Origin of the sequence: Saccharibacillus sacchari, assembly GCF_037722395.1 — a bacterium.
Classification (GTDB): Bacteria; Bacillota; Bacilli; order Paenibacillales; family Paenibacillaceae; genus Saccharibacillus; species Saccharibacillus sacchari_A.
Genome location: NZ_JBBKAR010000004.1, coordinates 1 through 56,104 on the forward strand (window position 1 = coordinate 1; position 56,104 = coordinate 56,104).

A 56,104-nucleotide genomic window follows, 5' to 3' on the forward strand; every position below is an offset into this window, starting at 1 on the left:
AAAGCAGCTTATTTTAGGAGGATAGAAATGTATACTTCAAGTTCAAACATAAAAGAAAAAATGTTGAACAGATTTGAGTCACAATATCCTGATCTTCTTCTTTACTTAGATAATCCTTACGTATCAGAATTATTAGACGCTATATTCGAAGTTGTAGCGCAAGAAGTGAGTGAAATTAAAAATGAAATGATTTCAAAAAAAGATGTAAGAGGAAAATTTTAGAATCATTATTTTAATACCACATGACTTCACATAACATAATATTCACGCTGCGGGCATACGCCCTTGGTCCGGCATTCGCCGGACACTCGACAGTCGTCGAGTCGTGAATACAGGAACGTTATACGAACATGAAATTCGACGGAAGAACAAGGAAAAGTAAAGAAAGAAGAGAACGGGAAGTGGATTCACGCGAATCTCGTATTGGAAGTTTAGAAGCGCCGAAGAAGGAACGTTTCCATACGGAAACTGATCCATGCAAGGGAATGCGGATGGACTGAGAGGGAAGGTGCGCTTCCATACGGAAGCAGACTGGATGTGAGTTTGCGGGAGAAAGCAGAGAAGCCCGTCGATTTCACGACATCTAACATAATATTCAAGCTGCGGGCCATACGGCCCTGGGTCCGACAGTCGTCGGACACCCGGCATACGCCGAGTCGTGAATACGGGAACGTTAGCTGAAATTAAAGCAGAACTGTTATAAAATCTATTCACTTCTAGGAAGGATAAACATGTATAAGTTAATAACTTTATTGATTTTAGTCGTTTTGTTAGGCTGTTCGGATGATACATATAAGAACTTCGAACAAGATAGTTCAATCAAAAATAATCATTTTAAGGAGGACCTAAATGAAATGTATACCTATAAAGCTATTACTGAAGAAGATCAAACATTAGGGTTCTCGAAATTGCTGGACACCGCCATTTTTGAAGGTGAAGAAAGTGCGAAGTTTAGAGGATCGCTTCTTACTTTGTTTGGTGAACCGTTATATCAATCAGATAATGCTGAAGATGCATACCATTATGTAATCGAAGTAAGTAATGATACAAGCAAGTGGAATTTTATGGTTTATCATGGTCCTTCAGGGCCTGCGATTGGTTACGATCAGAAGGAAAATCAACCAAACGTATTAGAGTCCGCAAAAACTTTGCTAGAGAAAATTCGAGAAACATCACCTTCTGATTTTAATGAAGTCGTCTATTACGAAGACTTTGGCTCAAAAATTACATATGGATGTAAGAACGGAGAATATTTTTATAAAGAAGAAAACGAAGAAAGTCATTAGAATCTGAGGGGATTTCTTATAGAACATTAATTTCGGCTAACATAGTATTCACGCTGCGGGCATACGTCCTTGGCCCGGCATTCGCCGGACACCAGCATACGCTGGGTCGTGAATACAGGAACGTTATAAGAACCCTTTTAAATAACGCAAATCAATTCGAAAGGAACGATGATTTTGAAGCATTATGATTTAGATCCAGATTTATTTATGAGTCCTATAGTCGGGCTGTTACATTCGATGGTCGATTACAACTATCAAAGGCTTCTTAGACTGGTTGAAGGATGTGAAAATGTAATAGATTATAAAGGGCCTGATAACGATCTAAATAGCATAGGGCAATTATTAAGGCACTTGACTGTCGTAGATCTGCATTGGGTTTATCGGCTACAAGGCAGGGAGATCCCGAATGAAAAAATAAACGAGTTTGGTCCAATGTATGACGTTGAAGGTAAACTTCCGATGATTCAAGGCATATCTTTGGATGTTTTGCTATCGGAGTACGCTGGCGTACAAAAACAATTAAAAGACGTTTGCATGCGCTTTGAAGACGAAGATTTGAACAATATTGTTCCTTTTGAAAAAGGGAATAGCGCATCAATTCGTTGGGGAATCTGGCATGTTGCCGATCACAGCCGGCATCATTACTCGAACATTGCGTATTTAAAAAAGCTTTATCAATCCCAAAATCCTCTTTTTGAGTAATACGGCGAAGGCGAAATGTTTGGGTGGAAACACAGCGAAGAAAGAAAATTACAAAACCTTCTATCATTAAGACCTGCCAGAAAAACGGATAGGTAAATCGTATACGAAACTTTGGCAGATATACGCGATAAATTAAAATAAAAGCGGTGATTGCGCGTAATTCAATAGTTGTACGGCATTTAAACACCTTTGACTACATAGGATCAGGAGTGTATGAACGTTACAAGAAAGGAAACAAGCCATTGACAATGAATAAGCGCCTGAACCCATATGATTTTTCGCTTCAGTCCGAAGACCCAAAATCGGTTATCCTTTTTTCGTTCAAAGAGGTTGAATTGGAACGATATAAATCCATTAACTATTTGGTACATATCAAGGACGATCTATTTACCGGGCACATCGAGATCTGGATTGCTTATGAAGACTTCAAACTCTTTGTCGAAGGGCTTTTAAAAACCAGAAACAAGGAAAGCAATCGTATTCGATTACAAGCAATGAGTGAAGACGAATTCGAAATGACTTTGATAGAGCGAAGATCAGAAAATTATGAAGTTGCCTATTCGATCACGAAGAGAAGATATTCAAAAAACAGGCTGATCGAAACGACGTTAAAAGGATCTTTTGATTACGACAGTGAATTTTTAAATGCTTTAAAACAAAATGTAAAAGATATTTGTAGACTTTTGCATTAAACCTTTTTAAATCGCTCCATTCGCTTCGGCTGACATCATATTCACGCTAAAATCATGTACCGTTAATCCGCAATACAGAAACCCTATAAAGGTCTACTATCAACAACCAACCGAAAGAGAGCTGATTAGAATGGCTTACGAAATACATATCGAAAAAAGAGACGAAAACAGTTCGATCACGATGGCGGAATGGAAGAACTATATTGAGAACGACCCGGAACTAGAGGCGACCGAACATATCGAAATTGAACTTCCGAACGGAATGACGATGGGAATATCAGGAGAAGGAATGGCTGTTTGGAATAAAAAGATCGACGGCGAAGACGTTAAAATCACCTTTACTTTCAGAGAAGGTGCAGTGTCGGCTCGTTATTTCAGTGAAGATCAAATTGCGAAAATGAAAAACATCGCGAGTAAACTTGATGCAGTCGTAATCGGGGATGAAGGCGAGGCGTATTGAAATCTCTCGCGGGCGTGTATTCGCTTGATGCTTCATATAAGAGGCTGTGTACTCAAATCGCTCCATCAAATTTTCTGTTTTGCAGGAGGTAGTCAAAAGGCATGAGCAGTTCGAATCAGTGGGATGCAGAATGGGAAGTCTCGGAAGCGTTGGCACATAAATTGATAAGCAAGCAGTTCCCGCAACTCGCTTCCGAAAGTATACAGAAACTTGGGCACGGGTGGGACAATACGGTTTATCGGATCGGGACCGAGTATGTATTCCGTTTTCCGAGAAGAGAAGTCGCTATCGACTTTTTGAAGATCGAGAGAAAGATACTGCCCAAGCTTAACGATTATTGTTCGATCGACTATTCGATACCGTTGTTTTTCGGGGAAGGCGATTACGGGTATCCGGCTCCTTTTTTGGGTTACCCTTATTTATCCGGCGATTTTCCTATCGGATTGAAGGATGAGCAACGTGCCTGTTCGGCAACACCGCTGGCTCTATTTCTAAAAAAACTACATACCTTCCCTTTGCGGATCGCTCGGGAAAACGGAGTACAATACGATCATCGAAATCTGACTGATATTGCGGCGCGCAAAAAAAGATGTATAACTTTCTTTCCGATATTGCCGTTCATTTAAACGAAGAAGAGTATCGGGCCGTATCGAATTATTTAGCGCAGCTTGGACCGGAAAAAGTAAAGCCAAAAGATACATTCCTTCACGGCGATCTTCATTTTAAAAATATGCTGGTAGACGGAAACGGAAAAATCTCCGGGATCATCGACTGGGGAGATATTAGCATCGGTCATCCTGCTTGCGATCTGAATATCGTGTACAGCTTTTTGCCTCCGGATGCGCGCTCAAGCTTTTTTGCAGCGTATGGGGGAGTGGATGAAGAAACCAAGATTTTGGCGCGGTTAATGGCTGTGTACATCCCTATTTTGATCATGATGCAGGCCAGTGATCTTAACGATACTCGGTCGATTGATGAAGCCAAAGCAACCATCAAACGCGCGCTCGCCGATTAAAATTTGTCATTTTGCATATACGTATCGGAAGAATGCAGCAAGCTGGTTTAAACAGGAGGAAGTCAAATGAATTTTTCACTCATTCAAATTCATCAAAAGCATAGAGAAGTATTGGAGAATCTCATGCAGTTTTATATTTATGATTTTTCGGGATTTCTCGGCTTTGATGTAGAGCAAGATGGAAAGTACAGCCCGTATCCTCTAGAAGATTATTTTAAAGAAGGAAATCATCAATTTGCTTATATGATTAAACGCGAAGAAAAGCATGTAGGATTCGTATTGGTTCATTTGATCAAAGATTTGGGCGTTCAGCGTTATTCTATTGCGGAGTTCTTCGTATTAAAAAAGTACAGACGGGAAGGCATGGGGAAGGCCGTAGCAATGGAAGTTTTCAACCGACATCAAGGTCCGTGGGAGGTGCATCAAGTCGAGAGTAACCCAGGCGCACAGATATTCTGGAAAAAAGTCATTGACGAATACACAAAAGGCCAATTTGAAGAACGGATCGAAAACGGAAAAACCATTCAAACGTTTATCACCTAGGAGGAATACATATGATATTGGAAAAAGTCATACCGGAAATTAACATCCAAAATGAATATAAAGAGTTTGTCGATACCTATATGGATGAGGTCTATGCCGAGTTCAAAACGAAGATTCATAGTATGTATATGTGCGGTTCGATTCCGAAAGGAACGGCGACGCCTTTTAAATCGGATGCGGACTTCACGGTCGTATGCGAAAATCCGGCAGACATCGACTACGAAAAATTGTCCGAGATCAAAGACCGTTTGTTGAAAAAGTATCCGTTCGTGACGAAGATCGATACGATTTTTTGCTCAATCCATGATGTCATCAATAAACCGAACGAGTGGGGGTTTTGGATTAAAGTCATTTGTATTTGCGTGCGCGGTGACGACATTGGTGCAAAAGTACCTCCGATCGTAATTTCTCCGGCGTTCATCTTGGACTTGAATACAGATACGAAAGAAGAAGTCGAGCGTGTCCGTCATTGGCTTTCCAATGCCGATGATCGTCCGATGCAAACCCGCTATATCAAAGGCTACTCCAAACGATTGCTGCGCGCGTTGTATTCGTTGATTTTAGAAGACACGGGCGTATGGAAAGACGATATGCCGGATATAAAAAATGACCTGTTGAAGTATTGCGGTATCGACTCCTCCATTATTGATGATTTGTATGCTTGTTACTTGGACAGCGATGTATCGGTAGAACAATTTCTGAGAACCGCAGACGAAGCTTATCGCTATATCGAGCAAACTTTACAGGCGATGGCTGCTTCGGGAAGGTCCTCCGAGCGATAGGATCACAGTATACCAAACGAATAAAGGAGCCGCTGGATCGTTTTTAACGAAAAACAATATCGGCGCACCCACGTAACCCGTTGATTGACTTTTAGAGCGGAAAAGGTCGATGATCCGGCGATATTCAATCACACTAAAAAAAGAAGGCATTTCATGAATAAAAAATTAATATTTTATCGTGTCGCGGTTCTGTCTGTGTTACTGATCGCGGTTTGCTTTATCGCCGTCATGTTTTCTGATTCGCGAAAAGATCGTGACCATATTGAGCTCTTGTCCAGCCGAAATTCCGCGTTGCAACAATCGTTGAACCAGGCGAACGAAGCCAACCGGGATTTGAAAGTCCAGATCGCAGAAAGCAAGCATCTAGGCGACTATCAAGGCAACGATGATTTTTCGGCGATTATGAACGATAACCCGATCGACCTGGACTATCAAAAAGAACGCAAAACGCTTCAAGCAAGTTCCGACGCGACTACGATGACTTGGGCAACTTTCGAGAGCGACTACTTGGCAAAATGGCAAAAGCAAATGGATGCTTCGCTTGACGAACTATCCCGACTATTAAATGAAGAAGGCCGTGCGGACTTGGAACAATCGCAAAAAAGCTGGCAATCTTATAGGGATGACCAATCTGAATTCGTCATGGATCAATTTATCGCCACCCGGTATTTCGGCAGTCAGGGCTACGTACAGTTTATAGCCGCCCAATCCCGACAGACCCGGAACCGAACGATGCAGTTGATGGAATATATATTTAGCCTCGATAGAGAAGCGATAGATTTCGTAGCCGATCATTGAATGGACTGATTTGAATGGATACAATTAGTAGAAAGCGGTGATTTCCTTTTGTACGGCGTCGTCTTGTCTTTTGATCCGAATACCGAAAAATCTATAGAAAAGTTATGGACAGAGTTAAACGATAACGGACTATCCGACTACGCGCAAGAAATCGAAGATCGGAAGCCTCATTTGACGATTGCGGATTATTCGGAAATGAACAACGAAGCCGAATACTGCGAAAAATTTGCTGGTTATTACAATTCTTTTTCGAAGATGTCTTTGGGCTTCGTTACATTAGGAACTTTTATCAACAGCGGGGCTTTATTTTTGTCTCCGAACCCGACGATAGAGCTTCTGAGTTTTCACTCCGATTATCATCGACATTTTCGCACATATAGCGAATTTTCGAACCCGATCTATCATCCCGGCCAATGGATTCCCCACTGCACGATCGCAAACCGTCTGCATAGCGACAAGTTATTCGAAACTTTACTTTTTAGTACAAAAAAATTATCAGCGATACAAGTCGAAGTACAGGAAGTATCTTTGATCAAAATCGTCCGGCACGAAAATCGAAAAACCATCCATACGATTATAAGCCAAAAATTCACCTAATTCGCAACACTCCACCCTCTTGTTCAGAAAGGATGCTGATTATGCCTTTGCCTATGGTTCACCTAGGAGTCGCCGCCCGTTATTTTGCAGCAAGCCCTGTCCCTGATTCGTTCGTACTCGGAAGTATTGCGCCGGATGCTATTCATATGAGAAAAGGAACCGGCCGCGAAGACAAGCTACACACCCATTTCGGCGGCACAGAAACGACTCCCGATCAATTGGAGCGTCATTACGCGCAATGGATCGACCAAAGTCCAAACGAGGAATGGAAAAGGTTCGTTCAAGGTTATTTTGCGCATGTTTTGACCGATTACTTGTGGGGGCTTCGCGTCTATGCCGATTTTAAAAGCCAAGCTTTACAGGACGGAATTCCCGAGAGCGATATCAAAACTTTCTACTATACCGATACGGACGGCGTAGACTTTGCACTGTACGAGAATTCGGTTTGGAAAAAAGACCTTTGGGAAAGTCTGGTCAAGGTACCGGCTTGCGCGATGGAACCGCTGCTCAGCGAACAGGAAATAGACGGGTGGCGGGTACGGACGATCCGTTGGTTCGAAGATCCGGCGAACAAACCGAAGAATCCGCCCCGGTTGATCACGCGCGAAATCGTTGAAGTGTTTATCGAACAGGCAGGCGACGAGATTCGAACGATTTTGTACGAATGGGATCAAAAGCTGTCGACGCCGTCTTTATCGTGATCGGATTTGGCGTCCCTGACCCCTGACCCGGTTCCGAGCGATTACCGCTATCCATATTCGATCCCTTGCAGCGAAGCTAGTAGCTTGTCTTAGATTAATGTATAGTTTAGCCCGCCTGAAACGCACTAGAACCGTGCGCGTTTCAGACGAACTTAAACCTGCAATTTATTCAAGACAAGGTACTAGCGGAATTAAAATCGTTCGTTCGTCGGGCGTTCGGTTCGGCGTATGCAGCGCGAGCATCTTTTCTTTTTCCAGCGTCTCGAAGATCATCCCGTGTCCGCCGTCGCTGTTGTATAGCGGGCGGTCGCGATGCGTCCAAGGGCCTTGCAACGCACCGGACTCCGATATCGCCAGCCCGAGCGCGTAGCGGTTGTCGATAAAGCTGGCCCAAATCATGCAAAGCTGCCCGTCGTTCCGGAACAGGAAAGGCCCGTCCGTGACATAATTATCCCGTCCCGGGTAGCGTTCGGCAGAAAAGGGAGTGGTCCACGGCGCCGCCGAAGCATGGAATAAAGTCACCGGTTCTCCGGCCGCCGCGGTCAGGTCCGCGTCAAGCGGCATGGCGCATATGATACCGTCCCCGATCTGCTGCCATTCCCTGCAAAATACCATCCACGGCCGTTGCTGCTTGTCCACGTGCAACGTGCCGTCCAGCGAACTCCAATCTGTCGGCGTAACCGGGCCATCGCTGCGCAGGCGGTAAGGTCCGAGAATATGATCCGCGTCCAAGATAGCCGTGCCAAGCAGTTGATTGTCTTTGCGCCGAAAAGTAGCGAACATATAATACCGGCCTTGATAAACGTAAACCTCCGGCGCCCAAAAATTCTTTTCGGCGAAAAAATCGGCTTCCGGGCGAAACACCGCATGCGGTCCTTCCCAATGCTTCAGGTCCGTGCTGACGTAAGCGTTGAATCCCGTGCCTTCGTTCCAAATATCCCGATCCGTACTGCCGAACAAATAATAGGTTGCCGCTTCGCGATCTGTCACGATATAAGGGTCCCGAATCTGAATTTCCGACAATAACATAGATATGCTCCTTTTATACATGTCATAGGCCTAATTGGATGACGGATACACGATCCCTGGATCGCTAACCGTGCGGAAAATTTGCTTTTGCGGCTCATACGCCTGAAGTTCATTGCCTTTTACGACAACTTCCCATTCTTGATCCCCGTAGCGCACGATACCCCGAACGGTCTGCACGCTCATGCCGATACATGCCTGCATATGTCCTGCGCGATCCGTCACGATGCGCAATCCGTAAGGAAAGCTGAGGTGCGGTTTGCCGTTTTGGTAAATGAAGCATCGATCGGGCGTGTTGATCAGTTCGTAATGAATCCCGTCCACCGTGCGGCTGTAGGCGGTATCTCCGGTAATCTCTTCACCGTGGTCGCCGGCGCTCGGCAATAGGCCGGTCATCCACAGCGTACCGTCGGGACGAGGCAAAATCCCGCACAGCCGTTCCACGATATCCAACAGCGCCAGAATAGAGGGGGAATACTGCTCCGTAAATCCCATCTCTCCGGTCCACGGACTGACACACTGGGCAAAGCGGTCCGAGCGGGCGAATGCGCTTAAAGTCGGATGCAGCACCCAGGACAATTCCACATGCCGCTGATGATGCTCGAACGCGTGCGGCGTGCGCAAAACGGTCAGAAAATTCGTCGCGCCCGACCAGCTGTTGTAATGATTGAACGGGTCGAAACGTGGATCGTCCATCGCGATGGAAGTCAACGGATACTTGGCGAAAAATTTGGACGTGTTCAGCAGATAACGCCGCAGCGACTCCGCAAAAAATTCGCCGTCGCCCACTTCGCAGGCCAGCACCCGCAGGAGCACGTCCGACTGTATCCGCACCCGCTGATCCTGGCGGTCGCGGTCGTAAAAGAACCGATCTTCCTCGTCGAAACAATACCGATACAGACTGTCCAGACTTTGCTCCGCCATCCGCAGCCAATCCTGACTTGTGACGGTATCATCCAGCCGCTCCGAGATCTTCGACAGATACGTCCGCTGGCAAAAGATATTGGCGGTCAGATCCGGTGCCAAAAAAGGAAGCAGCGGCGAATGCGGATCGCAGGCAGTGGCATCGCCCCGGTACGGCACATCCGGCACATGCCAGAAACGCGGCGACAGATCGTGTCCGGTATCGAACGTGCCGAACGCTTCGACGCAGCCGGTGCCGCGCGTATCGCGGTATTGGCCGATCCAACGGTCATACCGCCGCATCGCTTCGTACATGGCCGGGAGAAAATCCGATGTATCGGCCGCGGTTTCTGCTTCATGCAAGCGGCTATAATTCCAGACGGAACGGGCCAGCGGCGTGACCAGTTGAATCTGCCGATACGAAGGACCGTCCGCCGTAATCTTATAAGGCAACAAGCCGTCTTCGCGCTGGAAAGCGGCAAAGCTCCGGTACGTATTTTCCGCGACCTCCGGCAGAAAGCGCGCCAGCACTTCGGCATTGATCGTACCCGTGCTTTCCAACCAGCAACCGAAGTAGACGCCGCCTTCGTGCAGGATCGGACCCAGCCCGGCGGTCGGCACGATGCAGTTCATCAGTTGCCGCCTTGCTTCGTGATACCGGCTTTCCAGTTTCCCTGTCGAAGCCGCGAAATTCACGCCGCTTTGCTGCCATTGTTCCGATAACCGGATATGCAGCGGGCTGCTTTCTTCCTGTTGAAAAGCGGGCGGATTTCGTAATTTGTGCAGCAGAGCAAGAATCTTTTCGGAAAACGGGATGTCGGGATCGGCGTAAAGTTCCGTTCGTTCGTCGTTCATGTCCACGCTCCTCTGCGGCATTCATATTCTATCAAGCGTTTACTGGGCCGAAGTTTTGTTTTTGGCGAAAATCTGCTGCGCGCCTTTGTAAAAGTCCGACACGGCTTGTTCGACCGATTTGCGGCCGAAGCCGATCTCCTGCACCGTCGTTTCGCCCAGCTTGGTGAATTCGGCGCCGCCCGGAATATTGTAGCTCACGACGAAGTTTTCTTTCTCGGCGGCTTGCGATACGCGGCTCGTGTAATCGTAGACGATCAGATCCGCCGGACTTGCGTTTTGTTGCAGCAGTTCGCGGTTGGCCGCCGTGACGGGTACGCCGCGATCGCTGCCGAGAATCTTCGCCGCGTCCGCGTCGTTGATCCAGAAATCGATCAGCTTGGCCACGGCTTCCGGGTGTTCGGTTTTGGCATACGCGGACAAGCCTTGGCTGGATTCGAAAACGACGCCTGTCCCTTTCGGACCTCTAGGCACCTGAACCAAAACCAGCTCGTCTTGAGTGAGATTTTGAAAAGCGGCCAATTGATTGGAAGGAATCAACGTCATGCCGACGCCGCTTGTGATCAGGAGCGTTTTGGCGGTATCGTTCGGCGGGTTGGACACCTGCGTTTCCGGCGAGACGACGCCTCCGTTTTGGGTCGTTTCGTCCCAATATTGATACCACGGCAAAATGTCCGCTTCCGCAAAGCCCAACGCTTCGTTTTCCATATCGTACAATTGTTTGCCGTTCTGCTTCAGGAAAATATCCATCCCGTCGAACGTGAAATTATACGTGCCGGCGACGCCGTCCAGCTTGTCGGACAATTCTTTGCTGATCCGCGCGTAGTCGTCCCAGTTCCAGCCGTCTTCGGGAAGCGGCATGTTTGCCTGTTCGAACAGCGTTTTGTTGACGACGATCCCGCGGGCGTTGGCTCCGGCGGAGACGTGTACCAGTTTGCCGCCGAGCGTGCCGTATTCCACCAGCGATTGATCCATTTGATCCAGCTTCAGTTCGTTTCCGACGTAAGGCGTCAGATCGAGCAGCACGCCTTTGCTGGCATAATCCGTCACGTTGCCGCCCAGAAAAAAGACGTCGGGCGCGGTGCCGGAAGCGAGCTGGGTATTCAGTTTGTCGAAGTACCCGGTCGAAGGCGCGAATTCGCCCATCACTTTGATATCCGGATTTTTTTGCTCAAATAGCTTGATCGCCTCGTTGGTCGTGTCGGCACGCTTCTGATCGCCCCACCACATCATGCGCAGTTCCGTTTGTCCGCCTGCTGCTCCGCTATTTTCTCCGCCTGCCTGCTGCGTCGCAGGACCGCCGCTGCCGCCGGAACAGGCGCTTAACAGCAGCGTAACCGTCAGTGCGCTCAAGCCCGTGATCCACCGTTTGCGTGTTTGACCGAATGTACCCATACCCTCACTCCTCGAATTTTGATAAAAGCCGATTCATTTCAGTCCCGTCGTCGCGATTCCTTCCAGGAAGTAACGTTGGAACGCCAGGAAAAGGACCGTGATCGGCAGCAGCGACAACGCCGACATCGCCAGCAGGCCGCCCCAATCGGATTGACCCGACGGATCGAACAGCGAACGGATTCCAAGCTGCACCGTAAACAAGTTAATATCGCTGAGATAGATCATCTGGCTGAAAAAGTCGTCCCAAGACCAGATAAAAGTGAAAATGGCGGTTGAGATCAGGGCAGGTACCAGCAGCGGCAAAATGATCCGGAAATAAATCTGCCGTTGGCTGCATCCGTCGATCGTGGCGCTTTCGTCGAGTTCTCTCGGCAGGCCGCGGATAAATTGCACCATCAGCAGGATGAAAAAGGAGTCATGCGCCAACCATTTGGGCAAAATAAGCGGAAAATAGGTATTGATCCATTCCAGCTTGCTGTAAATAACGTATTGAGGTACCAGCACCACATGATACGGCAGCATGATCGTGACCAGCATCAGGCTGAACCAAAGGCCTTTGAAACGGAAATTCAATCGTGCGAACGCGTAAGCGGCCATCGAGCACGTGACCAGGTTGCCCAGCACGGACATCACGGAAATAAAAGCGGAGTTGGCGAAAAAGCGACCGAACGACACGCCTTGCAATCCTTTCCAGCCGTTGACGTAATTTTCGAACGTCCACGTCTGCGGAATCAATCCGGGGCTGCTGAAAATGGTCGAGTTCGGCTTGAACGAGCTGCTGACCAGCCAAAGCACGGGGTACAGCATCAGCAGGCCGATTGCGATAATGACGATATGCTTCAGCAGCGCCCGTAAGCGAACCGCCCGATGCGCCGCGTGGGAACGAGACATTTCGGAAGCGCTTGCAGAATGATCGGCGGAAGTCGTTTTCATATTCATCGTCCGTTATCTCCCTTCCTGATCGCCGTAGAATACCCAGAAGCGGGACGTCAAGAACACAAGCGCCGTGAATGCCCCGATAATGACCAGCATGATCCAGGCCAGCGCGGACGCGTAACCCATATCGAAAAATGAGAATCCTTTCAAATACAGGTACAGCGTGTAAAACATCGTCGCGTCCAGCGGTCCGCCGCGTCCGTCGCCGATCACGTAAGCCGGAGTGAACGCCTGGAACGAATTGATGATGCTCATCACCAGGTTGAAAAAAAGCACCGGCGACAGCATGGGAAGCGTGATCCGGAAAAACTGCTTGACCTTGCCCGCTCCGTCGATCTGCGACGCTTCGTACAGATCGGCGGGGACCTGCTTCAAGCCGGCCAGAAAAATGACCATCGCCGAACCGAACTGCCAGGTCGACAAACTGACGATGGTATACACGATATAATCGGGATGCGAAATCCAGGACGGGCCGTGAATGCCGAACCAGGCCAGAAATTGATTGAGCGCGCCGCTGCCGTCGAAAATTTGCCGCCATACGATCGCAATCGCCACGCTGCCTCCGAGCAAGGACGGAATATAGTAGACGGTACGGTAGATGCCCAGCGCGCGGATGCCTTTGTTCAGCGCCAGCGCGATCGCCAAAGCGAAGATCAGCCGCAGCGGAACCGACAGCAACACGTATTTGAACGTCAGCAGCAGCGAAGCGGTGAACGTGTTGTCTGCCGTGAAAATCTGCCGGTAATTTTCGGTTCCGATCCACGTCGGGGGAGAAAGCAGATTGTATTGGGTCAACGATAAATACAGCGAACCGAGCATAGGACCCAGCGTCAGGCAGAAAAAGCCGATCAACCAGGGCGTCAAAAAGGCGTAAGCGGTCCAATTGGATTCCCGGCGTCGCAAAGATTTCATCGGTTCTCAGCTCCTTCCAAATCGTCTGTCTATCCGGATGAACCCATCATAGACGGTGGAGCGAGCCGCTTGAATATTATTTTTTCGGCAAAACGCTAGCGTTTTTTTCGGATTGCTGTTGACGGTATTCGGACGGAGCGATGCCGTGTAGTTTTTTGAACTTGGCGCTGAAGTAGCTGGCATTGGAAAATCCGGTCAGTTCGGCGATATCCGACAAGCTTAACCCGGTGTGGCCAAGCAGATGGGTCGCTTGCTTCATGCGCGCTTCCGTTACATAGCCGATAAAGGTCTGTCCGGTGCGCGTTTTGAACAATTCCGAGAAGTAGGAGGGGTGATAGTTGAAGCGTTCGGCGATCTCCGTCAAACTCAGGTCATACATATAATTGCCGTCGATCCAAAGCCGGGCTTGACGGATTCGGGAAGCGTCGTCCGATGATTCAGCCGATCGTTTTTGCAGCTGTCGGCACAGCTTGGACGCGAATTTGCGGATAAAGGCGAAAGCTTCCTCCATGCTGCGCAGTTCCAACACCTGTTCGGGACGTATCCATAACTGGTCGTGCCCGTCCGATTCCAGCCGATGCTCGTGCGCCATATGTTCCAGACCGATACAGATTCGGAAGATCGTTTTTGCGAAATAGGGCCGGGATATCCGAAAAGCTTGCTCAAGTTCGGCTTGGAGCAGTCGGTCGTAAGCTTCGAAATCTTCTTTTGCCAAGTAAAGATTCATTTCCTGGGTCCGATCCCGCAACGGTTGCCGAGGTTCTGCGCTTGCGGGGAGCATATTCGATAAAGAACCGTGGAGCTGCTGCTTTTCCCGCAAGTTCCAATCCAGAAGCGCGCCGATATATCCGTCTTTCCAGCAAACCATTCCTTGTACCGACGGACCTTGACCCAACAGCGGACGGATGCCTACGAGCTGTTCGATCAAGCCGATCAGCTCGTCCAGCTTAAGCGAAACTTCCCGCCCTACAACTTCGTTCTCGTCGTCGATCAGGACGTGCATCAGTTCGGGATAAGCCGTATCGCGGAAAACGGCCGCTGCCTGTTCCGTCCGCTGACCCCATTCCCGGCACACCAGCTCGAACGGCAGGCGCATCTGATCGGCAGGACGCTGCGGCGCCGACAGGTCCGATGGAGTGGAGGAGGAAGAGGAGAGCAGCGTCTGACCTCGTTCGCCGAGTCCCAGCGTGACGAACCGTATCCGCTTATCTTCCCAACGATCCAGATGGAACAATCGGGAGCGTTCCGCGAGCTGACGGTCCGGCGTGAAAGGATCTTTGAGCAAGCGCAAAATAAAATTTTCTTTCATCTCCTCGTAAAAGCGCGACAACCGCCATGCCTGCTCGCCTTGCTGCTGACGCTCCGACCGTTTTTGATCCAATTCCTGTTTGACCTTTTCTAGGGAACGGGCCAATTCGTCGCGCGCGACAGGCTTCAGCAGGTAATCGCGCGCATGGCTGCGGATCGCGGCCCGGGCATATTGAAAATCCTCGTAGCCGGTAATGACCATGATCAGAATCTCGGGGAAACGGGCCTGACACTGTTCCAAAAATTCGACTCCGCTCATCAGCGGCATATTCATGTCGGTCACGACGATATCGACCGGATTTTGCTCCAATCGCTCGATCGCTTGCCGTCCGTTCAACGCTTCGGCGGTTATCGTCAAGCCGATCTGCTCCCAATCGACCTTCAATTTGAGTCCTTGAATGATTTCGGGTTCGTCGTCGACCAGCATCACTGTGTACATAAGTCAGCGCTCCTTTTTCATCGTTTCGATCTCAGCGTTCTCCGGTTCGCGCATATGTTCCGTAACCGGAATGACCAGCTCGATCCGGGTGCCTGCTGCCGTCGGGCCGCTGTCGTCGTCTAGCGGAGGCGAATAAATATGTACCGTAAAAGAATCCCCGTAATACAACCGGCAGCGGGCCAGCACGTTGCCGAGCCCGATATGCCAACTGCTGCTGCTCAGGATCTGCTCCAATCTGGCGGGCGAAGGCGCATGCAGGAACCGATGGACCGACCCGTCGGACATGCCGGGGCCGTTATCCTGCACGGTCAGATGAATATGCCGCTGCTCCCGATAGACTTCGATGTTCACGGTCGCTTTCCGACGCTGCGGCAGACTATACTTGACCGCATTCTCGATCAACGGCTGCAAAATGAATTTGATCATCTTCAGCTCGTCCAGACCGGGCTGCTGCTTCAGGTCGATATGCAGCCGATCGCCGAAGCGAATTTGCAAAATCGCCACATAATCGCGCACGTATTTCAATTCTTCGCGCACGGTCGTTAGATCGTCTTGGATATGCAGAGAGAAGCGCAGCATTTTGCCCAACGATTCGATCACGCTTACCGTATCGTCCGTACGCTTTTGCATCGCCAGGCTGCTGAGCAACTCCAGCGTGTTGAACAGAAAATGCGGATTGATTTGCAGGAGCAGCGCTTTGTATTCGGCCTGTTGGCGCAGCAGCTTCAGTTCAAATTCCGTTTTGATATGTTCGTTCAGCTGCCGGGTCATTTCGCCGAACGTGAACGTCACGTATCCGATCTCGCTATGAACCGGAAGGGCAGGCGGGATTTTGCGTTGCGCTTTTTCGAAATCTCCGCGCTTGATATCATTCATAGCAGACACTAATTTTGAAAGCGGTTTCGTGATACTATAAGACAATAAGCTGGCTACGATAACCGAGGTTAATAGCAGGACGGAAGCCGCGACAACGATACTGACCCGAAGTTTGAACAGATTGGCGTACAGATCCGCTTCGGACACTTTGCCGATCAGTATCCAGTCGGTCATCGCCAGCTTTTTGTACACGATGATACTGGTTCGGCTTTGTTCGTCGGACACGTACAACACGCCCTGTTTGGCGGAACCACTGCGGATTTTGCGGATATTTTCCCGGTCGGCCGCGCCGATCTCGAAGCTTGACGGTTCCAGCAGCGGTTGACCGTTTTCGTCGAGCAGATAAATCGTTCCTTTTTCGCCCAAATGGATTCGATCCAGCGGCTGGGTGAAGTAGTCGGCGTCGATATTGATCTTCATGACGCTGCGGCTACGCGAAGGTTCGAAGTTGCCGATCGGCATTAGCATGCTGACGACCGGGTGCATATTGTTCTGCTCCAGCTCTGCCTGATCCCGATGCGCGGCAACCCAATGTTTCCCTTCGGCGAAAAAGCGGACATACCAGTCTTCTTGTTTGAAAAAATCTCCGGACTCCACGGGACTGCCGCTTCCGCTGCCGACCCAGAGTCCTTCCTGCCGGTAAATGCTCACGGAAGAGACGCTGGAGTAGCTATTCGCCGCCCGGGTCAAAAATTGGCTCATTTGCAGATGCGCGAGCATCTTTTCCCCGCTGCCGATCTCCGGGTTCGAGACGGCCGCGTCCCATTTTTCCGTCGTATCGCTGTTGAAAACAAGCGAAGCCAGATCGTAGATTTGCGTCTGCACCATGTCTACGTAAGAGCCGTATTCGTCCATTTTCTCCAAAGCCGACGACTCGATGTAAGAGCGGATCACGGAGCGCGCTTCGTTGAACAGCAAAATCGCCAACGTGCTGAACGACAAGACAAGCAGAATCACGAAAAATAAAATCAACCGATTGCGCAGCGAATAAAACATCGTGTGCCTCCTTTCGATAGCTCTGATTATAGATCAAATTTTAAAACCGGAAAGACCGGATTTGCATATTTGCCGAAAAACCATAGAATGGAAGCAGAAGATTAAGAGTTTATTTTATGTGTATATTTGGGTGAAAAATTCCTGTTAATGCCGATTCCGATATGAGGAGGAAAAGTATGACGATTTATCTGGTAAGACACGGTGCGGATGACGAAAGCTACCGCGGAGGTTGGAGTCAGCGAGGGCTGAATACGGAGGGCTACAGGCAATCCGAGAAGCTGGGGGAATATCTCAAAGCTCGCAACTCAAGTGCTTTTCGTATCGGTCGAATCGTAAGCAGCGACTTGCAGCGGGCGTTGGATACGGCAAGCGAGATCTCACGGTTTCTGGATGTGCCTGTCGAACGCGATGCGCAGTGGAGAGAAATGAATAACGGGATCATAGCGGGCATGCCCAACGAGATCGTGAACGAGCGTTTTCCCGGGCTTTATTTTTCCGGTTTGCGGATGGACGAACGATTTCCGGGCGGCGAGAGTCCGCAGGAATTTTACGATCGTATCGAAGCTTCTTTTACCGGGTTATGCGAAAAGCAATTGGCCCAAAAAAGCGATCGTAACATCCTGATCGTCACGCACGGGGGCGTTATCAACATCGTGTACCATCTTTTAAAAGGCGCAGCGTGGAGCAATCAAAGCAAGTCGTTTCCTTCCGCGCATACCAGTCTGCATCGTATCGAGCATGTGGACGGAAAATGGACGATCGCTCTGGAGAATGCCACGCAACCTATCTGATCTGTATTTAATCTATTTATTAACCTAACCTTTTAAGCGGTCAAGGTATTTGGAGGTCGTATCTGATGAAACTCGTAATTTTATTCGGTCCTCAAGCCGTGGGAAAAATGACGGTCGGACAACGGTTGGAAGCTATCACGGACCTGAAACTTTTTCATAACCATATGTCGATCGACTTCGTATCCAACTTTTTCGATTACGGCACGCCTGCGGGCAAGCGCCTGGTCGGCTTGATCCGCCAAGAAATTTTCGAAGAAGTATCCAAAAGCGATACGGCCGGACTTATTTTTACATACGTGTGGGCGTTCGATCTGCAAAGCGACTGGGAGGAGATCGAGCGGGTGTCGAACCTGTTCGAATCCAGAGGCGCGAGCGTGTATCTGGTCGAGTTGGAAGCGGATTTGGAGGAACGGAAAAAACGAAATGTGACCGAAAACCGTCTATCCCATAAACCGACCAAGCGGGATGTCGCAAGGTCGGAACAAGAGATGGTCAGAACGTATGAGAACCACCGGCTGAATTCGCGACCGGGAGAAATCGACAAACCCAATTATTTAAGGATCAATAACGTGGGGCTGGACGCGGAGCAGGTAGCGGCGAAGATCAAAAAAAAATTCGGGTTGTAGCGTAATTCGAAACAGAAGGGGGTTAGCGGCATTTATTACGACTCCGGCAAACAAAAAACCGTACCGTTTGTATAGAAAAGGGGAATTTTTTTGCAAAAAGGGATCATCGTATTTTTGAACGGGACTTCCAGTTCGGGAAAAAGCAGTATCGCCAAAAAGCTGCTCAAGCAAACCGCAATGAAGTTCCAGCATGTGTCCGTCGATGATTTTTTCCAAGGGTTTAACGATTTTGTCGATCATAAGTTTCCTAACCTTGAGCCTGCGAACGAAGTGGATCAAAACACCGTTGCACAGATCATTTTCGATCCGATCATCTCGATGTGTTATTCGACGATCAAATTGTTTTCGGAAATGGGAGTGAACGTCATCATGGACACGGTGGTCGATAACGAAAAATGGTTCAAAACGTGCCAAGAACTGTTTTCCGGTCATCCCACGTTGTTCGTCGGCGTCATCTGCTCGAAAGAAGAATTGGCGAGAAGAGAGCAGGCACGGGGAGACCGGGCAATCGGCTTGGCAAATGCGCAGTTTGATGGCGTGTATACATTCGAAAAATACGACGTCGAGGTGAACACCGAGGAGTTAAGTCCTGAAGCGTGTGCCGAAAAAATATTGAAGTTTATTCGATCCGGGGAGACATATTCGACGTTTGAACAATCCAGCAAAAAATCTCTTGGCGTGTGAGGGTATATTGGAACGAAAGGTTGGATTGAACATGGCGAACGTCATTGCGTTATCCGCATCTTGCAAACACCAAGTCGAACCCACCTATATGTCGAACGAACCTAACTTTTGCGTGAAATGATACGTTTATAATATGGAAGCCGATTCACTGGATGGCTTTTTGACGAAGCATAACGCATCGATTCATGTGGATTTGGTCTATTGGGTAACTAAGCCGGTCGGTTCGATTTTCGAAGTTCATTTTTGGAAACCGAATGAGAATTTCGATCACAATCGACTTTACATCAGAGCGGGAGCGCTGCCGAAGGACAAAGCTTTTGAAGTGAAAACCAACTTGGAAACAGAAATTTTACCGCGTTTTCGCCAGTGGTTGGATCGGCACGAACAGCTACCGGATCACTCCCCTTTGCTGAATAAAGTGCCTTACTTTAACGCTCGATATACGGGAAAAGATATAGTCATCGAAGAGCGGTATATCTAAGTTTGAGGAGAAGTGACGGAATGGGTACAAAATTCGCGAACCTTCATATCCAAACGCAAAACCGGCAGCTTGTGCTTGACGCTTTGCAGAAATTGAGCGATCAGGCAGGGCATGTGTTGGCCAAGCCGATCTTGCGTGACACGAACATTCTCGATCCGTATATCCAGCGAAAAGAGAAAGGAAGCCTCTCTAGGGAAAACGAGTCGCATGTGACTTATTATATGCATCAAAGCGGCGAATGGACCACCGTGCTCAATTCTTATTTCGAATGGGAAACGGTCTCGCGAGTCGGAGAATTATTGTCTATGTTCGTAGTTGAACCGGTAATGACTGTCGGCTTTTTCGACGAGGATATCTTCGAATGGACGATATTCCAAGACGGCGAGGTACGGTGCAGAAAATATTTTTGCGGAACTTGGGCTGAAGACGAGTATAAGCTTGAACCGGAAACAATGGATTTCGCTTTTCTGCAAGAAGTGGTGGGAATAAAAAAAGCCGGCATCGGCCAGTTGTTGGCAAGCGGAAGCCCCGAACAAGCCGTCAATCAACTTTCGAGTCTGATTGGCGTTCATGTGTGGATAGATTCGTCTTGGGTCGATCATGATCCGGAGCTAATTAAAAAATATGCCAAAGTGGATTTAGGAAAGGAGAAATTCTAAACGATGAAATTCCAATACGAGAACTTCTCCTGCGATGTAGAGACGTTTGAACGCGAGCAGGATATCATGATCCGATTCTACGACGCGGCGAAAGAACCCGATAAGAACCGGATATCCGATCTTGTGATCGTAGATCCGGGTTACGGCTACCTTTGTTTGAAATTTAAAGGCGATGCAGCGTTGCTGGGAGGTTATCTGAACGAAGCCTTTTTCAAGTCGGATGATGCGATGGAAGCGGTGGTAGCTTTTATCGAAAATCTGTATCCGCAAACGCAAAACGTCTATATGCCTTACCATATCGACCGGGTGAGAAAAACGGGTGATGTGGAGTACAACGGGGAATATTGAGCACATCAGATAAAAAAATCGAAAGGCAAGACATACCCTTCGAAAGGCAGGCGATCCGTCGATGTTTTACGTCAACGCGCGGGCTTTTATCGAGCGAGAAAATCACGGAGTAACCGAACTGGTCATTCAGACCCGGACCAAAACCGATCAAGAATCGCTGGAGCTTCCGGGCGGGCAATTAGAGCCGTTCGAATCAATCCTGGACGGGTTGAAAAGAGAAGTTTTCGAAGAAACGGGCTTGACGGTAACGGAAATTCAAGGCAGCGAGACGCGCGTCGACACCGTAGGAATCAATCCGGCATTCGAAGTCGAATGTCTGGCTCCGTACTGCGTGTATCAGACGATAAAAGGTCCGGTCGATTCAGTCGGTACGTATTTCATCGTGAAAACCGAAGGCGAATTGTTGAAACAAGGCGACGATACGGCAAATATTCGTTGGGTGTCAGTCGAAGAAATCGAGCGGCTTATGTCCGAAGAACCTCGGCAATTTTCGGACGTCGATCGGGCCGGGCTAATCTATTATCTGAAACATCGACATTTCGCAAGGAGGAACAGCGTATGAGAAATAATCACCCAAAGTTCAAACCGATCTATTTGCTCGCGATTCCTGTCGTTGCGGCGATCGCGATTTTCTTGTTCAATCCGAATTCCGATCCGGTAGCCTCGATTGTGAAAAGCCAAGTGAGCACCAAGCAGATCACCAATACCGAAATGGGAAGATCGGTTTATTCGCAGAAAAATGGAATCGCCTTTATTGAATTTGAGGATATTCCTTTGGATCAACAACAGATCAACAACATTATAGGTTGGATAAACGATGCTCCCGAATCCGCGATTACGCTGATGGACGACATTCCGTCGAACATCAGCGCCGGAATCGTGTTCACAGTCAAACCCAATAAAGAAGTTCGTATTCAATATGATCTGGATCAAGTCTATGTAACTCGAACGGACGTGAATCGGGATGGACTTCGGTATTCGATCGAGCAGGAAGAATTGAAGAACTTTTTCGACGAAAAGCTTCAAGGCTTTTATTTCGGAGCGGATACCGTACCGGACCATTTGAAATTTGAAGGAGTACATTATCGTTTGTAAGGTTTTTTTAAAAAAGGAATAGGAGGATAACTTGAACCATGGAATGCTTGGGTTGCAGAATCGCCAACGGATTGGAGCCGAATCTGAACATTGTATACGAAAATGAGTTGGTCACCTGTGTTCTGGATATCGATCCTTTTAATGAGGGACATACGCTGATCCTTCCCAAAAAGCACTGTCTTGACCTCGACGAGATGGATACCGAAGTCGCGCATGCCATTATGGATGCTTCTCGTATGCTGGTTCAAACATTGAAGACGATCTTCCAGCCTAACGGTATACGAGTGTGCCAAGACGGAGGGGATTTCAACGATCTGAACCATTATCATATGCATGTGATTCCCCGATATGCTGGCGATCATTTTGTTTGGGGAGAACCTGCTCAACCGAATGACGCTGCGCAGCGATTGGGCCAAACAAAGGAGAAAATCCTGCATTTATTACCGGATAGAACATAAACCAAACTCAGGAGGCTACATCATGACATTCCCTACGCATATCGTATCGGCAGGCGGGATCGTGGAAGATGGAAAAGGTAATATTTTATTGGTGAAAGCTCATGATGACGGATGGGTATATCCAGGCGGAATTACGGAGATCGGGGAAAACTTGATCGACGGCGTGATTCGCGAAATTCGGGAAGAAAGCGGAATAGAGGCGGTCGTGAGCTATATGGTGAACGTTGTCTCCAATACCGCTATACATAAATGGTACGATGGCGTAACGGATGTTCCGACCAAAGTGATGTTCGATTTCGTATGCAGAGCCGTAGGCGGAGAGCTGTCCACTTCGGAAGAGACGAGTGACTGCCGGTGGATACCCAAGGAAAAGGTGCTGAATTTCATCACGCTGCCAGCGATCCGTCTACGCTACGAAGCCTATTTGAAATTCGAAGGCGCCGTAAACTATCTTGAATATGCAACCGCCACCAATACCGAATGCGAAGTCAAGCTGCAAAGACAAGTGTAAGCTTCACCGGCTCCGCGTTTGAAAACCGTTTAAATATCGCTTTCTTCACCCTCGGGCAGAAAGAGGCTCGGCACGTTGTGAAGCTCGTTATAGCGTTCAAGCTCATCGATTTCATGTTGCATATGATCAAAGTCGAAGCGGTGCGAGCCCCACTGATTTTCAATGATTCCATCCGAATCCGGTTCGACAGTGAACTTTCCGTTGGCAAGGCCAAGTACGCCGTAATCGAAATCTTCTTTATCGAGTCGGGAACCTTTATTGGAGCTCAGGAATAACACGACTTCCTCACCGACCGTAAACATAGGGGTTGCTTTTTCGTCTACGAGCAAGATTTTGTCGTCAGTCTCGCCTCCTTCTGTCCGAACCTCTGCGATCTCGCCGGGGTTTCCTTTGTAAACGGTGAGGACCTGAACGAACGTATCGGTGGCCGGCAGTCCGGTAAAGTCGTTTTCCGTTTCTTGAGAAAGGACGATTCCGTGAATGATGGTATCCGAGTCCCGTACCAATTGGTTCTTTTCCATTTCGATCATAAACGAAGTTGCTTGAACGATCGCTTTTCCAGTATGTTCCGTCGTCATTTCGATTGAGTCGGGTTGAGAATCCGCGTGTCTCATGGTATCCTCTCCGCAAGCTACAAGAACGCCGAGCAGGACAATCAAGGCAAGCAAAAGCAACCTTTTGAATATCATCCGTTTCCCTCCTCCAACGTATGCTTATTCAATAAACGTCTCTTTTCAACGGAACGTTATTTTTTTATACCAAAGCCGAAAGGAAGATTCTCATGCTCTCTTTACAATATTTCACCCCGGACGACTTCGATTCACTCATCAGATGGAGCGGCGATGAGGCCTTTTTGCTGCAATGGTCCGGTCCTCAATTCAAATATCCGTTATCCGTCGATCAGTTGGAGTCTTATTTGCAAGGAGCCAATGATCGAGATTCCTCAGAGCGTCTCATTTACAAAGTCTTCGACGAATCGATCAACGAAACGGTAGGGCATCTCTGTCTGAGCCTGGATCGTGACAACCGTTCGGGACGAATCGGCAAAGTACTGCTGTTCGGCGCGAATCATCAAGGCAAGGGCTACGGCACGCAAATGATTCGGGAAGCACTGCGCATCGGATTCGACGAACACCATCTACACCGCATCAGCCTGGGCGTGTTTGACTTTAACCACTCCGCAATCCGCTGCTATGAAAAGTCAGGATTTGTTCAAGAGGGACTGATCCGGGATGCAAGAAGGTACAAAGACGTATTTTGGAATTTGATTGAAATGAGTATATTGGAAAAGGAATGGAAAAGCCTTGGACATAGATAAACGCACTGAAAGGATCCGAGGCGCAAGCGTGGAAATCCCGAATGAATATGGAAACGTTCTCGGCGAGCTATTGCGGCCTTTTCAAGTTGCCGAACATAACTGGTGGATCGGAGCCGAAGAATCATACCGAATCCTAAACGGTGAGCATGAGCTTATGTTTCCCGGATTGTAAAAAAACAATTGCACACCATATCCATAACCATGCCCGACATCGAAACTACAAAAATGTTCGCTACATTACCTACGAAAACGATTTTAGAACGAAGTTAACGGTCTTCTAATATCACCGTCCCTAAGGAGTTGTTCAGATGAAAAACATCTTCGATCTCCCGTCAACCGAAGAAATTCTAACCCGCATCGATCAACTGCAACCGAACGTTGAACCGTCATGGGGCAAGATGAATGTGGCTCAAATGCTGGCACATTGTTCGGCTTTTCAAGACATCGCCACAGGTGACAAGCGCAGTTCGAGAAGCTGGTTAGGCATCGTAGTCGGTCGCTTGGCCAAGCCTGTTTTTTACAACGATAAGCCGCTTCCGCGAGACATGTCCACCATCCCGATCCTCATCATCCCAGATCCGCAAGCTTTTGACGCCGAAAAAGAAATCCTGAAGCAAAAACTCCAAACCTTGCAACACGTCGGTCCCGATCAACAGCGCCTGTATCCTCACCCGTTTTTTGGAAAATTAAGTGCTGAAGAATGGGGCAAAGGAATCTACAAACATCTGGATCATCACTTGCGACAGTTCAACGTATAGCGTCATCCCAAAATCCAAAAGTTACACGTTTGTGTGAGGTATGGGCAATGAGCAAACGTCAATGGGTCATATCCTTTATGCGGCTGCACAAGCGTGTGTTCGTGTACGGATTTATCGGGCATGTACGACAGGGATCTGATCAGCCGACCAATATCGACTATCGCGGATTACCGTCCTTTAAGAATCGTGGCAGTGAAAAAGTAGGAGGTTGTATGTATGCCCTATGCTCGTCCGGTTTTACGCGTTGAACCTTACGGAGAGCGACCGGAGTGGTTGAACGCTTCGACTGACGTCAATGACTGTATCCCATTGTCGGCTCTGGCAAATGAACGCGAAGTTGAGCTGTTCCTATATACGCTTCTGGGTGCCAGTCAACTCGAACTCCGCCCGACACCGGATGAGATGCTGGGAGCTTTTATGGAGTTGGACGAAGAAGACGGAATTACGCTTAGCGGAGGCATTGCTTTTTACCAAGATGAAAACCGACGGATTATGCCCGGTTGCTGCGCCGGAGTCGAGCAGATTCCGGAGATCATCGAAGACGTCGCCAATCGGCAAAGCCCGTGGTTGGGGCATGATCCGTGGCCGACCATTGCGTACGAAGGGGATCAAGCCTACATCTGGCCGGACCATATCTCTGCTACGGAAAAGCCAATTGTCTATCCCTATGAGGAACTGCTGCAAAGCGTCTACCGCTGCGCGACCGAGCTTGAAGGCTTTATCGACGGACCGCTATATACGTGGTTAGTCGCTCGAACGCCTGATCTTGCCGGAGCGGTAAGCGAACGGTTGAAGAGGTTGTTGCTGCAAGTATAATAAGGAGGAATTGAACATGATCCCTGCAAAAATCACGTTGGTAACGGTCGCAGCTAACAGTGTTCCTACGTTGCGGGCATTTTATCGGAGCTTGGGTTGGCCGGAAACGGATGTCAGTTCGGATGAGTACGCCGTATTCAAGACCGCTGGCGTGCTGCTATCCATTTTTCCTATTGCGGAAGCCTTGCATGAAGCCGGTCTGGAGTCGGTAAGTCTTCCGTCTGAGCCTTCTGCCTTTAAAGGCGTCACGCTGTCGATCAACGTCGATTCGCCGGAACAGGTCGATGCGAATATACACCAAGTGCAGGTCAAAGGCGGCAAGGTTCTCAACGGACCGAGCGATGCTGCATGGGGCGGGCGAACCGGACATTTTATGGACCCGGAAAATAATCTATGGGAAGTAGCCTGGAACCCGACGGCAGTATTCAACGAGTATGGAGCGATGACGTCGTTTTGAGATAAAAGGATGATTTCGATTGGGGTGAAGAATATTAAGCTATTGTTCGTATGCAGTCGCAATAAATGGAGAAGCCTGACTGCGGAAAAGATTTTCGAGCCGTTGGCTGACTACGATGTGAGGTCGGCGGGTACGGAGACCGGGGCACGAATCAAAGTAACGGAAGGGCATATCGGCTGGGCCGATCGAATTTTTGTTATGGAAAAAAAGCATGTCCGGCGCTTGCGCGAAAAGTTTGGTGCGGAGCTACAAGGGAAATCTCTGGTCTGTCTCGACATCCCCGATGACTACGGCTATATGGATGAGGATCTGATTGAAATATTAAAGTCGCGGGTGTCCGAGCATCTTGTGCTTCCGGAGGATTTGTGATTGGACAAGCTCGGCGTTGACTGGATTTATACGTATCGCGGATACATACGAGCATAAGGAGGTCTGGCAGATGAGCAAGAAGATCGATTATAAGAAGGACTATAAGTTCCTTTATCTGCCTAAGGCAAACCCGGAAGTGCTGGAAGTGCCGGAGATTCCTTTTTTCACAATTGAAGGCACTGGCGATCCCAATGAAGACGGCTTTGCTCGGGCGACGGAAGCCTTGTACAGTCTGAGTTACGCGGTCAAAATGTCCTATAAAAGCGATGATATTCCGGAGGGGTACTACGAATATACGGTCTTTCCTTTAGAAGGAATTTGGGATTTGGTTGACTATACGAAGCCTTCCACCGATAAAAGCAACCTCAAGTACAAACTGATGATTCGCCAACCGGACTTTTTGACTGAGGACGGCTTTGAGCGATTTTTGACCCAAACGAAGAAGAAAAAGCCGAATCCGCTGTTGGACGAGGTGCGGTTTGAACAGGTGGAGGACGGAATGAGCTGTCAGATGATGCATATCGGCAGCTATGATGATGAACCGGCTAGTTTTGCGCGTATGGAGCAGTTTTGTACGGAGAAGGGTTGGAATCGCAAAAGTAAGCTGCATCGCGAGATTTACATCTCCGATCCACGCAAAACAGCACCGGAGAAACGTAAGACGGTATTGCGGTTCGGGGTGCAGAAGAACTGACGGTCTGGACAAAAAAGCCGAAAAACAAAGCATTTGCTCTGTCATCCGGCATCTGTGTTCCTGTTTTACTTGTCTTCTTCGCCCTGCTTAGCTTGGTCTTCCATAAACCACAGCGGGTCCATGTTGTCTTCTTCGCCGTTGTAGTTGATCAGGATCTCATCGCCGGCTTTGATGTCGGTGTAGGCGTAGAAATCAAACGTGTGCTTTTCAAAACTAATTTCGTAAGTTGCATTGGGCGTGTAGGAATGGTTGATCAGGCTTCCGTAACCGAGCAGGATCGCCGTATGGTTCGCTCCGTATTCAAACACGTAATCTTCCAAAATCGTTTTCTCGATATGTTCGTGTTCCTCGTTCTCGTAAGCGACGACCGGGGCTTCGTGGATCAGTTCGCCTTTTGCAATATCGCGGGTCGCGAATACGCCTCTTGTAAACTCGCCGCCGCTGAGCGCGGAATGCTTAACTTCGATCATGGGGTCACCTTCGCATTTCTTGGATTGGATGGGTATCGTCTCGCTTGGACATAACGATAATTGTAGCCTAATCCTGTTGGAACGGCAAGGCAGATCAATATGGAAAAAGAAAGAAGGGTTTATGATGATTTTATGGATCAACGGTGCATTTGGCTCCGGCAAAACAACAACGGCAGAAGAGTTGCAACGACGTATTCCAGGTTCGTTTTTGTATGATCCGGAGAACGTAGGCTATTTTATTCGGACCGTTTTCCCGGCGAATTTGCTTCGATCCGATTTTCAGGACCACAAGATATGGCGAGAGATCAATGTATCCCTGCTCGGCGATCTGGCGCGCGAATACCCAGGGACGATCATCGTTCCGATGACCCTCGTAAACCCTGATTATTTCGAAGAACTGGTAGGGCAGCTTCGCGCGCAAGGTATCGAGATCCGACATTTTACGCTGATGGCCGAACGGGAGACTTTATTGCAGCGTTTAAGTAAAAGAGGCGATGATGCCGACTCATGGTCTGCGCAGCAGATCGATCGATGCCAGGCCGCATTTTCGCAGGAGCGATTCGGCGAGCATATCGAGACCGATCATTTGACGACCGAAGAGGTCATTCAACGGATCATCGGTCGATGCGGGATTGCATGGCAAACTAAAGTCTTGAGTTAGGGAAGGAAGAAAAGAGATGACGAATCATGAAAAGGGCAAAGACAATCATCCAATCGAAGAAGGGATTCAGGATTATATCGTGTCGCATACTCGAAATGAACGCGTAGCGAAGATCGAGTATCGGCCTTCAAGGCAGCTCGACGATTACTTTTACGGAAAGGTGCTTGAAAATCGCCTTCCTTCGCGTCTCTCGTGGTTGATTCAAGAGTATGACGAATTGGTCCAGCATGTGGTCATGACGCTGCTGGATGAAGTGGAGGAAGAAATACATACTTACGATCTGCGTCTGGAGCGTTCAAATCAACGGATCTACAATATCATGCTGCTGGGCGACGATCTCTCCTTTTTCACCCAACCAGCTAGCCTCGGCGAATACCCGGATCACCTACCTGAAGATTTTCCGACAGATGCACCTTCGAATCCGCCAAGCGGGGAAGAATCGAAAGAATAAAGGACCGGGGAGATTTAAGCGAAGATGAATAGGAAAAAAATTCTCATCATCGGCATCGTCGCAAGCGGGAAAACGACTTTAGCTAGGCGATTGTCCGCGCAAAGCGGAGTTTGCTGGTATGAGTTGGACAATATCGTGCACCGACGTACGGAAGAAGGGGACGGCAAACGCACATCGGAAGAACAAATGGATCTGATTCGCCAAATTGACCGGAAAGGACCCTGGATCATGGAAGGCGTCCATCGGTCTTCCTATGCGGAGCTGTACGATTTGGCAGATACGGTGATTTTTCTCGATCCGCCGCTATGGAAACGGAAAATACGGATTGTCAGGCGCTTTGTGAAGCAGAAGCTGGGGCTGGAGAGCGCGCATTATACACCGGATCTGAAGATGCTTAAAGCAATGTTCCGGTGGACGAATGATTTCGAGCATAACCGTCCCCAGTTTGAAGCACAGCTCGCACGGTACGGAAATAAGGTGTTGAGGGTAAAGAGCAACCGCTTGTCTCACTGGAATCGAATCTAAATCCAGGCCAAAAAAGAGTGCGTTACGCCGATACAAAAGATGCTGACGTACTGAAGTTGATCGGAAAAAGCGGTTTGGAACACAGCGCTTCTTATCATACCGCTGACTTGCTGGATCACGATCGGTTTTTATCCGCAGGACTCCGGAATTTCGATCAAGCAGCAGACGCAGGAAGCCATGCAGGCTATTCGCAGTATCGACGGTATCGACCGTGACGAATTGATAAACAAAGCCCGATATGAAGATCCGATATATGTGGTCGTCCTATACAAATACAAAGACGAAATTTCGTTCGAAGACGGTTATCAAATGTACCGGCATCCGAATTCGATCAATAAGAACTATACGATCACTAGGCCCGCTCAGATTTTGTTCAACTTGAAGGGGTATCATAAAGCGATGTGGGTGTATATGAATCTGTTTGAACGATGAAGAGGGAAGTGATGCTTTTGCGGAAACTACCATTCTGTCGTTAGGTTCGTTGCGCGATATGAAAGGATTATTGGTGAAGCTGCCAGATACATCAACGGGTTATTCGATATCGGTTGAAGATTCGAACAAGCTTCGGGATCTGTTAGGGAAACCGGAGTGATGAATAAGAGGGAGACTCTTAACATCCGGGGTCTTCTTTTTATCGCCATTCAATCGTTAATCCAATAGAATAATTCCCTTAAAAGAGGTGCGAGGATGCGTAGACCGCTTATCTTTCTCCTGATCATCGCTGTTGTGTCTATATTTTTGCTGAGTATCTTTCACCAAGAGCCGCCCAAGACAGAAGCCCGTACTCTCCGATTGACTTGCATGAATCAGATTCCGAAATGGCCTTGCGAAGATTATGAATCAACAGATTCTAAAGTGATTTTTGCATTTGAGCAAGCGATTGCGGGTGGGGAGAAGCAACCGGGGAATGTCAGTTATATCGCGGAGTATCAATTGGACTTGATCGGTGAGCAGGAGACCAAGAGTTACGGGTTCGGTTTGGGACCGGATCGCACATGGAACGGTTCTTTTGTGAAATTTACGGACTCAAGCACCGCGTATTTGTTAGACAAAGAGGTAGCTAACGGACTCAGAGAAATTTTAGGAAAATAAGTGTAGATTGGGGCTGCAAAAATGGCGAATAGGAACGAGGCATACGAACAATGGGAGTTCCAAGCACTAACGCTGTCGGATGCGAAAAAGATCAATAACTGGTCCTACGAGCCTCCTTATGCCATGTACAGCTTCGACGGGGATGATGAAGACTTGCAGGACCTGATCGGCGAAAATTATCTAGGAGCTTACGATGCCGAAGGCGAGTTGGTCGGTTTTTTGTGCTCGGGAGAAGCGGCGCAGGTTCCGGGAGCCCGGCTTGCGGGACTTTACGAGGTACGGGGCTATCTCGATATTGGGCTTGGACTGCGTCCGGACCTGACAGGCAGGGGGATAGGCGAGGCTTTTTTGCGGAATGGGATGAATGTCTTATCGGAGCGATCGGGCGTGAACAGTTTCCGTCTCGCTGTCGCGTCGTTTAATAAAAGAGCCATCGAAGTGTATCGTCGCGCTGGTTTTCGGGAAGATCGTTCGTTTGTAAGCATGGTGGGGATCGAAAATGTTTCTTTTATCCAGATGCTCCGGGAGGACGGATGATGCGAAAAGGGATTTTGCTGTTTATTATGGCTGTCCTGGTACTTGTCGCTTGCAGCACTGATTCTACCGAGAAAACGTCTAGCGTACAACGGATCAAGCTAACCTGCAAAATGGCTCAAGGCGATCCACCTTGCGCAAGCCTGGAATCCGAAGATCCCAAGGTCGTCGCCATAGTCGAAAACGCAGTTGCGAACGCCGAAGAAATGCCGGGCATGCTGAATTATGCAGCGGAATCCATCTTACGGATCTCGACCGGAGAAGAGATGGATATTTACGATTTGAATCTGGGTTCGGATCGAGAGCAGCCTGCTTTGTTGGTCAAGTGGCCGGATACTTCGACAGGATACGAGATTGCCATAGAGGATGCGAATCGGTTAAGGGAGGTATTTGGGAGATAATGAATCGAATATTCGCTGCCAAAAGATGTTGGCGAAGATCGGTTTCGAAGAAAAAGGCCGCGAAGGTCAGGAATGGTACTGCGGGAAGAATGATCGTTTGATCCAATATTGTCGAGTGTAAGTCTTAACTGTATCAAGAAGCCGAACAGATATCTGTCGGCTTTTTTATTTTGAACATTTTTCATATATATTCATATTATAGTTGAAAATTAATGAATTAAATGATATCTTATTTGGAAAAAGGAGGCGGATATCATGAAAAGCTTACTTCAAAGTAATAAAAGTTTTGTCTTCGTTACGCTGATCCTCGTTTTACTAACCTCAACTGCTGCCACCATCGCACCGATTCTTGTACAGCTGATGCCCAATCAAACGAAAAGTATGGATTTGTCTACGTTCGGCGTCGTTTTTGCAGCAATGGTCCTTTCTTTTTTCTTACAATTTGGACTTCTGATCTATCGGGAGAACTTTGCGGCTGCCTTCAACACTCGACATCTTTCTTCGCTTTTACGTAAAATGCACGGCTTATCCTACGACGCGTATGCCAAAAGCGAACCGACTTATCTAATCAACCGGATTTTCGCCGCAGTCGATCATTTGTATTTGTTCATGGTCAACGGCGTTGAAGGATTGGCCCGCTCCCTATTGACCATCGTTATCGCATTGGTCTTGGCTTTTTCGGTGCACTGGTCGATTTTCCTGGGGCTTTTTGTGTTGCTTCCTATCAATGTTTGGGGGTTCCGCTTTATCAACCAGAAGCTCAAGAGTAAAATGGAAGTCATGCAGGAACAAGGAGCGACTTCGAACAAAGATCTGGTCGCTACCTTTTCAAATGCCGATCAAATCAAATCTCAACCTCATTATGAAACGTTGGAACAATTAGTTATACCGGGAATAGGACGTATGTATCGGACGCTGGCGGAAACCAACAAATTTGCTCAAGGCTCATCTTCGATCATCGACTTTATCAACCGCTTGTTTCAGAATCTGCTTTATCTCTCCGTGACGTATGCTATTGTTCGACAGTGGCTTCCCCTTTCGAGCATCGTCGTTATTGGATTGATCTTGCCTATATTTTTCAATGCACTCAGCGGATTAACTCAGGTTAATTTGAATCTCAAGACCTTGGAGAGCAGTTGGCAATTCGTGAAAAAGGAGCTGGATAGGCAAAAAGAAACAGACGGTTCGGTAGAGCTTGCTCCGATTACGACGATCCAGCTGCATCAACCTTCATTTGAACGGGATGGGAAAAGTCTACATTATCGGATCGAGGAAGAGTGGGGCCGTGGACAAGTCGTTTATGTTCAGGGACCATCGGGTTCGGGCAAATCTTCTTTGATCAAAGGGGTCTTGAGCTTCCATTCCGGCGAAGGCTTGAGTATCAATAATGTTCCTGCGGCGCAGATCCGTAAAGCTTCGCTTCGGGAAAAAATCGCTTATGTCCCTCAGCATGCACCGATTCTTTCCCGAAGCCTTGAGGAAAATATCGGCTGGGGAAATCGGCTGACCGAGCAGCAAAAAAACGGTTTGGAACGTACAAGGCTGCTAGCTCCCCTGTTCAAAAACAAAACGTGGGATACACAGCTCACCGAAAATGGAGCAAATTTGTCAGGCGGCGAGAAACAGCGGATCGCGATCGCACGGGTATTGCTTCGGGAGGCGGACGTGATTTTGTTGGACGAAAGCACAAGCAGCATCGATCCGGCTTCCGCCGACGATATTTTCCGCGATCTTATAGAAGCTGCCGCCGAGAAGATCATCATCTACACCTCGCATAACCGGGAAATGATCCGGCATGCGACGCATATCCTATCTATCGAAACGGAGAACTGACATGACTACATATTGGACGATCGAGGATTTGGCAAAAAAGCTTAGAGTCACCACCCGCACCATTCGCAATTATTTGAAATCCGGCGAATTGACAGGCCATAAAGTAGGCGGACAATGGCGCTTTACCCAAGACGATATCCGCCACCTGACCGGCTTCGAAAATCCGATCACCGCTTTTTCCGAACATTCGACCGATCCGGACGAGTTTCAGGAATCGATGCTGGTTCTTCATATCCCGCTCCCAGCCGAAGAATCGGAGTCGGAAAAGTTGCGCAATCGCCTGCTGGAGCAGTACAACGAAGTGTATTCCGGATCGAACCGGAAATTCTATTACGAGGTGCTGACCAGCGATCACGTGCGTGTCGTGCTGACAGGCTCGCGCAAATACGTGCTGAATTTCGGAAGCTGGATCGAGACGAATGCTTATCCGGTTGCGGAATAGGAACCCGAAGATAAGAAGGAGGGAGACACGATGAAGAAAGTCGCCGTAATCGGCTCGCCTGGCTCCGGAAAATCCGTCTTCTCCCGCAAACTCGGCGAATCACTGGGACTTCCGGTCATCCATTTGGACAGCTATTATTGGCAGGCCGGTTGGACACCCACAGCGACCAAGGACTGGGACGAATTTCTCAAGAAACAGGTCGGGGCAGATAAGTGGATTATTGACGGTAACTACATGCGGACGCTGGATATTCGACTTAAAGCGGCGGATACCATTGTATTCCTGGATCTACCAAGACCGCTGTGCATGTACCGGATCATCAAGCGATGCTTCATGTATCGAGCCAAAAGCCGACCGGATTTAAATGCAGACTGCGAAGAGAAGTTGGACGCAAAATTCATAAAATGGGTCTGGAACTACAAGAAAAAATCCCGTCCCAAAGTGCTCGAATCGATACGGTCACAAGGTCAAGGTAAAAGGACGGTAGTCTTAAGTTCCAGGAAAGAGGTCGAGGCTTTTTTGAAAGGACTGGGAAAGCATAAATCCCAAACTTGAGCAAAATCCGTTGTCACTGATCGAATCTTCATGGACTACAAAGGAAGCCCAATTTAAAGAACTTAACTCCCTCCCCCCACAGGAAGCGCTTAGCGAAGGGAGAAATTCAGTGAAAGATGCCTTTGAGCACGGAAAGCCGAAGGCTTTCTGCGCGAGACAGCATCTTGAACGAATTTCTCCCGCAGCGCCCCAACGCTTCCTCCCCTCCCTCATCCTTTTAACTTCTTCCGATACTCACTCGGCGCCACTCCCATAATCTTACGAAACAACCGCGAAAAATAATACGGATCTTTAAACCCCAGTTCATGGCAAATTTCCTTGATGCTCAACGTAGTCAAATCCAGTAGCTGACTCGCACGGCGAATCTTCAACCGTAAATAATAATCGATCGGCGAAAATCCCACTGAGCTTTTAAACAAATGATTGAGGTGCTGCCGGGAGATTTGCGTATACCGAGCGATCTCGTCCAACGTCAACGTTTCTTCCAGCTTCAAATTCATCAGATGGATCGCGGACTCGATATAGGATTTGGCGCGCTCCTCGTCTTCACGCTCGGGGACGATGCTCAGCAAACTCATTGCGTAAGCCGCTGTCTGCATCGCCAGAATCCGATGCGAAGCGGAATAAGCGCTAGCCGATAACAGATCGTAGCACTGGTGGAACAACGCGATAAATTTCTCCGAATCCTGCGCGCCGAGCGTAAGCGGACCAGCACCTCCTTTCAGAAGGGCGGAGTAGTTTTCGGCTCGCTCGCCTTTGAAATGAAGCCAGTAAATCGTCCATGGATGTTCGGTCTCCGTCCAGTAGGAATGCGGCGTGTCGGCAGGAATGACGATCAGTTGACGTTCGTTCAATCCGTGCGAGACTCCTCCTATAGACACTTTGCCCTGGCCTGTGGCGCAGTAAATCAAAATAAAAGTATCGCAGCCTTCGGGGCGTTCCCGATAATGATAACGCGCGCGAGGGAAAAAGCCGATATCCGTAACGTACAGCATCCGTCCTAACGGATGTGCGACGATCTGCTCCAGTTGATAGGTGGGAAGCACGATGATTTTTTCCGATTCAAAACCTTCGATTTTCTTCATGGACATAGACTGCTCCTTTCGAAGTACTCATTTCCAGTAGCTTGAGCAAGTTAAATGTAAGGTTGGTTAATCTACTAGGGCGTGTCTTCAAACCTCGATGGAAGCAGATTTTGCCGAATTTTCGTTCTCAACAAGGAACTTTTCCGAAGGCGTGCTGGGGCACGTCAAGGGAAAGTGACGTAGGAGAGGGCGAAAAGGCGGCAAAAGATGCACATTGGCAGGTTTGAAGACACACCCTAGTATAAAACGATAATAAGAAAATAGTCCATTATGTTCCGAATTTCGTGAATTGTGAGCGCTGCGTTGCTTCTGTATCTTTGAGCTATGAACTTTCATCTCATATATAGGAGTGAGGACGTTGACGCAGACCATCTCCAACACCAAAGTTTGGGAAGAAACGGTGCAGATCCCGACCTACGGCGTAGGCGAACCGAATAAAAATCCGATGTTTCTGGAAAAACGGGTTTACCAAGGCAGCTCGGGCCGGGTATATCCGTATCCCGTGATCGAAAAGATCGAAGACGAGAAAAAGCTTGCTCCGTATCGAATGGTGATTCTTGAAAACGATTACCTGCATATCGAGATCATGCCGGAACTTGGCGGACGGATTTACCGGGCGATTGACCGCACGAATAACTACGATTTCGTTTATTACAACCAGGTGATCAAGCCCGCGCTCGTCGGCCTGGCCGGACCGTGGATTTCCGGCGGAATCGAGTTCAACTGGCCGCAGCATCACCGTCCGAACACGTACGGGCCAGTTGAATACCTACTCAAAGAAAACGCAGACGGCAGCGCGACCGTATGGGTCAGCGAGATTGACCGTATGTACGGAACTAAGGTGACGGCAGGGTTTACGCTATATCGGGATAAGGCTTACCTGGAAATCTCGGCGCGGTTGTACAACCGCACCGAGGAGCCGCAGACCTTCCTCTGGTGGGCGAATCCCGCCGTTGCCGTCAACGATCATACCCAATCGGTATTCCCTCCGGACGTGACCGCGGTATTCGACCACGGCAAACGCGACGTGTCCCGCTTTCCGATCGCGACCGGCACATATTACAAAATGGATTATTCGGCCGGGGTCGATATTTCGCGTTATAAAAACATCCCCGTGCCGACTTCCTATATGGCGTACAAGTCCGATTACAACTTCGTCGGCGGATACGATCACGCGGTGCGCGCCGGACTGCTGCATGTGGCAAACCATCATGTTTCTCCGGGGAAAAAGCAGTGGACGTGGGGGAACGGGGAATTCGGACAGGCATGGGACCGTAATCTGACAGACGAGGACGGCCCGTATATCGAGCTGATGACCGGCGTGTTCACAGATAATCAGCCGGACTTCACCTGGCTTCAGCCTTATGAAGAAAAGACGTTCACCCAATACTTCATGCCGTACAAGGATATCGGCGTCGTGAAAAATGCTTCCACGGAAGCGGCGGTCAATCTCGAAGTGGACGAAAAGCGGGCAACGGCGAACATATACGCTTACGCTACCGCTCGTTATGAGAACGCGACGGTCGAACTGATTGGCCCGGAAGGATCGCTATTGTCCAGAAAACTTACGCTGACACCTTCGGATACGTTCTCCGCCGAAGTCGCATTGGACGCAGGCGTACACGAACATGAGCTTGAACTGACGGTCAAAGATGCCGAAGGTCATGTGCTGATCTCGTACAAGCCGCGGCCGACAAAGATCGAACAAGTGCCGGATGCCGCCAAGCCGCTGCCCGAACCTTCGGAGCTTCAGACGAACGAAGAACTGTATTTGGCCGGGCTTCATCTGGAGCAATACCGCCATGCGACTTTCGAGCCGGAAGCCTACTATTTGGAAGGACTCAAACGCGACGAGAACGACAGCCGAATCAATATTGCGTATGGCACCTTGCTGCTGCGCCGAGGCTTGTTCGCAGAGAGCGAGCAGCATTTCCGCAAAGCGGTCAAGCGGGTGACTTGGCGCAATCCGAATCCGCACGACGGCGAAGCGTACTACCAGCTCGGATTGAGTCTGAAGCTGCAAGGACGTCTGGACGAAGCGTACGGCGCTTTTTATAAAGCGGTATGGAGCGCGGCGTGGCAGGACGGCGGCTATTTTTCTTTGGCTCAGATCGCGTCGGAAAAAAGCAATGATGCCGAAGCGCTGGAGCTTGCCGAACGTTCGCTGATCCGCAATGCCAGAAACTACAAAGCCCGTCACATCAAAACGGCGATGCTGCGCAAATTGGGCAGACCGAGCCAGGCCGAACGTTTTGCCGAAGAAACGTTGAAACTGGACGTTGCCGACTTCGCCGCGTATAACGAGCTTGTTCTTGTACGGAAAGCGCAAGAAAAAAAAGAAGATTCCGCTCAGGCGTTGAATAGGCTTCAAGAGCTGCTGCGCGGAGAATCGAAAAATGCGCTGGAGCTTGCTTCGGATTATGCCGATGCCGGGTTGTACGAAGAAGCGATCGACGTGCTGCTTACATTCGAAAATTCCGGGAGCCCGCTTGTGCATTATGCGTTGGCTTATATGTACGGAAAGTGTGGGCAGGAGGAGTCATCGCGCCGTCGTGCGGCAGCCGGAGCGGCGGCGAGCGCCGACTATGTTTTCCCGAACACGCTGTTCGAGCTTCGGGTACTGGAATATATCGTTGCGCTGAATGCCGAAGATGCCAAAGCTTACTATTATCTGGGCAATCTGCTTTACGACAAGAAACGCCATCAGGAAGCGATCGGTTATTGGGAACGCTCGCGTGCGATCGACGACAGTTATTCGGTTGTGCATCGGAATTTGGCTTTGGGGTATTGCAACAAGCAGGGCGATGCGGATGCCGCGCGCGTATCGCTCGAAAAAGCGCTGGAATGCGATCCGGGCGACGCAAGAGTGCTATTCGAACTGGATCAGCTGTATAAAAAAATCGGCATCGGAGCGGAAAAGCGCCTTGCTTTTCTTGATCAACGCCGCAAATTAATCTCCGCGCGCGACGATCTGTACGTAGAATACGTCACGCTCCATAACCTTGTAGGCAAAAACGAAGAAGCGCTGAATCTGCTGACTTCGCGACATTTCCATCCGTGGGAAGGCGGGGAGGGCAAGACGACGGGGCAATACGTGCTGGCAAACGTGGAACTGGCGAAGCGGCATATCGACAACGGCGATTATGACCGTGCGGTCTTACATTTGGAACAGGCGCTCACATATCCGCACAATCTCGGAGAAGGCAAATTGGCCGGCGCGCAGGAAAATAATATCTACTATTATCTGGGCCTCGCCTATGAAGGACTGGGCAAGCCGGAAGAAGCCCGCAGCGCATTCCGTACGGCTTCGCATGGTTTGGAAGAACCGACCAGTGCGACGTATTACAACGACCAGCCGCCGGAAATGATTTTCTACCAGGGGCTGGCTTGGCTGAAGCAAGGCAATGAACACGAAGCCAAACGCCGATTCAACAAGCTCGTGGATTACGCGGAGAAGCATCTGTTCGACGAAGTGCAGATCGATTATTTCGCGGTGTCCCTTCCGGACTTTCTGGTCTTCGACGAAGATTTGAACAAAAAGAACGAGATCCACTGCCGCTTCATGAGAGGACTGGGACTGTTGGGACTCGGCAATCGCGATAAGGCAGCGGAAGAATTCGAACAGGCGCTGCATCTGGATTGCTCTCATCTCGGCACAAATATTCACCTGAGATTGAGTCAGTAAAAGTCGAAAGGGCACGACGTAAAATCCGGGACGGAAAAGTCCCGTATTTCTTTTGCAATGGAGTTTGTATTGGAGGCGAATCGAATAGAAGCCATAGGTAGATTTTTTGCAAGCAGGAGGTTCGCTAAGTTACGTTGAATCATAAGAAAGCGGATTTTCAGGATATTCGACCGAAAAGAGCCGTATAGATTATCCATTTACATACTTTGAAGGAGAGATCGTTTATGCCGTTAATTGACTTGCCGCTTGAACAACTGCAACAATATGAAGGAAGAAATCCCCGTCCCGCCGATTTCGACGAGTATTGGGAACGCTCCCTGAATGAAATGAAGGCGATCGATCCTCAAGTCGAACTGGTGCCTGCTTCGTTCCAAGTTCCTTATGCCGAATGCTTCGATCTTTATTTTACCGGAGTACGTGGCGCCCGCATCCATGCCAAATACGTGCGCCCGACGCATGTTCAGGGACCTATTCCTGCCGTTGTCAGTTTTCACGGATACACCGGGCGAAGTGCCGATTGGTCCGATTTGTTGGGTTATCCTTCGCTCGGCATTGCGATCCTTGCGATGGACTGCCGGGGTCAAGGCGGGTTATCCGAAGATACCGGAGGCGTGAAAGGCACGACGCATAACGGACATATTATTCGCGGCCTGGATTCGGGAGCGGACGATTTGCTGTTCCGGCATATCTTTTTGGATACGGCGCAGCTGGCGGGAATCGCGATGGGGCTACACGGGATCGATTCCGGCCGCGTCGGCGCGATCGGGGGTTCGCAGGGCGGCGGCTTGGCGATCGCTTGCGCGGCTTTGGAACCTCGGATCAAGCGCGTCGCGCCTGTTTATCCGTTTCTCAGCGATTATAAAAGGGTCTGGGAAATGGATCTGGCCAAAGACGCTTATGAGGAACTGCGCACGTATTTCCGGCGGTTCGATCCTCAGCACGAGCGCGAAGAAGAGATTTTCGAGCGTCTCGGCTATATCGATATTCAGCATCTGGCATCGCGTATCGAAGCCGAAGTGCTGATGGCGGTTGGACTCATGGATACGATCTGCCCGCCTTCGACGCAGTTTGCGGCTTACAACAAAATCAAAGCTCCCAAGTCGCTGGAACTCTATCCCGACTTCGGGCATGAGCATCTTCCTTTTTTCCAGGACAAAACGATGCAATTTATGCTTGGTTTGCAGGAGGAATCCACCATGTCATCCCACCAACACATCTACCAAAACCAAACCGAAGCTTACGAATTCATGATTGATCGGCAACCGAGTATGCTGCCTTTGATCCACGAGATTCGTCCGGTAAAAGGTCTGGACGTGCTCGATCTCGGCGCAGGCTCGGGTCGGATCAGCGGCGTAATTGCCAAGGAAGCGAAGTCGGTCATCTGCACGGATGCGTCTTCTGAAATGCTGGAGCTACTGGATCGCAAACTCACGGAGCAAAACATACCCCGCAATTAGAAAACGGTCGTAGCCGATCATCGCAGCCTTCCTATTTCCGACCGATCCGTCGATCTCGTCGTGTCCGGCTGGAGCATCTGCTATCTGGCCGATTCGGACGACGAAGGTTGGGCGGAAAATTTACAGCAGATTATGTCGGAGATCCGGCGCGTGCTGCGACCGGGTGGGACCGTCATTTTGTTCGAAACGATGGGAACGGGCACCGAAACGCCGAACCCGCCCGCTTTTTTGACTTCCTACTATGCCGCTTTGGAAAAAGAATACGGCTTCGAGCATCGATGGACGCGTCTGGACTATGACTTCGACGACGTGGAACAAGCCCAGGCTTGTACCGGATTTTTCTTCGGTGAAGAGTTGACCCGTAACATCGAACAGCAGCAATGGGCGACCGTACCGGAATGCGCAGGCATTTGGTGGAAAACAAATCTAACTTAATCCAAGGAAGTGATCGAGATGTCTCTTATTGCCGAATTCAAAAAAATGCCGATTGCCAAATTTGAAGAATGGTCTCTTGCCGTCGCCATTGAAGGCATGACCGAAGACACGAATGCTTTTTTGCAAGCCCATGCGAAGCCGTTAACCGAATATGACGGATCGGGTTATGTCTACTCCACTTTGCTGGAGTATTTGGCCGAGAAGGGGATCGATCTGGAAGAGTCGGAGTATGCTTTGTTGGCTTCGGAGATGACCGATAAATATTACGACTTGTGTACCGTATTGACGAACGAACATAAGTCGGCTTATCTCGGCAGACTGAATCTCACTGACTTCGATGAAGATGAGCTAAGGGATTACTATAACGAGTTAAACGATACCGAAGAAAAGCAAGCGGGTTCGTTCATGCTGGAAGCGATTCGCGTGTTGCAATTCAATTTGCGGGAAGCAGACGAGACTACGGTTGTGCTGCTGACGCTGTCGTGAGTGGTGGAACTGACGCTGGCATTGCCCAAAGACATGTCGGTGATTTGCGAGCTGGCCAATTCAATCGGATAAAAAAAGGAGCGAATAATCCCTTATGTACGAATTCCACGGCTGGGCCTCGCTGCGTTATCACACGCACGACACGAATGAGCAGTTGCAAGAACAAGGCGTACAGGAATTTCTCGCTTACCTGGAGCAAGTCGATACAAGCAATCTGTGCCACGTTCACCGTTATAACGGACAAGACTCGTTTTTGATTTCCGGTATGCACAATCATATTGCGACGTACGTCACGGGAATTTTCGACTGGATCGCCTCGCGCCTCCCCGGTTCGTACGGTCTGCTGTATATTCAAGACGATGAAGACTCCGGCGGGAGCTGGGATCACGAGAATGAATTTATCGTTTGGAGACTTGCCCGCGGAGCCGTAACCCGTGAGAAAGATCCTTTTTTGTCTCCGTATATCCCGACCGTCGAAGACCCTTACGACCCGAGTACGGTTGACCACGCTAAAAGTCGCGAAGACTGATCTCCAAATATCGAACCTACCGAAGGAGGAACCTTTATGACTGCCTCTATCCATACCGAAATCTGTGATTTGCTAAGCATCCGTTACCCGATCATCCTCGCCGGAATGGCGGGAATCGCGAATATGGCTCCATTGGTGTCTGCCGTGTCGGAAGCAGGCGGATTAGGTACGCTGGGTGCCGCATATTTACAGCCCGAACAGATGCGTCAGATGATCCGGGATATCCAGCAGCGAACTTCCGCTCCTTTTGCCGTCAATCTGTTCGCTCATGTCGGGCCGGATGATCTGACGCGTTTTGACGAGGTGAGCGGAGAGTTGAACGGCATTCGGGATTCTCTCGGCGTTGCGCATCCTTCCGAGGCCGATATCCGCACGTCTGACATGTTCGAAGCGCAATTCGCCGTGCTTTTGGAGGAAAAGGTGCCGATCATCAGCCTCACCTTCGGTTTGCTCGATGAGTCGTATACGGAAAGAGCCAAGCAAGCTGGGATGACGATCATCGCCACGGCAACGACGGTAGACGAAGCGGTACAAGCCGAGCAGTCAGGCTGCGACGCGATCGTGGCTCAAGGCAGCGAAGCGGGCGGTCATCGGGGAACGTTTGATACGACGGATCGGCGCATGGGAGCGAATATCGGCATCATGGCGCTTGTTCCGCAAATCGTCGACCGTGTGCAAGTTCCGGTCATTGCGGCAGGCGGCATCATGGACGGCAGAGGACTTGCGGCTTCGTTGATGCTGGGAGCGGCAGGCGTGCAGATGGGAACGCGTTTCCTGACCTCCCAGGAGTCGGGCGCACATTCCGTTTATAAGCAGGCGTTGTTGAAAAGCACAGAGGAAAGCACGGTGTTGACCGATGCTTTTTCAGGCCGTCCCGCAAGAGGGATACAGAATGCTTTTATCCAGGCATGGGCCAACAGCCACATCGCTCCGCTTCCTTTTCCCACGCAAAATACATTGACCCGAGAAATCCGCAACGCCGCTGCTCGCGAGAACAATGCGGAGTATATGGCTTTGTGGGCGGGACAGGGGACAAGATTGCTTACCGCAGATCAGGATGCAGGCGAGATTGTGGAGCAGGTGGCGCGTGAAGCATTGGACAAATTGTCTGTAGAAAGAAAATGAGACGATACAGGTAGAACTTTATAAAGACGGAACGTTCGATTGCTGGGAGCGAGTCGACTTGGCCGGGTCAAAAGAAAAGAGCGATTCCGGTTGAATGTTCTAAAAAGGGTTCTTTGAAAAAAGCTTTTAAGCTTTCACCGACGAATAAGACCTTGCCTTTCACTTATTATTCATCTATTATGGATATATAATATCTCTAATAAACTTAATCAACAACCCGGAAAGGTCACGGTGAACGAATCATGAAGCCTTTTTTCAACCCTACGATTTGGCAGCAAGAATGGAAAGAATACGGAGACGGCGCAGCGATTCGAATGAAGCGTTCCGGCATCGATCCCGCAACCGCATTCAACAGCAAAGCGCAAAAGTTCAACGAGCAGTCTTTTAACGAAGAAGGTCGCAGACGCAGCGCACGGATCGTGAACTGGCTGGCGAGCCGGGGCGTGAACTTCGCAGGATCATCGGTGCTCGACGTAGGTGCAGCTTCAGGCGTATTTACCGTACCTTTTGCCGAGCGTGGAGCTAAAGTCACTGCATTTGAATCTTCACCTCCGCAGATCGAATTGCTAAAAGAGAACACGGCGCGTTTTACAGAAAATAAAGTGAATATCGTCTCCGGTGAATTTGAGAAGATCGATATCGAGGAAAAAGGCTGGACGAAAGCGTTCGATCTCGTCTTCGTCTCGATGTGTCCAGTCGTGCACGATTGGGACAGCGTAGAACGTATTTTGAGCTGTGCCCGTCAATTTGCGTACATCAGTATGCCGGTCAGCTCCGCGGAAAATAGTCTGGTCGATGAAGTCGTGCCGCTGATCACGGGAGAAAAGTTCCAGCCGAGTATCACGGAGATGGGCTATTTGCTGCATTTGCTATGCCTGAAAGGCTACGCGTACGAGACTCTGGTGACCCGCGAGCTGAAGACGACCGAATTCACCCCCGAAGAAGCGCTGGAGTATACGATGATGTGGCTGCGCCATCACAATTTGCCTGCGGACGAGCGGAGTCGAAGCATTGTGGAGCAGCATATCCGGCAAAACTATCCAACCGATAAACTTCAGATTCACGAAGGCGGACGATTCGGCAAAGTTCTGATCCGGCTGCAAGACCAGAATATGTACGTGGGAGAATAAGCGGATTACCGAAGCATTCCGGTATAGACGTTCAAGCGAACGTTTGTGCCGGTTTTTTTGTGCATAAAAGAAAAAATAGGTATAATAGTGAAAATGCCGGACTTGAAAAGGATGAAAACCCTAAAAGATCAGGAAAAACGGCTGCTCCAGGCCATGCTGCTTGTGAGCGAGTGACTCCTGAGCAATCTTATCGGCAAAACGATCCGGTATTCGTAGGTATCGCGGAGGAGAATATGATGAATCATTCCTTATTGACCGAAGGCCTGTCCATTATTTCGGCTTGTAAAAAAGAAACGAATGACATCTGGCAAGCTCATTTCGGAGCGGCGGCGATCGGAAGTTGGTTTTTCGCCCAAAATGATGCAGTGGATTCAAATGCAAGGCCGCGCATTCGGCTTCAGGCCGAGAAGATGGTACGTTCCGTTGCGAAAAACGACGTTAATCGTCTCGGTGAAAAGGAAGCCGAACCCGCCGTCGACAGTTCCCAAGCCGAAGCGGCTATTTTGAACGCGCTGGAACGCACGATCGACGGTCTACACTGGGTAGGGCATAACGTGATTTACAGCGCGGCAAGCGTATCGGCGATTCGAGAGTTGGGCGGTTGGGGAACGGAGCAACAGATCGCGGGTATTATCGATTTGATCGGCTCGTTCGAAAAAACGATACCCGGACGCTCCTGGATCGGCTTCAGCGCATCGGAAGTGAAACGTTTCGCGATCACGCCTCAAGACCTGTTCCCGTCGATTCGTACACCCGAACATTTATCGGCTTTCGTACTGGACGAGCTGGCCTCGTTCCCGGTCATTTACCGCGCGGAAGCACATCATGACCTGATCGGTCATTTGCTGACTTTCTCGCATGCGCTGAACATTTTGCACGATCTCGGCTACTCGGACTTTTTCGAGCGGGGCCTCGTTCCTGTGTTGAAACTATCCAAAGCGCTGCGCGCCAGCCGTTCGATCGATTCCGTGGAGACGGTCAAACTGGTTTCTCCCGTCGATCGGCTGCCTTTGCAACCTGCGACACGCAGCGGATTTTTACCGACCGAAACGGAATTTTGGGAAACGGATTACGGGAAAACGAACTGGGATTTCGGCCATGTTTTCAAATTCGCGCATAGTTTTTACGATCATTTGGAGCGCGCGAAGTCTTCAAATCCGTCTTACATCGAAGCTTTTCGTTATATCATCGCTCAATAAACCGAAAGAAGTGAGACATATGAGTAATCAAAAACTGCAAGCTGTTTTTCTGGATCGCGACGGAACGTTGGGCGGTAGCGACGAGATGATTTTGCCGGGAGAATTCGAATGTTACCCTTCCGTATTGGCGTCGATAGCTTCGCTTCAAGCGGCAGGCAAGCGGATCTACTCGTTTACCAACCAACCGGTCATCGCCCGCGGGCAAGCTCGCATGGAGCAATTCGAACAAGAATTGAACGGATTCGGCTTCGACGGCGTATACGTGTGTCCGCATGAGCACGGAGAAGGATGCGCGTGCCGCAAACCGGCTACCGGAATGCTGACTCGCGCGGCGGAAGAAAACGGGTTGGATTTGCAACGCTGCGCCGTGGTCGGGGATCGCTGGACAGATATCGTTGCTGCCAAAGAAGCGGGCTGCATCGGTATTCTCGTTCGCACGGGAGCAGGGCAAGCCGAGCTTGATCGGTACGAGCAAGGCGAATTTTCGGAACGGTGGCAGCAAGCATACCCTCTTTACATAGCGGAAGACGTGAACGAAGCGATTCGCTGGATATTGGAAAAAGACCAGGAGAAACGTAGCATGAACAATGCTAATCCCGAATGGCCGATCTGGGCAACGGAAGCTATTGAAATCAAGCCCGCCGATCCGCTGTGGATAGCAAAAGGGGCGGAAGAAGCGGCACAATTGAAAAAGCTCTTGTCCGATTATCAAGTTAGCGAAATCGAACATATGGGAAGCACGTCGATCCCCGGACTTCCGGCGAAGCCGATTCTCGACCTGATGGCCCGAATCCCGTCCTATCACGAATTGGGCGATATCATCGCAGCACTGGCCGCCCACGATTGGCATTATGTACCGCCGGAGCTGGACGGAGTGCCTTCCCGGCGCTTTTTCGTCAAAGTGAAAAGCGACAAGCGTCACTGCCATCTTCATCTGATGTTACATAATGAAAGCAAATGGGATCGGCAGTTGCGCTTTCGCGATATTTTACGGGAACGGCCGGATCTGGTGGACGAGTACGCCGAGTTGAAAACCAAGCTGGCCGATGAGCATAAAGACGATCGGGAAGCGTACACGCGCGCGAAAACGGATTTCGTGCAGCGGGTATTGGCCCAATAACGGAGGATACTCACTATTGAGAAAGTATATTGAGATCGGTATCGGTAACCGCTGGTTCGTTCGAACGGAAACCGAGCATGCAGACGGCACCGAGACCGAAAGCAAAGGAATTGTCAGACCTTTTTCGTTAAGAACCTGCTATATCCGCATCTGGATCGGGAAAAAGGTATGGATACTCGATTCGAGGGAAGGATTCAAAACCACATCCAAAAGCCGCAAAGCTTTTAAAATAATCCTGGGTTTTGCGGGAGAATAGGAGTCCTAATCATGCAGCTTGAGCATACGATCATCATTTTTGACTTGGAAGCGACCTGCAAAGAGAACGATCGGACCTTCGACAACGAAATTATCGAGATTGGATCGGTCAAAGTTTCTCCCACGCTGGAGAGAACAGACGAGTTCACGACGTTCGTGCAGCCGGTCGCCAATCCGAAGCTGACGCCGTTTTGTACGGAATTGACGACGATCACGCAGGCCGAGGTGGATGGAGCGCCGCGTTTTCCAGAAGCTTTTCAAAGTTTTCGCGAGTGGATCGGGCAAGAACCTTTCCTGTTATTATCCTGGGGTGCTTACGATCGCAAACAAATCGAGAAGGATTGCGCACGCTGGCGGCTGGATGCGAATTGGGTGTCCCGGCGTCATATCAATCTCAAGCAGCTTCATGCGGAGCAGGTTCTCGGCGGCAAAAAGCAGGTCGGCATGAGCAAAGCTTTGGGTATGGCGGGGTTGGAGTTGAACGGTACGCATCATCGGGGTATCGACGACGCTCGCAATATTGCGGCCATTTTTATTCATTATCGAGAAGTATGGAACCTGAAGGGTTTGATGTAGATGAATGATTTTCTTTTGCCTTCAACGACGCAGGTATCTGCCATTGAAAGCTCGGAAGTGGATTATATGACCGACCGTATGCTTGCCATTCAATCGCGCCCCGGCAATCCGGAAGGTATCGAGATTCGCAATTTTGGCAATGCCGTTGCTTTTACGAGCAAGACGATGCCGTGGCCCGCTTTTAATACGGTAAAAGGACTTACGGATGCCAATATCGAACAGTTAGAAGAGATCCTGGTTTTTTATCGGGAAAAAGAAGCAAAGATCCAATTGGAAATCGTTCCGTCACGGGTAGGACCGGATTTCCTAAGAAAAATGTCGGAGTTGGGACTGTATCAATCCGGATTCCATTGTTCGTTAGCGATAACTCCTGAGCAGCGATTAAGGATAGCATCGGAGCAGCGTTTAGACGTTGATCGGATCGTAATTCGCAAGCTGGAAGCGGACGAATTCGAATTGTACGCGACCTTGCATTGCCGGGGAACCGGACTTCCCGATAACGGGATTCCGCATGTGAAAAGCAACAATGAAGTGCTGCATGGTCGCGAAGGGTGGAGTTTTTTCGTAGCGGAGTTGGATGGAGTGCCTGCGGCGACCGCCGTTCTGTTTGAAAAAGATGGACTTGCCTCGCTAACCTTTGCCGCAACGCTCCCGGAGTTTCGCAGACAAGGCTTGCAGCGCAGGCTGTTGGAGCATCGTCTAACTGAAGCTTTTTCCCGTGCCAATAAACTTGCCGTCAGTCAATGTGCCTTTTTATCGCAGAGTCACCGCAATATGGAGCAGATCGGCATGAAGTTGGGCTATATGCGTACAGCCTGGACCGCATCATAGAAAAGGTAACAGGACTCTTTCCGTTTCCGCCGCTTGCTATCCATATTCACTAAAATGAACAGGAGCGTGTTTTTATGAGCGAGAGTAGTCAGAATTCGATCGGTCTTTTTCCCGAGCTTGAGCAGTGCCGGAATCTGTTCAAAGCGGCGGCTATGCTGGATGCCATACTGTCGCCCGAGTGGGAGTACCGGTACTATTCCTATAACGGCGCCTGGGACGCAGAACAGGAAATGGCCTCGATGCGCGACGGAGAAGGCAGTCATTATTTTGCGTTATTTACACCGGACGGGCTGTACATCAAGGGTTTTGACAGCGAACGGGTAAAATCAGGCGAGGCTGTATTGGGTGTAGCCGAGGTTCCCGATGAAGTGAAAGCTTTTTTGCAAGAGCCTGCTTTTATCAGCGACGAGACTACTTTTTGCCTATGGCGTCTGGTTGGAAAAGAGTGGTCGGCGGATAAGTCCTACGGTGAACAAGATGTGCAACTATTGCGCTTGTTAACAGGCGGAGCCGCCTATTATTCGGAATGGGCATCGGATTATTACGAGATCGATCTTGATCCGCAGGCGGTAGAACGAATCTTCGATCTGGAACCGCTGACACCGGAGCTGTTGATTATACTCAATTCTCAAGTCGGTTTGGAGGATATCGAAGAGGATGTAGTCGAAATCGGTTATCCGCGAGCGGGAAGCGAAGCGGGAATGGACGAATGATCCGAGGTTCTTAATTAAATCCCCAACCCTGTCGAAAACGTTAAACGCAACTGTAACTTTCTCGATAAACCTACTGAACTAGGAGGCGCCACCCATGATCAAAATGCTCAAAAAACAAAACGACACGCTCCACTACTGGGAAGTCTGGTACGACGAAGACGAGAAGACTTTCACCGTACACTACGGCCAGGTCGGCGAACGCGGTGAGCATTTTACGGAAAAGAAAAAACGCAACGTAGACGTCGAAGCCCATATGGAAAAGCTTGCCCGACAGCAAACGCAATCCGGCTACGAACTGCTGGATGAAGATCTGTTCAAGCCGATCGTTATTCAATACACCGTAGACGGAAGCGACATCGATGCCGATCTCGACAAGCAGGACGAGGTCGAATCGCTGATGAACGAATGTCTCGGCTGGACGGGCAACGGCTACTGCGACGGTTCCGATTACGGAAGCGGCACTATGAATATATTCAGCTTCACGCTCGACCAAGAACTCGCCCTCCGAACCATTCGGGCCGAACTAGAAGAACACGATCTGCTTGAAGGCAGCATCATTGCTTATCTGGAAAACGACCAATACATATCCGCCTATCCGACCCGCGGCGAAGCCGTTCAGTTGATTTAACAGATCGGTTCAAGGAGGTTCCCCATATGTTTCGACCCATTACGCTTCGTCGTACCCTAATCCTGGCCGCAGTTTGCTCGACATTTCTACTATCCGCCTGTACGTCAGAGCCTCAAGTCAGCACCGTCCAAACCTCCAGCACCGAAAACCCGACCGCAGCCGAATGGCTACAGTCCGAGCCCGACGCCAGCCTTTTCCAATACGAAGATACTCTATACGTAGCCGACGTTTCCTGGATAAATGAGTTGGAACTTACCCGCGGCGACCATCTCACAGACGTACTTCGACAAAACAAGGACGGCGCTTCTTTCCAAAACGGAGACGCTAATCTTTTAGAAAAAGCAACGCCTATTTACCGAACAAAAGAACGAAACGATATCCTCATTGTTTCCACATCTACAGGCGATATTCGCTTTTTGCGATTAGTCGAAGGGTAAGAAAAGATCTGCATCTTTAAAGCCCGGGAACCTTTTCCCGAGCTTTATTTGTTTTGAATGTCCTCATCTTATCTTCCAGGAAATCTTTGTTTAGCTGTGAAACGAAGAGGAATAATATTCCTTTCACCAAGTATTCTGCTTATAATGAGGGTGCGAGAGTGTAGAACTTCCTTTTAACGGAGAAAGGGGAAAATAAGATGGCAGGAAATACATATCCCACAGTACGGGTGAGCGCAAATGGAGCAGATTAAGCAACAGCAAAAGCCGCGCAGCCGATTGCGTATGTCGGGCATATCGAGACCGCGAACAGGACGTTATTATCGGCGGAGTCTGATTTTGATCCTGTTGATCGTCAGTATTCCGGGTCTGGTGACGGGGATCGTGATGCACCAACTCGTCGTGACGCGGATGGAGCAGGAATTCAATCGCATGCACCAAAGCCAGATCGAGACGCGGGCGCGCAACGTGGATGATCAACTGACTTACCTGGAAATGAGTTTGTCGCATTGGGCGTTCGAGCCGAGATTCGGGGAGACGTTGCGGACGAAAGACTTCGTGTACGACTTCAAAGGAACCGGCGAGATCGTCACCACGCTGTACGTTCTGGAGGGCTCGCACTCATTGATCCGCTCCGCGCAGCTTTATCTGGATCAACCCAAGCCGATCGTATTCAATCGCGAGTACACCGAACTTCAAGATCAGCAGCAGATTAGCGAATATCAAAAGGATTTGAATACAAGCGGCCATGTGTATTGGACGGACCGTGACGGGTCAAGCGCTCCGGTGCTGGTGCACAAAATTCCCGGAGACAGCACCGATCCGTTCGGGACGTTGATGATCACTCTGGATCAAGGCAAAGTCTCTTCTTTATTGAAAACGCTTACTCCTTATGATGAAGGAACCACGTTTCTGATGAATAGGGAAGGGCGCACGCTTGCGTCCGGTTCTTTGGAAAACGATTCCGAGGAGATTGCTTTTGAACAATACCTCAAACAAGCGGTAGCCGATCGCGCAGAGGAAAAGGATTCTTTTCTGCTTCGCTATGGCAAGGAAACCTATTCCGTATCCTACAGCCTTATGAGTCGTGTGGATTCGGACTGGACGTACGTTTCCGCTGCACCGATGTCCTCGGTCACGGCTCCGCTCAAGCAGGTATCGACGTTTATTGTGTTACTTAGCGGCGCTGGACTGCTGCTCGGGTTGGCCTTATCCTGGTATGCTTCGTACCGGATTTATTCGCCTGTTGCACGCATGCTAGGCTTGTTGGTTCCTTCGCGCAGCGAAAATCACTACACGTCCAACCCTTTGCAGAACTCGGCGCGTCTGGATGAATTCGAGCTGCTGGAAAGGGAGTGGCAAGAGCTGACTTCGCAGAGGCTTTCCGCTCACCGCCAACTGGAAGAACAGCTGCCGCAGCTGCGTGAAAGCTTCGTACTGCAACTGATTCGCGGACATCTGTATGCGTATGACGAAGCCGGATTAAGAAGCAAAATACAGGGATTGGGCTTTCATACGGAAGAACGCCAATTTTTGCTGCTGGAAATGGCGTTTACCGGATATGCACGTATTGAAGGTCGGTTTGGCAGCCAAGACACGGGACTTATGACATTTGCGGCAGTGAATATGATCGAAGAAATGGCGCGCGAACACTCGGAATTCGAACAGATCGGCGTTGCCAATTTCCACGATCTGTCCGCTGCCTTGCTGATTGTCGCTCCTCAAGCCGCTGATTTGAAAAGAGAAGCTCTCCTATGGGGCGAAAAGTTGCTGGAAGCAATCGGGCGCGTGTTGAAAATGAACGTGACGCTGGTAGTCGGTCGATCGGTTACGGCGTTGAAGGAGCTGCCGGGCATTTTTGCGGAAATGGAACGTCTTGCCGCTTACCGCAGCATCGAACCGGGCAGTCAACTGCTGGATTTGGAGGATCAGCGTTGTTTCTACCGGACTCAGGAAGCCGTTTATCCGCTCGGTTTGGAAAATGAATTGATCCAGGCGATTCGGCGGGGCCGTTCTGTAGAAGCGGAAAACGGACTGGAACGTTTTGTTGCCGAAGCCATGCGCACAGGCGGCACCGAATTTCAGCTTCAGCAGATCATGCTCCAACTGCTTGGCAGTATCCAACATACGATGCTTCAGAGCGGGGCAGCGCCATATCGCTTATTCGGAGAAAGTAACCGCTACGAGAAATTATCTTCAATTCGTGAGCCGGAAGAAATGAAAAGGTGGATGATGGAGCAGGTAATCCGTCCTTACGCGGAAGAGATCCAAACGCGGGAACAGGAGCCGATGCGGCGGATCGTGGAATCGGTCATGGCAGAGATTCAGCAGCATTACAGCATGGACATTTCGCTCGAAAGTTGTGCCGAATCCCAACAGGTGACGCCGTATGCGCTAAGCAAAGCGTTCAAGCAGGAAGCCGGAGTAAACTTTATCGACTATCTGACCCGGATTCGGATGGACGAAGCGAAAAGACTGCTGCGCGAAACGACGATGAAGATCAACGATATCGCGGTCGAAGTCGGGTATCAGCCCAGCTACTTCAACCGTATTTTTAAAAAAAGAGAAGAAATAACGCCGAGCCAGTATCGAGAACGCTGTTCGGACGAACGCTAACCCTTGCACATTTTTGCGCGAAAAAACGTCAAACCCTTGCTGGATAAGGCTTTATTAAGGTCTGCAAAAAATGAAGATTGCCGGAAAATCCCCTCCCCGTTACGTTGGAAACAAGCCAAAATGATAACGCTTACAAATCAGGGGAGGGGAGAAACCGATGAACGGAAGGAATCGCTCCGCAGCCGCGCTTCAAGCAGACGGCGGCGTGATGAGCGGGAAAAAGAAAGAAAGCCGTTTGCGAAAAGAACTTCGACGCAACAAATGGCTGTACGTATTGGTCGCGCCGGGATTTCTGTATTTCACCGTGTTCAAGCTGCTGCCGATGTGGGGGATCGTGATTGCGTTTCAGGATTATCAGCCGTTTCTCGGGATACGGGGTTCGGAGTGGGTCGGGTTCGATAACTTTACGACGTTCTTTTCCAATCCGGATTTTTTCCGGCTGCTGCGCAATACGCTGGTGCTGGCGATTTATGATCTGGTTTTCTTTTTCCCTGCGCCGATCTTAATCGCTCTGCTGCTCAATGAGGTTCGATTCCATTGGTTCAAACGGACGGTGCAAACGTTGGTGTATGTGCCGCACTTTGTTTCGATGGTCATTATCGCCAGTATTACCTATGTCTTTCTGACTCCGCAAGGCGGCGTTTTGTACGAGATGATCGCCTGGATCACGGGACGTCCGGTTGATGTGCTGTCGAACCCCGACACGTTCCGGCCGCTGATTATCGGGCAGATGATGTGGAAAGAGATGGGCTGGGGCACGATCATTTTCCTGGCCGCGCTGGCGGGTGTCGATACGGAGCAGTACGAAGCCGCCGTCGTCGACGGGGCGGGTCGGATGCGCCGGATATGGCATGTGACGCTGCCGGCGATTCGCGCGACGATCGTGATTTTGCTGATTTTGCGGTTGGGAAATTTTCTCGATACCGGGTTTGAGCAGATTTACCTGATGACGAATTCGCTGAACCGGGATGTGGCGGACGTGTTCGATACGTATGTGTATACGGTCGGGATCACGCAAGGGGCGTTTAGTTACAGTACGGCGGTTGGGTTGTTCAAATCGCTGGTGGGGATCTTTCTTGTTTTGGGGAGTAATCATATTGCGAAAAGGTTCGGACACTCGGGAATTTACTGACTGCTTTGGAGATCCTGTTCGTGGGGGAAGCTTAGGCGCTGCGGGAGAAATTCGTTTCGGTCGCGTGTTGCATTTGGGAAGCTGGATTGGATTTTATAAAGGAAGCTTCCCAAATACAAAGGCGAACGCTGACGCTCCTGCACTGAATTTCTCCCTCCGCTTGGCGCTTACCCGGAAAAGAATCTTCAACAGTACGCAAATTCGCTCTTGTTTTAAAGGGGAAGAGAAGGAAGAAAAGAAAGAAGAAAAATCTACAAGCTACAAGAAACAAGCTAAAAGAAAAAGGAGGGAAAGATCGTGAACAGCAAGCTGTTCAACACGCCCGGGGGGCGGGTGTTTGATGTATTCAACGTCGTGTTGTTGGGGATATTGGGGATTGTAACGGTGTTGCCGTTTTTGTATATCGTCGGCAATTCGTTTGCGACGGAAGCGGAGATTACGGGCAGGAGTTTTTTCCTGATTCCGAAGGAGTTTTCGTTTAGTGCGTATGAATATATTTTTTCGTCATCGACTATTTTTCGAAGTATCGGGGTTTCGATCTTCGTGACAGTGGCGGGGACGTTGATTAATTTGTTTTTTACGATGACGATGGCTTATCCGTTGTCGCGCAGCGATTTTTGGGGACGGAGTACGTTGATGAATATCGTCATTTTCTCGATGCTGTTCAGCGGGGGCATGATTCCGACTTATCTGGTGGTGCGGAGTCTGGGGTTGATCGACTCGTATTGGGCGCTTATGCTGCCGGGGGCGATCAGCGCGTTTAACCTGATCGTCGTCAAAAACTTTTTCCAGCAGATGCCGGCGGGGTTGGAGGAAGCGGCGCGGATCGACGGATGTACGGATCTCGGGGTGCTATGGCGTATCGTGCTTCCGCTCTCGAAACCGGTGATCGCGACGTTTGCCCTGTTTTACGCGGTGGGACATTGGAATAACTTTTTCTCGGCGCTGCTGTACATCAACGACAGTGACAAGTGGCCGCTTCAGATCATGTTGCGTCAGATCGTGCTGCTGTCGCAAGGGACGGTCGGCGATATGGCGAACATGGACCCGAATTTCGTGCAGCCGCCGGAGCAGTCGATCAAGATGGCCGTTATTGTAGTGGGTACGATTCCGATTTTGCTGGTGTATCCGTTTTTGCAAAAGCATTTTGCGAAAGGTGTCATGTTGGGCTCGATCAAAGGCTAAAGCCGAGGAGGAGAACAAATGGTTATGGGACAACGTAAACATTGGAAAAAAGCGGGACAGGTGGCGGGCGTTTCGCTGCTGACGGTCGCGATGCTGGCAGGGTGTTCGAACTCGAATTCAGCTACGGAAGCAGGCGGAGATACGGCCAATGCGGCGGGAGCGTCTCCGACCAAACTGTCGATCATGCTGCCGAATTTCGAAGCGGAAAATCCGCCGGAAAACAGCCCTGTTATTTTAAAGCTGGAAGAATTGACGAACACCGACGTGGATCTGCAATGGGTCCCAAGTAGCTCGTATGACGACAAATTCAATATCACGCTCGCTTCGGGCAAATTGCCGGATCTGATGGTCGTGTTGGGCAAATCGCCGAGCTTTATCAACGCGGCGAGAGCCGGAGCGTTCTGGGAACTGGATGCGTACCTCGCCGATTATCCGAACCTGAACGCCATGAACGAGATCGTGCGCAACAATGCCTCGATCGACGGCAAAACGTACGGCATTTACCGGGCGCGCGAACTGGGCCGCAACGGCGTCACCATCCGCAAAGACTGGCTGGAAAATCTGGGACTGAAACCGCCGACCACGTTGGACGGGTTCTATGAAGTGCTGCGCGCGTTCACGTTCGACGATCCCGACGGCAACGGCAAAGATGATACGTACGGGCTGGTCGCCAGCAAATTCAACGGTCCGTGGGACAATATGCAGATTTGGTTCGGCGCGCCGAATAAATGGGGCGAAGACGATCAAGGAAAGCTGATTCCGGCGCACGAGACGGAAGCGTACATGGAGGCGCTGCGCTTTTTCCATAAGCTGTACGAAGAAGAATTGGTCAACAAAGACTTTGCCGTCATGGACGCGACCAAGCTGCCCGATCCGTTCGTCAACGGTCAAGCGGGCGTGATGATCGACGTTGCCGACAACGCGCAGCGCATGGATCAGAAGATTTTGGAAAAAGACCCGAATGCCACGGACCGCGTCGATGTGCTGCAAGCGATGGAAGGCCCCGACGGACTGCGCGATATGCCGACCTCCGGCTACTCCGGTCTGATCGCCGTTTCCAAAAGCAGCGTGAAAACGGAAGACCAGTTGAAAAAGGTACTGAGTTTCCTGGACCAATTGAACGAAGCCGAACTTCAAACGCTGCTCTACAACGGCCTCGAAGGCCAACAATATGAGAAAAAAGGCGATTATATCGTACCGACGACCGACAAGCTGCTGCTGCGAGATTTTACGGG

At 49.7% G+C, this 56,104-nt stretch carries 66 protein-coding genes and 3 pseudogenes (1 of these 69 cut by a window edge); 59 read left to right on the plus strand and 10 right to left on the minus strand.

From position 1 onward, the window contains the following. The 11 genes and pseudogenes from WKI47_RS02090 to WKI47_RS02135 form a co-directional block, all read left to right on the plus strand. Window positions 1–222, plus strand: a 222-nt coding sequence (locus WKI47_RS02090; protein ID WP_340225535.1) for a hypothetical protein, incomplete at its 5' end; no start/stop codon positions are given. A 509-nt stretch (window positions 223–731) separates the two neighbouring features. After that, window positions 732–1,286, plus strand: coding sequence for a hypothetical protein (locus tag WKI47_RS02095; RefSeq protein ID WP_340225536.1), 555 nt, complete (start codon window positions 732–734; stop codon window positions 1,284–1,286). A 174-nt stretch (window positions 1,287–1,460) separates the two neighbouring features. After that, the gene (locus tag WKI47_RS02100) at window positions 1,461–1,988 is read left to right on the plus strand and encodes a DinB family protein (RefSeq protein WP_425355421.1); all 528 of its coding nucleotides are present in this window, start codon (window positions 1,461–1,463) and stop codon (window positions 1,986–1,988) included. A gap of 242 nt (window positions 1,989–2,230) precedes the next feature. Continuing rightward, entirely contained in the window at window positions 2,231–2,680 is a 450-nt protein-coding gene (locus WKI47_RS02105) for a hypothetical protein (protein ID WP_340225538.1), read from the plus strand. Between the two features lie 130 nt (window positions 2,681–2,810). Then, window positions 2,811–3,140: a hypothetical protein gene (locus WKI47_RS02110; RefSeq protein WP_340225539.1), complete on the plus strand. Its 330-nt coding sequence runs from the start codon at window positions 2,811–2,813 to the stop codon at window positions 3,138–3,140. Between the two features lie 101 nt (window positions 3,141–3,241). Then, a pseudogene (locus WKI47_RS02115) lies at window positions 3,242–4,155 on the plus strand (phosphotransferase). Window positions 4,156–4,221: 66 nt separating this feature from the next. Further along, window positions 4,222–4,698, plus strand: coding sequence for a GNAT family N-acetyltransferase (locus WKI47_RS02120; RefSeq protein ID WP_340225540.1), 477 nt, complete (start codon window positions 4,222–4,224; stop codon window positions 4,696–4,698). Between the two features lie 11 nt (window positions 4,699–4,709). After that, complete coding sequence (locus tag WKI47_RS02125) at window positions 4,710–5,480, plus strand: nucleotidyltransferase domain-containing protein (protein ID WP_340225541.1); 771 nt, start codon at window positions 4,710–4,712, stop codon at window positions 5,478–5,480. A gap of 153 nt (window positions 5,481–5,633) precedes the next feature. After that, a complete protein-coding gene (locus WKI47_RS02130; RefSeq protein ID WP_340225542.1) occupies window positions 5,634–6,278 on the plus strand; it encodes a lysozyme inhibitor LprI family protein in 645 nt (214 codons plus the stop codon). Between the two features lie 63 nt (window positions 6,279–6,341). Beyond that, entirely contained in the window at window positions 6,342–6,875 is a 534-nt protein-coding gene (locus tag WKI47_RS26170; RefSeq protein ID WP_425355422.1) for a 2'-5' RNA ligase family protein, read from the plus strand. Between the two features lie 146 nt (window positions 6,876–7,021). Continuing rightward, window positions 7,022–7,576 carry a hypothetical protein gene (locus WKI47_RS02135; RefSeq protein WP_340225543.1) on the plus strand — a complete coding sequence of 185 codons (555 nt, stop codon included), beginning with the start codon at window positions 7,022–7,024 and terminating at the stop codon, window positions 7,574–7,576. Between the two features lie 165 nt (window positions 7,577–7,741). Here WKI47_RS02135 and WKI47_RS02140 read toward each other — a convergent pair whose 3' ends face one another. The 7 genes from WKI47_RS02140 to WKI47_RS02170 form a co-directional block, all read right to left on the minus strand. Continuing rightward, window positions 7,742–8,605, minus strand: coding sequence for a glycoside hydrolase family 43 protein (locus WKI47_RS02140; RefSeq protein WP_340225544.1), 864 nt, complete (start codon window positions 8,603–8,605; stop codon window positions 7,742–7,744). Between the two features lie 30 nt (window positions 8,606–8,635). After that, entirely contained in the window at window positions 8,636–10,360 is a 1,725-nt protein-coding gene (locus tag WKI47_RS02145; RefSeq protein WP_340225545.1) for an MGH1-like glycoside hydrolase domain-containing protein, read from the minus strand. Window positions 10,361–10,399: 39 nt separating this feature from the next. Next, window positions 10,400–11,752 carry an ABC transporter substrate-binding protein gene (locus WKI47_RS02150; RefSeq protein WP_340225546.1) on the minus strand — a complete coding sequence of 451 codons (1,353 nt, stop codon included), beginning with the start codon at window positions 11,750–11,752 and terminating at the stop codon, window positions 10,400–10,402. 33 nt (window positions 11,753–11,785) lie between these two features. Beyond that, complete coding sequence (locus tag WKI47_RS02155; protein ID WP_340225626.1) at window positions 11,786–12,643, minus strand: carbohydrate ABC transporter permease; 858 nt, start codon at window positions 12,641–12,643, stop codon at window positions 11,786–11,788. Window positions 12,644–12,697: 54 nt separating this feature from the next. Next, window positions 12,698–13,600, minus strand: a complete 903-nt coding sequence (locus WKI47_RS02160) for a sugar ABC transporter permease (protein ID WP_340225547.1) — start codon at window positions 13,598–13,600, stop codon at window positions 12,698–12,700. 76 nt (window positions 13,601–13,676) lie between these two features. Then, window positions 13,677–15,347 carry a response regulator transcription factor gene (locus WKI47_RS02165; RefSeq protein WP_340225548.1) on the minus strand — a complete coding sequence of 557 codons (1,671 nt, stop codon included), beginning with the start codon at window positions 15,345–15,347 and terminating at the stop codon, window positions 13,677–13,679. Window positions 15,348–15,350: 3 nt separating this feature from the next. Next, entirely contained in the window at window positions 15,351–17,219 is a 1,869-nt protein-coding gene (locus WKI47_RS02170) for a sensor histidine kinase (RefSeq protein ID WP_340225549.1), read from the minus strand. A 176-nt stretch (window positions 17,220–17,395) separates the two neighbouring features. Between WKI47_RS02170 and WKI47_RS02175 the strand changes: the two genes are divergently transcribed. The 9 genes from WKI47_RS02175 (at window position 17,396) to WKI47_RS02215 (ending at window position 22,872) form a co-directional block, all read left to right on the plus strand. After that, window positions 17,396–18,010 (plus strand): histidine phosphatase family protein, encoded by a 615-nt coding sequence (locus WKI47_RS02175; RefSeq protein ID WP_340225550.1) that lies wholly within the window; start codon window positions 17,396–17,398, stop codon window positions 18,008–18,010. 65 nt (window positions 18,011–18,075) lie between these two features. Continuing rightward, complete coding sequence (locus WKI47_RS02180) at window positions 18,076–18,636, plus strand: AAA family ATPase (RefSeq protein WP_340225551.1); 561 nt, start codon at window positions 18,076–18,078, stop codon at window positions 18,634–18,636. Between the two features lie 90 nt (window positions 18,637–18,726). Next, window positions 18,727–19,320 (plus strand): chloramphenicol phosphotransferase CPT family protein, encoded by a 594-nt coding sequence (locus WKI47_RS02185; protein ID WP_340225552.1) that lies wholly within the window; start codon window positions 18,727–18,729, stop codon window positions 19,318–19,320. Window positions 19,321–19,821: 501 nt separating this feature from the next. Beyond that, entirely contained in the window at window positions 19,822–20,460 is a 639-nt protein-coding gene (locus WKI47_RS02190) for a hypothetical protein (protein WP_340225553.1), read from the plus strand. 3 nt (window positions 20,461–20,463) lie between these two features. After that, the gene (locus WKI47_RS02195; RefSeq protein WP_340225554.1) at window positions 20,464–20,808 is read left to right on the plus strand and encodes a hypothetical protein; all 345 of its coding nucleotides are present in this window, start codon (window positions 20,464–20,466) and stop codon (window positions 20,806–20,808) included. Window positions 20,809–20,869: 61 nt separating this feature from the next. Next, window positions 20,870–21,370: an NUDIX hydrolase gene (locus WKI47_RS02200; RefSeq protein ID WP_340225555.1), complete on the plus strand. Its 501-nt coding sequence runs from the start codon at window positions 20,870–20,872 to the stop codon at window positions 21,368–21,370. Further along, the gene (locus WKI47_RS02205; protein ID WP_340225556.1) at window positions 21,367–21,903 is read left to right on the plus strand and encodes a hypothetical protein; all 537 of its coding nucleotides are present in this window, start codon (window positions 21,367–21,369) and stop codon (window positions 21,901–21,903) included. The genes WKI47_RS02200 and WKI47_RS02205 overlap by 4 nt, the downstream gene beginning before the upstream one ends. 38 nt (window positions 21,904–21,941) lie before the next feature. Further along, window positions 21,942–22,361: an HIT family protein gene (locus tag WKI47_RS02210; RefSeq protein WP_340225557.1), complete on the plus strand. Its 420-nt coding sequence runs from the start codon at window positions 21,942–21,944 to the stop codon at window positions 22,359–22,361. Window positions 22,362–22,383: 22 nt separating this feature from the next. Further along, window positions 22,384–22,872: an NUDIX hydrolase gene (locus WKI47_RS02215; RefSeq protein WP_340225558.1), complete on the plus strand. Its 489-nt coding sequence runs from the start codon at window positions 22,384–22,386 to the stop codon at window positions 22,870–22,872. Window positions 22,873–22,901: 29 nt separating this feature from the next. Here WKI47_RS02215 and WKI47_RS02220 read toward each other — a convergent pair whose 3' ends face one another. Then, window positions 22,902–23,561: a hypothetical protein gene (locus tag WKI47_RS02220; protein ID WP_340225559.1), complete on the minus strand. Its 660-nt coding sequence runs from the start codon at window positions 23,559–23,561 to the stop codon at window positions 22,902–22,904. Window positions 23,562–23,653: 92 nt separating this feature from the next. Here WKI47_RS02220 and WKI47_RS02225 point away from each other — a divergent pair, with 92 nt between their 5' ends. The 8 genes from WKI47_RS02225 to WKI47_RS02260 all read left to right on the plus strand — a co-directional run bounded on the left by WKI47_RS02225 (window position 23,654) and on the right by WKI47_RS02260 (window position 27,284). Further along, the gene (locus WKI47_RS02225; protein WP_340225560.1) at window positions 23,654–24,190 is read left to right on the plus strand and encodes a GNAT family protein; all 537 of its coding nucleotides are present in this window, start codon (window positions 23,654–23,656) and stop codon (window positions 24,188–24,190) included. Window positions 24,191–24,218: 28 nt separating this feature from the next. After that, entirely contained in the window at window positions 24,219–24,362 is a 144-nt protein-coding gene (locus WKI47_RS02230; protein WP_340225561.1) for a DUF2691 family protein, read from the plus strand. Then, complete coding sequence (locus WKI47_RS02235; protein WP_340225627.1) at window positions 24,337–24,471, plus strand: DUF2691 family protein; 135 nt, start codon at window positions 24,337–24,339, stop codon at window positions 24,469–24,471. The genes WKI47_RS02230 and WKI47_RS02235 overlap by 26 nt, the downstream gene beginning before the upstream one ends. 27 nt (window positions 24,472–24,498) lie before the next feature. Beyond that, complete coding sequence (locus WKI47_RS02240) at window positions 24,499–24,948, plus strand: DUF1569 domain-containing protein (RefSeq protein WP_340225562.1); 450 nt, start codon at window positions 24,499–24,501, stop codon at window positions 24,946–24,948. Between the two features lie 216 nt (window positions 24,949–25,164). Beyond that, window positions 25,165–25,764, plus strand: a complete 600-nt coding sequence (locus WKI47_RS02245; protein ID WP_340225563.1) for a hypothetical protein — start codon at window positions 25,165–25,167, stop codon at window positions 25,762–25,764. A 16-nt stretch (window positions 25,765–25,780) separates the two neighbouring features. Next, complete coding sequence (locus WKI47_RS02250) at window positions 25,781–26,221, plus strand: VOC family protein (protein WP_340225564.1); 441 nt, start codon at window positions 25,781–25,783, stop codon at window positions 26,219–26,221. 33 nt (window positions 26,222–26,254) lie between these two features. Further along, window positions 26,255–26,590, plus strand: a complete 336-nt coding sequence (locus WKI47_RS02255) for a protein tyrosine phosphatase (protein WP_340225628.1) — start codon at window positions 26,255–26,257, stop codon at window positions 26,588–26,590. A gap of 70 nt (window positions 26,591–26,660) precedes the next feature. Continuing rightward, window positions 26,661–27,284 (plus strand): GyrI-like domain-containing protein, encoded by a 624-nt coding sequence (locus WKI47_RS02260; RefSeq protein ID WP_340225565.1) that lies wholly within the window; start codon window positions 26,661–26,663, stop codon window positions 27,282–27,284. 65 nt (window positions 27,285–27,349) lie between these two features. Here WKI47_RS02260 and WKI47_RS02265 read toward each other — a convergent pair whose 3' ends face one another. Continuing rightward, complete coding sequence (locus WKI47_RS02265) at window positions 27,350–27,754, minus strand: SET domain-containing protein (protein WP_340225566.1); 405 nt, start codon at window positions 27,752–27,754, stop codon at window positions 27,350–27,352. Window positions 27,755–27,875: 121 nt separating this feature from the next. On the opposite strand from WKI47_RS02265, the gene WKI47_RS02270 reads away from it, so the two are divergent. The 10 genes from WKI47_RS02270 (at window position 27,876) to WKI47_RS02315 (ending at window position 34,248) form a co-directional block, all read left to right on the plus strand. Then, window positions 27,876–28,415, plus strand: coding sequence for an AAA family ATPase (locus tag WKI47_RS02270; protein WP_340225567.1), 540 nt, complete (start codon window positions 27,876–27,878; stop codon window positions 28,413–28,415). A gap of 16 nt (window positions 28,416–28,431) precedes the next feature. Beyond that, window positions 28,432–28,866 (plus strand): hypothetical protein, encoded by a 435-nt coding sequence (locus tag WKI47_RS02275; protein ID WP_340225568.1) that lies wholly within the window; start codon window positions 28,432–28,434, stop codon window positions 28,864–28,866. Window positions 28,867–28,890: 24 nt separating this feature from the next. Continuing rightward, a complete protein-coding gene (locus tag WKI47_RS02280; RefSeq protein ID WP_340225569.1) occupies window positions 28,891–29,391 on the plus strand; it encodes an AAA family ATPase in 501 nt (166 codons plus the stop codon). Between the two features lie 177 nt (window positions 29,392–29,568). After that, entirely contained in the window at window positions 29,569–29,823 is a 255-nt protein-coding gene (locus WKI47_RS02285; protein WP_340225570.1) for a hypothetical protein, read from the plus strand. Between the two features lie 255 nt (window positions 29,824–30,078). Further along, on the plus strand, window positions 30,079–30,483 hold the full coding sequence (locus WKI47_RS02290; protein ID WP_340225571.1) for a hypothetical protein: 405 nt from the start codon (window positions 30,079–30,081) through the stop codon (window positions 30,481–30,483). A 21-nt stretch (window positions 30,484–30,504) separates the two neighbouring features. Then, on the plus strand, window positions 30,505–31,020 hold the full coding sequence (locus WKI47_RS02295) for a GNAT family N-acetyltransferase (protein WP_340225572.1): 516 nt from the start codon (window positions 30,505–30,507) through the stop codon (window positions 31,018–31,020). Beyond that, window positions 31,020–31,418, plus strand: coding sequence for a hypothetical protein (locus WKI47_RS02300; RefSeq protein WP_340225573.1), 399 nt, complete (start codon window positions 31,020–31,022; stop codon window positions 31,416–31,418). The genes WKI47_RS02295 and WKI47_RS02300 overlap by 1 nt, the downstream gene beginning before the upstream one ends. A 255-nt stretch (window positions 31,419–31,673) precedes the next feature. Beyond that, entirely contained in the window at window positions 31,674–33,251 is a 1,578-nt protein-coding gene (locus tag WKI47_RS02305; RefSeq protein ID WP_340225574.1) for an ABC transporter ATP-binding protein, read from the plus strand. Window position 33,252: 1 nt separating this feature from the next. Next, window positions 33,253–33,693, plus strand: a complete 441-nt coding sequence (locus WKI47_RS02310) for a helix-turn-helix domain-containing protein (protein ID WP_340225575.1) — start codon at window positions 33,253–33,255, stop codon at window positions 33,691–33,693. A gap of 30 nt (window positions 33,694–33,723) precedes the next feature. After that, entirely contained in the window at window positions 33,724–34,248 is a 525-nt protein-coding gene (locus WKI47_RS02315) for a DNA topology modulation protein (RefSeq protein WP_340225576.1), read from the plus strand. Window positions 34,249–34,457: 209 nt separating this feature from the next. Here WKI47_RS02315 and WKI47_RS02320 read toward each other — a convergent pair whose 3' ends face one another. Further along, window positions 34,458–35,333 (minus strand): AraC family transcriptional regulator, encoded by an 876-nt coding sequence (locus tag WKI47_RS02320; RefSeq protein WP_340225577.1) that lies wholly within the window; start codon window positions 35,331–35,333, stop codon window positions 34,458–34,460. A gap of 358 nt (window positions 35,334–35,691) precedes the next feature. Here WKI47_RS02320 and WKI47_RS02325 point away from each other — a divergent pair, with 358 nt between their 5' ends. From WKI47_RS02325 to WKI47_RS02430, 21 genes and pseudogenes are all read left to right on the plus strand, one after another. Then, complete coding sequence (locus WKI47_RS02325) at window positions 35,692–39,018, plus strand: DUF5107 domain-containing protein (RefSeq protein ID WP_340225578.1); 3,327 nt, start codon at window positions 35,692–35,694, stop codon at window positions 39,016–39,018. A 224-nt stretch (window positions 39,019–39,242) separates the two neighbouring features. After that, a pseudogene (locus WKI47_RS02330) lies at window positions 39,243–40,190 on the plus strand (acetylxylan esterase); the annotation flags it as partial. A 96-nt stretch (window positions 40,191–40,286) separates the two neighbouring features. Further along, on the plus strand, window positions 40,287–40,475 hold the full coding sequence (locus tag WKI47_RS02335) for a class I SAM-dependent methyltransferase (protein WP_340225629.1): 189 nt from the start codon (window positions 40,287–40,289) through the stop codon (window positions 40,473–40,475). 15 nt (window positions 40,476–40,490) lie between these two features. After that, window positions 40,491–40,910 (plus strand): annotated as a pseudogene (locus tag WKI47_RS02340) (class I SAM-dependent methyltransferase); the annotation flags it as partial. Between the two features lie 18 nt (window positions 40,911–40,928). Then, on the plus strand, window positions 40,929–41,396 hold the full coding sequence (locus tag WKI47_RS02345; protein ID WP_340225579.1) for a hypothetical protein: 468 nt from the start codon (window positions 40,929–40,931) through the stop codon (window positions 41,394–41,396). A 94-nt stretch (window positions 41,397–41,490) separates the two neighbouring features. Continuing rightward, complete coding sequence (locus WKI47_RS02350; protein ID WP_340225580.1) at window positions 41,491–41,925, plus strand: Imm7 family immunity protein; 435 nt, start codon at window positions 41,491–41,493, stop codon at window positions 41,923–41,925. A gap of 36 nt (window positions 41,926–41,961) precedes the next feature. After that, window positions 41,962–43,050, plus strand: a complete 1,089-nt coding sequence (locus WKI47_RS02355; protein ID WP_340225581.1) for a nitronate monooxygenase — start codon at window positions 41,962–41,964, stop codon at window positions 43,048–43,050. A gap of 242 nt (window positions 43,051–43,292) precedes the next feature. Further along, on the plus strand, window positions 43,293–44,180 hold the full coding sequence (locus tag WKI47_RS02360) for a methyltransferase domain-containing protein (RefSeq protein WP_340225582.1): 888 nt from the start codon (window positions 43,293–43,295) through the stop codon (window positions 44,178–44,180). 233 nt (window positions 44,181–44,413) lie between these two features. Continuing rightward, window positions 44,414–45,379, plus strand: coding sequence for a hypothetical protein (locus tag WKI47_RS02365; protein ID WP_340225583.1), 966 nt, complete (start codon window positions 44,414–44,416; stop codon window positions 45,377–45,379). Window positions 45,380–45,398: 19 nt separating this feature from the next. Then, window positions 45,399–46,499 (plus strand): HAD-IIIA family hydrolase, encoded by a 1,101-nt coding sequence (locus tag WKI47_RS26175; RefSeq protein ID WP_425355423.1) that lies wholly within the window; start codon window positions 45,399–45,401, stop codon window positions 46,497–46,499. A gap of 16 nt (window positions 46,500–46,515) precedes the next feature. Next, window positions 46,516–46,755 (plus strand): DUF3977 family protein, encoded by a 240-nt coding sequence (locus WKI47_RS02380; RefSeq protein WP_340225584.1) that lies wholly within the window; start codon window positions 46,516–46,518, stop codon window positions 46,753–46,755. Window positions 46,756–46,766: 11 nt separating this feature from the next. Further along, window positions 46,767–47,330 (plus strand): 3'-5' exonuclease, encoded by a 564-nt coding sequence (locus WKI47_RS02385; protein ID WP_340225585.1) that lies wholly within the window; start codon window positions 46,767–46,769, stop codon window positions 47,328–47,330. Then, window positions 47,331–48,161: a GNAT family N-acetyltransferase gene (locus tag WKI47_RS02390; protein WP_340225586.1), complete on the plus strand. Its 831-nt coding sequence runs from the start codon at window positions 47,331–47,333 to the stop codon at window positions 48,159–48,161. Window positions 48,162–48,235: 74 nt separating this feature from the next. Beyond that, the gene (locus WKI47_RS02395) at window positions 48,236–48,874 is read left to right on the plus strand and encodes a hypothetical protein (RefSeq protein WP_340225587.1); all 639 of its coding nucleotides are present in this window, start codon (window positions 48,236–48,238) and stop codon (window positions 48,872–48,874) included. A 94-nt stretch (window positions 48,875–48,968) separates the two neighbouring features. Continuing rightward, a complete protein-coding gene (locus tag WKI47_RS02400) occupies window positions 48,969–49,502 on the plus strand; it encodes a WGR domain-containing protein (RefSeq protein ID WP_340225588.1) in 534 nt (177 codons plus the stop codon). Window positions 49,503–49,528: 26 nt separating this feature from the next. Next, window positions 49,529–49,939, plus strand: coding sequence for a hypothetical protein (locus WKI47_RS02405; protein WP_340225589.1), 411 nt, complete (start codon window positions 49,529–49,531; stop codon window positions 49,937–49,939). A 237-nt stretch (window positions 49,940–50,176) separates the two neighbouring features. Next, a complete protein-coding gene (locus WKI47_RS02410) occupies window positions 50,177–52,552 on the plus strand; it encodes an AraC family transcriptional regulator (protein ID WP_340225590.1) in 2,376 nt (791 codons plus the stop codon). 157 nt (window positions 52,553–52,709) lie between these two features. Further along, window positions 52,710–53,684, plus strand: a complete 975-nt coding sequence (locus WKI47_RS02415) for an ABC transporter permease (protein WP_425355424.1) — start codon at window positions 52,710–52,712, stop codon at window positions 53,682–53,684. Further along, window positions 53,650–53,985: a hypothetical protein gene (locus WKI47_RS02420; RefSeq protein WP_340225591.1), complete on the plus strand. Its 336-nt coding sequence runs from the start codon at window positions 53,650–53,652 to the stop codon at window positions 53,983–53,985. The genes WKI47_RS02415 and WKI47_RS02420 overlap by 35 nt, the downstream gene beginning before the upstream one ends. Then, complete coding sequence (locus WKI47_RS02425) at window positions 53,982–54,869, plus strand: carbohydrate ABC transporter permease (RefSeq protein WP_340225592.1); 888 nt, start codon at window positions 53,982–53,984, stop codon at window positions 54,867–54,869. Before WKI47_RS02420 ends, WKI47_RS02425 begins: the two co-directional genes overlap by 4 nt. Window positions 54,870–54,893: 24 nt before the next feature. Beyond that, window positions 54,894–56,104 carry the 5' portion of an extracellular solute-binding protein gene (locus WKI47_RS02430; protein WP_425355425.1) on the plus strand. The gene runs 319 nt beyond the window's last position, so the window shows 1,211 of its 1,530 coding nt (coding positions 1–1,211); it begins with the start codon at window positions 54,894–54,896; the stop codon falls past the right edge of the window.

Excerpts from the sequence above, each read along its gene's own strand:
- WKI47_RS02095 (WP_340225536.1), top strand. The coding sequence starts at position 732 with ATGTATAAGTTAATAACTTTATTGATTTTAGTCGTTTTGTTAGGCTGT.
- WKI47_RS02110 (WP_340225539.1), top strand. The coding sequence starts at position 2,811 with ATGGCTTACGAAATACATATCGAAAAAAGAGACGAAAACAGTTCGATC.
- WKI47_RS02120 (WP_340225540.1), top strand. The coding sequence starts at position 4,222 with ATGAATTTTTCACTCATTCAAATTCATCAAAAGCATAGAGAAGTATTG.
- WKI47_RS02125 (WP_340225541.1), top strand. The coding sequence starts at position 4,710 with ATGATATTGGAAAAAGTCATACCGGAAATTAACATCCAAAATGAATAT.
- WKI47_RS02130 (WP_340225542.1), top strand. The coding sequence starts at position 5,634 with ATGAATAAAAAATTAATATTTTATCGTGTCGCGGTTCTGTCTGTGTTA.
- WKI47_RS02135 (WP_340225543.1), top strand. The coding sequence starts at position 7,022 with ATGAGAAAAGGAACCGGCCGCGAAGACAAGCTACACACCCATTTCGGC.
- WKI47_RS02140 (WP_340225544.1), bottom strand. The coding sequence starts at position 8,605 with ATGTTATTGTCGGAAATTCAGATTCGGGACCCTTATATCGTGACAGAT.
- WKI47_RS02145 (WP_340225545.1), bottom strand. The coding sequence starts at position 10,360 with ATGAACGACGAACGAACGGAACTTTACGCCGATCCCGACATCCCGTTT.
- WKI47_RS02150 (WP_340225546.1), bottom strand. The coding sequence starts at position 11,752 with ATGGGTACATTCGGTCAAACACGCAAACGGTGGATCACGGGCTTGAGC.
- WKI47_RS02155 (WP_340225626.1), bottom strand. The coding sequence starts at position 12,643 with ATGTCTCGTTCCCACGCGGCGCATCGGGCGGTTCGCTTACGGGCGCTG.
- WKI47_RS02160 (WP_340225547.1), bottom strand. The coding sequence starts at position 13,600 with ATGAAATCTTTGCGACGCCGGGAATCCAATTGGACCGCTTACGCCTTT.
- WKI47_RS02165 (WP_340225548.1), bottom strand. The coding sequence starts at position 15,347 with ATGTACACAGTGATGCTGGTCGACGACGAACCCGAAATCATTCAAGGA.
- WKI47_RS02170 (WP_340225549.1), bottom strand. The coding sequence starts at position 17,219 with ATGTTTTATTCGCTGCGCAATCGGTTGATTTTATTTTTCGTGATTCTG.
- WKI47_RS02175 (WP_340225550.1), top strand. The coding sequence starts at position 17,396 with ATGACGATTTATCTGGTAAGACACGGTGCGGATGACGAAAGCTACCGC.
- WKI47_RS02180 (WP_340225551.1), top strand. The coding sequence starts at position 18,076 with ATGAAACTCGTAATTTTATTCGGTCCTCAAGCCGTGGGAAAAATGACG.
- WKI47_RS02190 (WP_340225553.1), top strand. The coding sequence starts at position 19,822 with ATGGGTACAAAATTCGCGAACCTTCATATCCAAACGCAAAACCGGCAG.
- WKI47_RS02195 (WP_340225554.1), top strand. The coding sequence starts at position 20,464 with ATGAAATTCCAATACGAGAACTTCTCCTGCGATGTAGAGACGTTTGAA.
- WKI47_RS02200 (WP_340225555.1), top strand. The coding sequence starts at position 20,870 with ATGTTTTACGTCAACGCGCGGGCTTTTATCGAGCGAGAAAATCACGGA.
- WKI47_RS02205 (WP_340225556.1), top strand. The coding sequence starts at position 21,367 with ATGAGAAATAATCACCCAAAGTTCAAACCGATCTATTTGCTCGCGATT.
- WKI47_RS02210 (WP_340225557.1), top strand. The coding sequence starts at position 21,942 with ATGGAATGCTTGGGTTGCAGAATCGCCAACGGATTGGAGCCGAATCTG.
- WKI47_RS02215 (WP_340225558.1), top strand. The coding sequence starts at position 22,384 with ATGACATTCCCTACGCATATCGTATCGGCAGGCGGGATCGTGGAAGAT.
- WKI47_RS02220 (WP_340225559.1), bottom strand. The coding sequence starts at position 23,561 with ATGATATTCAAAAGGTTGCTTTTGCTTGCCTTGATTGTCCTGCTCGGC.
- WKI47_RS02225 (WP_340225560.1), top strand. The coding sequence starts at position 23,654 with ATGCTCTCTTTACAATATTTCACCCCGGACGACTTCGATTCACTCATC.
- WKI47_RS02235 (WP_340225627.1), top strand. The coding sequence starts at position 24,337 with ATGAGCTTATGTTTCCCGGATTGTAAAAAAACAATTGCACACCATATC.
- WKI47_RS02240 (WP_340225562.1), top strand. The coding sequence starts at position 24,499 with ATGAAAAACATCTTCGATCTCCCGTCAACCGAAGAAATTCTAACCCGC.
- WKI47_RS02245 (WP_340225563.1), top strand. The coding sequence starts at position 25,165 with ATGCCCTATGCTCGTCCGGTTTTACGCGTTGAACCTTACGGAGAGCGA.
- WKI47_RS02250 (WP_340225564.1), top strand. The coding sequence starts at position 25,781 with ATGATCCCTGCAAAAATCACGTTGGTAACGGTCGCAGCTAACAGTGTT.
- WKI47_RS02260 (WP_340225565.1), top strand. The coding sequence starts at position 26,661 with ATGAGCAAGAAGATCGATTATAAGAAGGACTATAAGTTCCTTTATCTG.
- WKI47_RS02265 (WP_340225566.1), bottom strand. The coding sequence starts at position 27,754 with ATGATCGAAGTTAAGCATTCCGCGCTCAGCGGCGGCGAGTTTACAAGA.
- WKI47_RS02270 (WP_340225567.1), top strand. The coding sequence starts at position 27,876 with ATGATGATTTTATGGATCAACGGTGCATTTGGCTCCGGCAAAACAACA.
- WKI47_RS02275 (WP_340225568.1), top strand. The coding sequence starts at position 28,432 with ATGACGAATCATGAAAAGGGCAAAGACAATCATCCAATCGAAGAAGGG.
- WKI47_RS02280 (WP_340225569.1), top strand. The coding sequence starts at position 28,891 with ATGAATAGGAAAAAAATTCTCATCATCGGCATCGTCGCAAGCGGGAAA.
- WKI47_RS02285 (WP_340225570.1), top strand. The coding sequence starts at position 29,569 with ATGCAGGCTATTCGCAGTATCGACGGTATCGACCGTGACGAATTGATA.
- WKI47_RS02290 (WP_340225571.1), top strand. The coding sequence starts at position 30,079 with ATGCGTAGACCGCTTATCTTTCTCCTGATCATCGCTGTTGTGTCTATA.
- WKI47_RS02295 (WP_340225572.1), top strand. The coding sequence starts at position 30,505 with ATGGCGAATAGGAACGAGGCATACGAACAATGGGAGTTCCAAGCACTA.
- WKI47_RS02300 (WP_340225573.1), top strand. The coding sequence starts at position 31,020 with ATGCGAAAAGGGATTTTGCTGTTTATTATGGCTGTCCTGGTACTTGTC.
- WKI47_RS02305 (WP_340225574.1), top strand. The coding sequence starts at position 31,674 with ATGAAAAGCTTACTTCAAAGTAATAAAAGTTTTGTCTTCGTTACGCTG.
- WKI47_RS02310 (WP_340225575.1), top strand. The coding sequence starts at position 33,253 with ATGACTACATATTGGACGATCGAGGATTTGGCAAAAAAGCTTAGAGTC.
- WKI47_RS02315 (WP_340225576.1), top strand. The coding sequence starts at position 33,724 with ATGAAGAAAGTCGCCGTAATCGGCTCGCCTGGCTCCGGAAAATCCGTC.
- WKI47_RS02320 (WP_340225577.1), bottom strand. The coding sequence starts at position 35,333 with ATGAAGAAAATCGAAGGTTTTGAATCGGAAAAAATCATCGTGCTTCCC.
- WKI47_RS02335 (WP_340225629.1), top strand. The coding sequence starts at position 40,287 with ATGCTGCCTTTGATCCACGAGATTCGTCCGGTAAAAGGTCTGGACGTG.
- WKI47_RS02345 (WP_340225579.1), top strand. The coding sequence starts at position 40,929 with ATGTCTCTTATTGCCGAATTCAAAAAAATGCCGATTGCCAAATTTGAA.
- WKI47_RS02350 (WP_340225580.1), top strand. The coding sequence starts at position 41,491 with ATGTACGAATTCCACGGCTGGGCCTCGCTGCGTTATCACACGCACGAC.
- WKI47_RS02355 (WP_340225581.1), top strand. The coding sequence starts at position 41,962 with ATGACTGCCTCTATCCATACCGAAATCTGTGATTTGCTAAGCATCCGT.
- WKI47_RS02360 (WP_340225582.1), top strand. The coding sequence starts at position 43,293 with ATGAAGCCTTTTTTCAACCCTACGATTTGGCAGCAAGAATGGAAAGAA.
- WKI47_RS02365 (WP_340225583.1), top strand. The coding sequence starts at position 44,414 with ATGATGAATCATTCCTTATTGACCGAAGGCCTGTCCATTATTTCGGCT.
- WKI47_RS26175 (WP_425355423.1), top strand. The coding sequence starts at position 45,399 with ATGAGTAATCAAAAACTGCAAGCTGTTTTTCTGGATCGCGACGGAACG.
- WKI47_RS02385 (WP_340225585.1), top strand. The coding sequence starts at position 46,767 with ATGCAGCTTGAGCATACGATCATCATTTTTGACTTGGAAGCGACCTGC.
- WKI47_RS02390 (WP_340225586.1), top strand. The coding sequence starts at position 47,331 with ATGAATGATTTTCTTTTGCCTTCAACGACGCAGGTATCTGCCATTGAA.
- WKI47_RS02395 (WP_340225587.1), top strand. The coding sequence starts at position 48,236 with ATGAGCGAGAGTAGTCAGAATTCGATCGGTCTTTTTCCCGAGCTTGAG.
- WKI47_RS02400 (WP_340225588.1), top strand. The coding sequence starts at position 48,969 with ATGATCAAAATGCTCAAAAAACAAAACGACACGCTCCACTACTGGGAA.
- WKI47_RS02405 (WP_340225589.1), top strand. The coding sequence starts at position 49,529 with ATGTTTCGACCCATTACGCTTCGTCGTACCCTAATCCTGGCCGCAGTT.
- WKI47_RS02410 (WP_340225590.1), top strand. The coding sequence starts at position 50,177 with ATGGAGCAGATTAAGCAACAGCAAAAGCCGCGCAGCCGATTGCGTATG.
- WKI47_RS02415 (WP_425355424.1), top strand. The coding sequence starts at position 52,710 with ATGAACGGAAGGAATCGCTCCGCAGCCGCGCTTCAAGCAGACGGCGGC.